The sequence below is a fragment of the Bradyrhizobium sp. WSM4873 genome (assembly GCF_055811355.1).
In genome coordinates this window covers 55,791-111,729 of sequence record NZ_JBVVPS010000025.1, presented here as the reverse complement: position 1 = coordinate 111,729, position 55,939 = coordinate 55,791, and the positions used below count along the sequence as shown (strand labels likewise).

Genomic DNA, 55,939 nt, shown 5'->3' with positions numbered 1-55,939 from the left:
GGCATTGATGATGTCGGCAGGGGTCTCAGGCTTTGCGTCAGCAGATTTGCCGGCGGCCGGCTTGTCAGCCACGGGCGCTGGCTTCGACTTGGGCAGCGCGACCATCTGCGCATCGGCTGAGGCGAGCTGAATCGTCGCCGCGACTGACGGCTTGGCGCGCGGCGTCGGCACCGGATCGGCCGGCTTGGTCGCGGCGGCGACCACGGTCGGCGCGACAGGCTTCGCGGCCGGAGCGGGCGCGCCCTCGTCATCCTCGTCGTTGCTCGTGGCGATCGGAGCCGGCTTGCCCTTGAACAGGCTGGCAAAGAAATTCGACTTGCTGCCGGAATCCTCGCCGCTGCCGCGCCGCTCGATCTCGGCCTTGGCGAGCTCATAGCCCTTCAGCGGCGTGCCGTCGGTCGGGACATGGACGGTGCGTCCGTCCGGGAAGACCCGGGCGAGCTGGTCATGCGTCATGCGCGGCCAATGCCGGATGCTGCCGGTGTCCAGATGTACGAACGGCGAGCCGGAGGTCGGGTAGAAGCCGACACCGCCGCGCTGGAGGCGCAGGCCGGCGAAGCGGATCTGCTCCAGCGGCACGTTCGGGATGTAGAAGTCCATCGCATGCCCCAGCATGTGCTGGCTGAAGCGCGCCACGCCGGAGGAGCGGCGGCGGAGCATGGCGTTGGTGGCGGGCGAGCGGTAGGAGGAGATGATCTGGATCGGCTGCTTGGCATCGACGTCGCGATAGACTTCCCAGAGGATATCGAAGAGGTGACGGTCCATGACCGTCTCGTCCTGGGTGCGCCAGTCGCGCAGGAAATGGTTGAGCTGCTTCAGTGCCGCTTCGTCGTAGCGCCCGTCGCGCTTGAAGGTGACGGTGAGGTCTTCGCCGGAATGGGTGTGGTGAAAGGAGAGCGTCTTGGTCTCGTTGAGCGCGGCGGCGTTGTGAACCGAACCCGCGGCAGCAAGCAGCAATACGGCAGCGAGGCCGATCCGGGATCCGGCCTTCACTCCCGCATGGGACAACGACAGCACAGCGAATTGGCGTGCGATTCCAGTCAGCACGTTAGAGCCCACCCAGTCGACCAGCGTTCAAAATGGACTCTCCCGCTAACCCCGTTAGCGCGCGAAAGAGGATGAACGCTTTGTTAAAGCGAGAAGGTTAATTCGAGGTTGACCTTCTCGCCCCCCAAACCAAGTCAGACTACAATCCTAACCGGGTGAGTGTGGCAAAAAAACGCCCGCTGCCCGACGTCAGGTGGAGAATGGTTAACGTTAAGCGACCCCAACCAGAGGATGAGGTCGCTGATTTTATTGCGGAATTTCAAGAAGTGACACGCTGAGCAGGACTCAGCGAGTGAACACCCGCTGGGGCTTGCGGCCGACTGGGGCCGGCGGCTGGGCAGGGGCCCCACCGCCGAACAGCCGCTCGAAGAAATTCGGGCCGGACGAGCCGCCATTGTTTGCTGCCAACACTCCGTTCGGCAGCGTCGTTGCCGGGCGTGAATAGCTCGGCTGGGAGTGCGCGACGACGTTCTCGAGATCCTTGCCGCGACCGTTCTTCAGGATGTTGATCATGGTCGCGTCGCGGCCATAGACGTCCTTGCGGAATTGCAGCTTGCCGCCATCGTCCACGAATGCGGTCTGATAGGTGATGTTGACCGGGATCGGGGTCGGGAATTTCAGGTCGATCTCGCTCTTACCGTACATGCTGCGCACGCGCTCCGGCGTGTACTTCTCGTTCGGCATCGCGATGTTGAGCAGAACCGAGGCGTACTGATCCGGGTTCTGCACGCGCATGCAGCCGTGGCTGAAGGCGCGTTCGTCCCGGGCGAACAGGTTCTTGTCCGGCGTGTCGTGCTGATAGACCAGGAACTTGTTCGGGAAGTTGAAGCGGATGCGGCCGAGCGCATTGGCTTCACCGGGCGGCTGCGAGATGTGCACGGAGCCGTCGCGGTTCTGCTCGAGCTTGAGACCCATGCGCTGGAGCACGGTCGGGTCCTGCTGAAGCGCCGGCAGATATTCGTTGTAGACGATCGACGGCGGCACGTTCCAGGTCGGATTGACCGTGATGTACTTCATCGTCTCGGTGAGCAGCGGGGTCGCATGCGTGCCGGGCTTGCCGGTGACGACGCGGGTGGTCCAGACCTGCTGGCCGCGCTGCATCACCTTGAGCGTGTAGTCGGGAATGTTGAGGATGACGTAGGCATCGCCGAGCGAGGGCACGCCCAGGTCGCGCGGCAGCCAGCGCCAGCGCTCCATGTTCACCAGCACCACGTCGATCTGCTTGTCGCGCTTCGGAGTGTTGATCGCCTTGACGGTCTTGTCGTCGAGGATGCCGGTCGCCTTGAGCTCGGCACTGTTCTGGAACTTGCGCACGGCTTCGGCGACCGCCGCGTCATAGCGGGTGTCGTTGGCGTTCTCGGCGATGCCGAGCTTGGCGCGCAGCTGCGGCACGCGCGGATCTTCAACGACGATTTCAGCCTGCTTCTTGCGGGCCGGGGTGTATTTCAGCGCCGGACCATCGGCGATCTCGATCACCGGGCCGTTACCCTGGCCGCGGAGCTCCGCGAGCTTCGCCTTCAGCTCCTTGTAGAGTTTTTGCGGCGGATTGTAGCTGTCGAGCGCCGCGGAGGCGTCGGCTGCGGTCGTGACCTTGGCGAGCACCTCGTTCGGATCGACCGGATGCTCGGGATAGAGGATGTCGCCGCTGACCTGCGACCAGTGCATGCGGCCGCTCTGGGCTTGGCGCGCATAGTCGAACATGCTGGCGGTGAGCTTGAGCTCGGCATCGGCAAGCGTGTCGGGTGTCGTGGCGGCCGCGAAGTCCGGCAGCGGGTAGTCGGCGGGATTGAGACCGTCGGACGCAGCATCCTTCAGTCGTGCGATCACGCCCTTGGCCGCCGCGGTCAGGCTGCCGCCCTGGGTCCAGACCGGCGCGAAGTCGCGTGCACCGTAAAACTTCTCGATCGCCGCGCGTTCGTTCTTGCGGTCGAAATAGCGCGCAGTCTTGGCGCCAATGATGTCCTTGAGCTTGTCAGCGACCGGCTGGTCGGCCGCGGGAATGTTGCTCGCGGCCTTCACCGGCTCCGAAGCCGCAGCGGTGGCGGGCGCGGCCGGCGTTGTCGCCGTGTCGGCCTTGGCAGGTTCGGTCCTGGCAGGTTCGGTCTTCGCCGTCTCGCTCTTCGGCGCCTCGGTCGCCGGCGTGGTGGCGACGTCGGAAGGCTTGGTCTCGACCTTGTCCGGCGCGGGAGCGGCTTCGGCCTTCACGGGTTCCTTGACCGGCTCCTTTGCCGAGTCCTGAACCGTGGCGGTGGTGTCGAGCTTGATGTCGGATGCGGTCGGGGGCGGGACGTTTGCGGGTTCGGGGCGCGGGATCGCGGCTTCGATCGCGAGCTCGGCAGCGCTGCTGCGCGCCTGATCCTGCGCAAGGGCCGAGCTGGCCGATACCGTGAGGAAGGTCGCCGCGACCGTCATCAAGACGCGGTCAAAGCCTGCACGGTGGTTCAAACAGTCACGCATTGTGTCGCACCCCTCGGGTGAACTGTCCCCCGTGGAACAGCTTCGTTATCGCCTATTGAGCTTCGGCTAAACCGCGCCGGCCTCTCGAAAGTTGCACGCCTGCACGCAACGAATCCTACGCAGACGATATACAGGCCCCGATTTCGCAGCCAGCGCTACCCGGGACAACTCACGACAAACTGACTTCAAGCAAGCCTCTTGGCAACGGATTGTGCGCTTCTGACACGCGCTTTTCCCTGTGTCTGTCACTTCCAAGTCACGGTTCAAATCGCAGTCGAATTCCGTCGTCGTACGAACGGCTTACAGTCGTATCGCTCCGCCCGGACGAACCTCCGTTCGCGTCAGGCTCAGTGCGTCTCCTCACCGCTTTTGCCGCCATGGCCGGGAACCCCTGCCTCATCGAGTTTGCGGTAGAGGGTGGACCGGCCGATTTTGAGGCGACGGGCGACCTCCGACATCTGCCCGCGGTAATGCGAGATCGCGAAGCGGATGATCTCGTTCTCGATCTCCTCCAGCGGCCGGACTTCGCCGGTCGCGGTCAGCATTGAGAGGGCGCCCGCCAAGGGCAGTGGCGCGATCGGTATTTCATTACCTGATATGACGGAGGGGGCCGCGATCGGCTCCAGCATCAGCGGAGCCGTCGGAATGTCTGTTCCGGGATGCGGCTGCGAGGCGATCAGGGGGAAGTCGTCAAGGCCAAGCTGGTCGCCGTCGCTCATCACCACGGCGCGGTAGACCGCGTTTTCGAGCTGGCGGATGTTGCCGGGCCAATCGAGCTGGGCGAGGTGCGTAACGGCCTCGCCGCTGATGCCGGTGATGGGGCGGTTCTCCTCGGCGGCAAAGCGCGCCAGGAAATGCCTGAGCAGATGCGGAATGTCCTCGCGCCGCGCGCGCAGCGATGGGATCGTCAGCGGCAGCACGTGCAGGCGGTAGAACAAATCTTCCCGGAAGTGGCCCTGCTTGACCCGCTCAAGCAGCCTGCGGTTGGTCGCCGAGATGATGCGGACGTCGACCTTCACGGGTTTGCGGCCGCCGACCGCCTCGACCGCGCCTTCCTGGAGCGCGCGAAGCAGCTTGACCTGCGCGGCCAGCGGCAGCTCGCTGACCTCGTCCAGGAACAGCGTGCCGCCATGGGCTTCGACGAACTTGCCGGTGTGGCGTTCGGCGGCGCCGGTGAAGGCACCCTTCTCGTGACCGAACAGGATGGACTCGACCAGGTTGTCGGGGATCGCGCCGCAATTGACCGCGACGAACGGTTTTGCCTTGCGCTCGCCGCTGCCATGAATGGCGCGCGCGAACATCTCCTTGCCGACGCCGGACTCGCCCTCGATCAGCACCGGGATCGATGAGTTGGTGGCTTTCTGCGCCGCGTGCATCACGCCCGCCATCGCCTCGGCGCGGGTGATGATGTCGGAGAAGGTCAGCCGGCCCTCGCGGCTGTGACGGATGCGCTGCAATTCGCCCTTGAGCGCGGACGAATTGAGCGCGTTGCGAAGGGAGACCTGGAGCCGCTCCAGGCCGACCGGCTTGACCACGAAATCGGCCGCGCCCGCGCGCATCGCCGAGATCACATTGTCGATGCCGCCATGGGCCGTCTGCACGATCACGGGGATGCTGAGACCCGCTTCGCGGATTTTCGCCAGCACGCCCATGCCGTCGAGGCCGGGCATCACGAGATCGAGGATGACGCCGTCGATGGCCGCGTCAGGGGCGGTGAGGGCGGCAATCGCCGCGTCGCCGGAGTCCACCACGATCGTCTCATAGCCGCATTTCTGCACCATGTTTTCGACCAGCCGGCGGGCTACAGCGTCGTCGTCGGCGATCAAAATACTGGCAGCCATGGTGTTCCCCGCACGCTACTACTATCTGTCTCGAATCGGGGCACTCTGGCCGAAGCCGATTAACGCACTGTTAAATCCTGATGCCCCCGCCCGCCGTCGCGCTTGTTGAACACAGGTTTCCCACACAATGAATTCGCGCTCCAAGTCTGCAGTTAAGAAGTCCGCCGCTAGCAAGCCCGCTCTCCGCAAGCCGAACACCAAGACATCCGCAGCCAAGGCAAAACCCTCCAAGCGTTCACCCGCCAAGCCTTCACCCGCCAAGCCTTCACCCGCCAAGCCTGCGAGCAAGACCGGCAAGCTTCCGGAGTGGAACCTCGCCGACCTCTATTCCGGGATCGATGCGCCGGAAGTGGCGCGCGATCTCGAAAAGATGGATGCCGATTGCGTCGCGTTCGAGACGGACTACAAGGGCAAGCTCGCAACAGGAACAGCAAAGGAAGATGGCGGAAAATGGCTCGCCGAAGCCGTGCGACGCTATGAGGCGATCGACGACCTCGCCGGCCGGCTCGGCTCGTACGCCGGCCTCGTTCATGCCGGCGACAGCGTGGACTCTGCGATTTCAAAGTTTTACGGCGACGTTTCCGAGCGCCTGACGGCGGCATCGACGCATCTGCTGTTCTTCGCGCTCGAGCTCAATCGCGTCGATGACGATATTTTGAACCGCGCGATGCAGGCCACCGAGCTCGCGCACTACCGTCCCTGGATCGAGGACCTGCGCAAGGAGAAGCCGTACCAGCTCGACGACAAGCTCGAGCAGCTCTTCCTGGAGAAGGCGCAGACCGGCTATTCAGCCTTCAACCGACTGTTCGACCAAACCATCTCGGGCCTGCGTTTCAAGGTCGGGTCCAAGGAGCTCGCGATCGAGCCGACGCTCAATCTGTTGCAGGACCGCGACGGCGCCAAGCGCAAGGCCGCGGCAGAGGCGCTCGCAAAGACCTTCAAGGCGAATGAGCGCACCTTTGCGCTGATCACCAACACTCTGGCCAAGGACAAGGACATCTCCGACAGCTGGCGCGGCTTCAAGGACGTGGCGGATTCCCGGCATCTCAACAACCGCGTCGAGCGCGAGGTGGTGGATGCGCTGGTCGCCTCGGTGCGCGCGGCCTATCCAAAATTGTCGCATCGCTACTACGCGCTGAAGGCCCGCTGGTTCGGCAGGAAGCGCCTGGCCTATTGGGACCGCAACGCGCCGCTGCCTTTTGCGGCGACCGACGTGATCGGCTGGCCCGACGCGCGAAACATGGTGCTCACCGCCTATCGCGGCTTCTCGCCAAAGATGGCTGACATCGCCGAGCGCTTCTTTACCGACCGCTGGATCGATGCGCCGGTGCGCCCGGGCAAGGCGCCGGGTGCCTTCTCGCATCCGACCACGCCGTCCGCGCACCCCTACGTGCTGATGAACTACCAGGGCAAGCCGCGCGACGTGATGACGCTCGCCCATGAGCTCGGCCACGGCGTGCACCAGGTGCTGGCGGCCAGGAACGGCGCGTTGATGGCGCCGACGCCGCTGACGCTGGCGGAGACCGCAAGCGTGTTTGGCGAGATGCTGACCTTCCGGCGGCTGCTGGCGCAGACCAAAAGCGCAAAGCAGCGCCAGGCGCTGCTCGCCGGCAAGGTCGAGGACATGATCAACACCGTGGTGCGGCAGATCGCGTTCTATTCCTTCGAGCGCGCGGTCCACACCGAACGCAAGAACGGAGAGCTCACCGCGACGCGGCTCGGGGAGATCTGGCTCTCGGTGCAGGGCGAGAGCCTCGGGCCGGCAATCGAAATCAAAGCGGGCTACGAGAACTACTGGATGTACATCCCGCACTTCATCCATTCGCCGTTCTACGTCTATGCCTATGCGTTCGGCGATTGTCTGGTGAACTCGCTCTACGCCGTCTACGAGAACGCGGCCGAAGGCTTTGCCGAGCGCTATCTCGACATGCTCGCCGCCGGCGGGACCAAGCATTATTCCGAGCTGCTGCGGCCGTTCGGGCTCGATGCCAAGGATCCAAAGTTCTGGGACGGAGGCCTGAGCGTCATCGCCGGCATGATCGACGAGCTGGAAGCGATGGGCTGAGCCGCGCCGTCTTCGGCGCTGCAGCGAGCAGGTCGGGTCGGCCGTCCGAGTGTCCTGTTGTTCCGGCGACGGGCGATGCCGGTTGTATAGTTCCCGCCCTGCACATTGAACGTTTGTGCCTAAAGCCAGACTAATTCTTGCGGGCGGTTTCGGCCTGTAATGCAATCTGTGATTGTTGATCGTCGTGGTGTGCTTTGCCAGGGAGGCGAACATGGCCAGGATCAGTGCCCCAGACCCCAAGGTGGAGCCGCCACGGGCTGTGGAGGAACAGCAGCTGTGGGGGACGCAGCACCGCAAGATCGTCAAGCGCGAGCTCGCAGCCATCAACAACCGCCGCCGCGCCCAAGGCATAGATCCCGTCGCATACCCTGGCGACGAAAAGGCGATCGACACGGTCGGCCTTGCGTTGTCGGGCGGCGGAATCCGATCCTCCGCAATCTGCCTCGGCGTCTTGCAGGCTTTCAATCACCACGGGCTGATCAAGCACATCGACTATCTGTCGACCGTATCGGGCGGCGGTTACACCGGCTGTTCGTTCACGGCGACCATGACGCGGGCGCAGAATTTCGTGTTCGGAAGCACGCCGACACCTGGCGCCGAGAGCGCCAATGAGATCAGTGACACGCCTGCGGTGGGCCATATCCGGAACTACTCGAACTACCTCGTTCCGGCCGGCGCGCGAGATCTGATCACCGGCGTCGCAATCGTCGTGCGTGGACTCGTTGCCAATCTGAGCCTGACGCTGCCGGTCGTACTGCTCGTTGCCGTGATCACGATCCTGTCCAACGCCGCACGCTCGTCACTCTATACGACCAATTTCTTCGGGCTGAGCGTCGACGACACCAGCAATCTTGGTCCCCTCTCCAGCCTGGGATTGATGCCTGCCTTCTTTCTTGGCGGCCTTGTTGCCGCCTTGCTGCTTTTGTTGGTCGGGCGCCTTTTCAAATTCGGGCGGCGCGAGCTTTTTCGCTACCTGGCCGGTCTTGCGTTTGCGCTGGGACTCATCTGCGCGATCGCCAGCTGCCTGAACGTCGATCACTTTGGGCTTTCGCTTGCAGCGCTCCTGCTCGGCCTCGTGCTTTTCTTCGGCTGGGCGGTGCTGCGCTCGATTTCGTCGACCAAGGGAGGTGAATTCCGCGGCTATCCGTCGACTGTCGGCGCGACCTATCTCGTTCTGCTTGCCGCCATCTGCTTCTTCGAATTTCAGCCCTTCATGATCGCCCAGATGTTCGACCTCGCCGACGCCAACACGGCTCAGTCCGGCGGCATCATTGGGGGTGTTGCAATCAAATGGCTCCAATCGCTTGCGGCCATTACTGCGCCGGTTGCGGCGGCCGTCACGCTGTTCCGGCAGCAATTCGCCGACCTGCTGAAGGGCGCCGGCGCCTCGGACCTTGGCCCACGCCTGCTCGCCCATGCGGCGAAAGCAGCCGTGCTTGTCGCGGGACTGGCGCTGCCCTTACTGATCTGGGTCGGATATCTCTATCTTTGCTATTGGGGCATCGCGAACGACAAGACGCTCGACGCCGCCTACCGCCAATACCCCATGATCGAGGAGTGGGGAGCGGCTGGCGTGCAACCCGTGCCGCCCGCGGCCGGTGTCGACGTCAAGGGAAATGTCCAGTTCGACTCGGCGACGCGTAAGCTCTCGGCAGAGATCACCAATAGCGAAGCAAAGGTCGTCGCCTCCAAGCCGGTGGGGCCGATCTCGCACATCCCCCCATGGCTGTTTTCCGTTGCGTCATTGCAGTCCCCGGGCACATTCACTTGGTCGAAGTACCAGTTCGGCAACAGTGTCAGCTGGCGGATGGTGCTGCTCTACTTCTTCTCGGGCTCGGCCCTATTCAGCCTGTCGTGGATCCTCGGGCCGAATGCCAATTCGCTGCACCGGCTCTATCGTGATCGCCTCAGCAAGGCCTTCTTGTTCAATCCGCTCTACTACGCCGACGGGGAGCCGTCGCGGAACATGCCGAGCCTGGACCAGGGGAGGGATTTCCTTCCGCTCGACGAGGAGAAGCTGAGCGGTCTGCTGCATCAGTTGGACTACGGCGTCGATCCAGCGGGAGCGATGACGGTCACGACATCGAAAAAAAGCAGCCTGGCCTCGCCATATCCCATCATCAACGCCGCCCTGAACATCCAAGGATCCGACTTCGCCAATCGGCGGGGACGGAACGCTGATTTCTTCATATTCTCGCCGCTGCACGTCGGCAGCGAGGCCACCGGCTATGCGAATACACCGGCGTTCGAGAAGGTCGCGCTGGGCCTCGATCTTGCGACCGCGATGGCGATCTCCGGGGCCGCCGCTTCGTCGAACATGGGCTCGGGGTCGATCCGCTCGCTGACCCCGACCCTGGCGCTCCTCAACGTGCGCCTCGGGTACTGGTTGAAGAACCCGCGCTGGGTCTCGACAAAGGACAGGCCGCAGCACCACTCGACCCCTTTGTTTCTATGGTCTGAGATCTCGGGCCGGCTCTACGAGAATGCCGATGCGGTCTACCTGACGGACGGCGGACACATCGAGAATCTCGGTGTCTACGAGTTGTTGCGACGACGCTGCAAGGTGATCATCGCGGTTGACGCCGAAGCCGATGCGCCGATGAATTTCTCGTCTCTGGTGACGCTGCAGCGTTATGCGCGCATCGATCTCGGGATCATCATCGACCTGCCGTGGACCCCGATCCGCAACACGACGCGCGAGTGGATGAAGTGCAACGCAGCCAAATCCCCGGGCGCGGCCCGGCACGCCGCGGGCGGACCGCACATGGCGGTCGGCACCATCGACTACGGCTCGGGGGAAAAGGGGTACCTCGTGTACATCAAATCGTCCCTGACCGGAGACGAGAACGACTACATCCGCGACTATGCACGCCGCAACGACACCTTCCCGCACGAAACCACCGGTGACCAGTTCTTCTCGGAGGAGCAGTTCGAGGTCTACCGCGCGCTGGGTTTCCACATGACCCACGGCTTTCTCACTGAGGATGCGGGGGCAGATGCGATCGTCGTCAACGTTCCGGGAGAACGCTGCGCAAAGCGAAACTTCTGCGATAGCAAGGTGGAGCCGATCGGCGCAGTCCGCCGGGCGCTCGGCCTGCGCTGAGAGGCCTTCGGCTCGTGGCACCGGAGATCGCCTGCAACGGGCGGACCTCCGGTCTGAGCGGGATTCCGCCAATCGGAATTCCAAATGACCCGATTTGCCGGGAAACCGCGCCTGCCTGCCGTTGCCCTGCCCGAAAGTTTGCGGTATCCCAGCCATGAAATTCGACTTTCGACTGGGGACAATTCATGGCTGACCATAGCGAAGTGGCGTACAGCACCGCCGACGGCAACGACTACGTTGCCCACGAGCAGACCTACGAGGGCTTCATCAAGCTGGTGAAGTACGGCACGGTCTCGGTCGCGCTTATCGTGATCCTGATGGCGATCTTCCTGACCTGATCCATCTCCTGCAGCACCGCCAGCGTCGTCGGTGCCCATAAAATTTGCAATCAAGCCGGATTGAAAACCGGTATCCAACGTTGCGGGAGTAACGCTAAGTTCGCGTGCGCGCTCTTTCCCGCGTCGCCGGAGGGCCTATGAAGATCGCCGTTGCCAAGGAAATCGATCCGTCGGAGCCGCGGGTCGCCGCTTCGCCGGATACGGTGAAGAAGTTCAAGGCGCTGGGCGCCGAGATCGCCGTCGAGCCGGGCGCCGGCCTCAAGTCGGGTCTGCCGGACTCCGAATTCACCGCCGTGGGCGCCACCGTCAGCGCCGACGCGCTGAAGGACGCCGACATCATCATCAAGGTGAAGCGCCCTGAAGCCTCCGAGCTCGCGCAGTACAAGCGCGGCGCGCTGGTCATCGCCATCATGGACCCCTACGGCAACGAGGCCGCGCTGAAGACGATCGCCGATGCCGGCGTCTCCGCCTTCGCGATGGAATTGATGCCGCGCATCACGCGCGCGCAGGTGATGGACGTGCTGTCCTCGCAGGCCAACCTCGCCGGCTACCGCGCCGTGATCGAGGGCGCCGAGGCCTTCGGACGCGCCTTCCCGATGATGATGACCGCAGCCGGCACGGTGCCCGCCGCCAAAGTGTTCGTGATGGGCGTCGGCGTCGCCGGCCTCCAGGCGATCGCGACCGCGCGCCGTCTCGGCGCCGTCGTCACCGCAACCGACGTCCGGCCCGCCACCAAGGAGCAGGTCGAATCGCTCGGTGCGAAATTCCTCGCCGTCGAGGACGAGGAATTCAAGAACGCACAGACCGCGGGCGGCTATGCCAAGGAAATGTCCAAGGAGTACCAGGCCAAGCAGGCCGCGCTCACCGCCGAGCATATCAAGAAGCAGGACATCGTGATCACCACCGCGCTGATTCCGGGCCGGCCTGCGCCGAAGCTCGTCACGGCCGACATGGTCAAGTCGATGAAGCCGGGGTCGGTGCTGGTCGATCTCGCCGTCGAACGCGGCGGCAATGTCGAAGGCGTCAAGGCGGGGGAAGTCGCCGATGTCGATGGCATCAAGATCGTCGGCTACACCAACGTCGCCGGCCGCGTCGCCGCGTCGGCCTCCAGCCTCTACGCGCGCAATTTGTTCAACTTCATCGAAACGATGGTCGACAAGACCAGCAAGGCGCTGGCCGTGAACTGGGACGACGAGCTGGTCAAAGCGACCGCGTTGACCAGGGACGGCGCCGTCATCCACCCGAATTTCCAGCCGAAAGCGTAAGGAGAGCCGTCATGGAGCATATTGCACAAGTCGTCGATCCCTTCGTCTTCCGGCTGTCGATCTTCGTTCTCGCCGTCTTCGTCGGCTATTTCGTGGTGTGGTCGGTGACCCCTGCGCTGCATACGCCGCTGATGAGCGTCACCAACGCGATCTCCTCGGTGATCGTGGTCGGGGCGCTGCTCGCGGTCGGCGTCGGTATGATCTCGAGCGGCTCGGGCTGGGCGCGCGGCTTCGGCTTCATCGCGCTCATTTTCGCCTGCGTGAATATCTTCGGCGGCTTCCTTGTCACCCAGCGCATGCTGGCGATGTACAAGAAGAAAGTGAAGTGAGCGGCGTGCACCTCGGGGTGACGAAGACAAAGGGGACCTGAGATGAACGCCAATCTGGCTGCAGTTCTTTATCTCGTGGCGGGTGTGCTGTTCATCCTGTCACTGCGCGGGCTGTCCAGCCCTGCCTCATCGCGGCAGGGCAATTTCTTCGGCATGATCGGCATGGCGATCGCGGTCGCCACCACGCTGGCCAGCCATCCGCCGGCGGACGGCCTCGCATGGATCCTCGTGATCCTCGGCATCGCGATCGGCGGCAGCGTCGGCGCGGTGATCGCCCGCCGGGTGCCGATGACCTCGATGCCGGAACTGGTCGCCGCGTTCCATTCGCTGGTCGGCATGGCCGCGGTGCTGGTCGCCGCCGGTGCGTTCTACGCGCCGGAGGCCTTCGACATCGGCAGCCCCGGCAACATCCATCCGCAGAGCCTGGTCGAGATGTCGCTCGGCGTCGCCATCGGCGCGCTGACCTTCACCGGCTCGGTGATCGCGTTCCTGAAGCTGTCCGCGCGGATGAGCGGTGCGCCGATCATCCTGCCGTTCCGCCACATCATCAACATCGCGCTGGCGATCGCGCTCGTCGTCTTCATCGTCGGGCTGGTGATGTCGGGCAGCGCGCTCGACTTCTGGCTGATCGTAATCATCGCGCTGGCGCTCGGCGTCCTCATGATCATCCCGATCGGCGGCGCCGACATGCCGGTCGTGATTTCGATGCTGAACTCGTACTCGGGCTGGGCCGCGGCCGGCATCGGCTTTACCCTCGGCAATTCCGCGCTGATCATCACCGGCGCGCTGGTGGGATCAAGCGGCGCGATCCTGTCCTACATCATGTGCCACGCGATGAACCGCTCCTTCATCTCGGTCATCCTCGGCGGCTTCGGCGGCGAGACCGCGGCGGCCGGCGGTGGCGGCGGCGAGCAGAAGCCGGCCAAGCTCGGCTCGGCGGATGATGCGGCCTTCATCATGAAGAACGCGCAGAAGGTCATCATCGTGCCCGGCTACGGCATGGCCGTGGCGCAGGCCCAGCATGCGCTACGCGAAATGGGCGACGTCCTGAAGAAGGAAGGCGTCGAGGTGAAATACGCCATTCACCCGGTCGCCGGCCGCATGCCCGGCCACATGAACGTGCTGCTGGCCGAAGCCAACGTGCCCTATGACGAGGTGTTCGAACTCGAGGACATCAACTCCGAATTCGCGCAGGCCGATATCGCCTTCGTGATCGGCGCCAACGACGTCACCAATCCCGCGGCCGAAGAGGACAAGACCTCGCCGATCTACGGCATGCCCGTGCTCCAGGTCTGGAAGGCCGGCACCGTGATGTTCATCAAGCGCTCGCTCGCGTCGGGCTATGCCGGCATCGACAATCCGCTGTTCTATCGCGACAACACCATGATGCTGCTCGGCGACGCCAAGAAGGTCACCGAGAATATCGTCAAGGCGATGTAGCGCCGAGGCAAGCGGGCGATTGCCAAAGCGACGCGCGAACAGCGCGTCGCATGGCGCACCGCTCACCAGGCGGCGTGCGGCCGGCGCGCCTCCCGCGAGGTCATGAAATTGCTGCGGAGCCGGTGCAAAGCCCCGACGGGGGCCGGGCCGTGTCATCATGACCATCGTCAAGTGGATCGCCATCCTGTTCGTGACCGTCTATTGCGCCGGTCTCATCGTGCTGTATGTCAGGCAGCGCGAGATGCTGTTTCCGATCCCGCCGGTCGGTCGCACCGCGCCGGACGCCGCGGGCCTCCCTGAGGCCGAAGAGCACGTCCTGACCACCTCCGACGGCGAGAAGGTCATCGTCTGGCACGTGCCGGCGAAGCCGGGTCGTCCCGTGATCCTGTATTTTCCGGGCAATGGCGATTATCTCGCCGGTCGCATCAGCCGTTTCAAGGCCATGACGGCGGACGGCACCGGCCTCGTTGCGCTGTCCTATCGCGGCTATGCCGGCTCGAGCGGGGCGCCGAGTGAGGCCGGCCTGCTGCGCGATGCCGCGGCCGCCTATGCCTTCACCACCGCGCGCTACGCGGCGGAACGAATCGCCGCCTGGGGCTTTTCGCTCGGGACCGGCGTGGCGGTCGCGGTCGCCTCGGAGCATCAAATTGGAAAACTCATCCTGGAAGCGCCCTATACGTCGACGGCCGACATTGCAGCTTCATCGTTCTGGTTCGTTCCGGTGCGTCTGCTGATGCGCGATCCATTTCATTCCGACGAGCGCATCCCGCGCGTCACTGTGCCGCTATTGGTGATGCATGGCACCAATGACCTTGCCATTTCGATCGTGTTCGGAGAGCGTCTGTTCGCGCTTGCGCACGAACCGAAGCAGTTTGTTCGCTTTGCAGGCGGTGGACACGACAATCTCGATGCGTTCGGTGCGATTGAAACGGCGAGGCGCTTCATTGCTTTCTAGACGGCTTGTCGTTAGGCGCGCGAGCGGGTTCATTGCCGCGATCGTCCTCGTTTTGTTGCCACAGCACGCATGGGCTGCGACCGGGCTCGACGGCGCGGCGATGGGCTGGCCCTATGCGCTGCCCTTTGCCGGCCTCCTGCTGTCGATCGCGCTCGGCCCGCTGCTGTTTGCACGATTCTGGCACCATCATTACGGCAAGATCGCCGCGGCATGGTCGCTGCTGGCACTCGCCTCGCTCGTCATCCTCGCTGGGAGTATGGCGACGCTGGCGGCGCTCGTTCACGCCATGCTCGCCGAATATCTCGGCTTCATCGTGCTGCTGTTCTCGCTCTATGTCGTGGCCGGGGGCATTCTCGTGACGGGCGACATCAAGGCGACGCCGGCGGCCAACGCCGGCATCCTTGCGCTCGGTACGGTGATGGCGAGCGTCGTCGGCACCACCGGGGCGGCCATGATCCTGATCCGCCCTCTGATCCGCGCCAACCGGTCGCGGAGCTACAACGCCCATGTCGTCATCTTCTTCATCATCCTGGTCGCCAATGTCGGCGGCGCGCTGAGCCCGCTCGGCGATCCCCCGCTGTTCGTCGGCTTCCTGCATGGCGTCGACTTCTTCTGGACCACGCGGACGATCTGGCTGCAGACGGCGATCGTTGCCGGACTGCTGCTCGCGATCTTCGTCGTCATCGACGTCTGGCGCTTCCGTAGCGAACCCTTGCTCGGCACCGCCGGCGCCGCGAAGCCGGTCCGCATCCGCGGCCTCGTCAATTTGGTGCTGATCGCAGCCATCGTCGCGAGCCTGCTGGCCTCGGCGATGTGGAAGCCCGGCATCGCCTTCGACATTCTCGGAACCAGGCTGGAGCTGGAAGATATCGCCCGCAACGCGGCGCTGCTGGCCATAGCGGGCCTGTCGGTGTGGTTGACGCCGGACGAGCACAGGCAGGCCAACGGCTTCACCTGGGAGCCGATCCGCGAAGTCGCAAAGCTGTTCGCCGGCATTTTTATCGCGATCATCCCGGTCATCGCCATGCTCAATGCCGGCCATCACGGCGCGTTCGCCTGGCTGCTGTCGGCCGTGACGACGCCGGACGGCACGCCGCGCGAGGTTGCCTATTTCTGGTTCACCGGTCTGATGTCGGCGTTCCTCGACAATGCGCCGACCTATCTGTTGTTCTTCGAGTTGGCCGGTGGGGACCCGCAGGTGATGATGCACGAGCTCTCGGGTACGCTCGCCTCCATCTCCATGGGCGCAGTCTACATGGGCGCGCTTACCTATATCGGTAACGCGCCGAATTTCATGGTGAGCAGCATCGCTCGCGAGAACGGCATCGAGATGCCGAGCTTCTTCGGCTATTTCGTGCGCGCCAGCGCGGTGCTGATCCCGCTATTCGTGCTGCTGACGCTGCTGCCGTTCGCTCCGATCCTGCGCTGGCATTGAATCTGCCGGCCGATTTGCTACTGCTCGACTGAAGCAATTGGAGCCGGTGGATGAGCACGCACAATCCGATGCCTCGGTCGGCCTGGATCTTTCCGGCGCTGGCCGTGCTGCTGTTCGCGGCCGTCAGCGCGACGGGCTATGTGTTCACGCTGTCGTTCGGCGGGCTCGTCTTCGCCCTCGTGCTCCTCGTCATCCTGTTCGGCACGGTGTTTGCCGCGGTCCATCATGCCGAAGTGATCGCCGAGCGGGTCGGCGAACCCTATGGCACGCTGGTGCTGACGCTCGCGGTCACCATCATCGAGGTGGCGCTGATCACCACGATCATGCTGGGCGAGAAGCCGGCCCCGGAACTGGCGCGCGACACCGTGTTCGCCGTGGTCATGATCGTCTGCAATGGCCTCGTCGGGCTCTGCATCTTCATCGGCGGCCTGCGCTATCGCGAGCAGGGCTTTCAGCTCTCCGGCGCCAACGTCTATCTCAGCGTGCTGTTCGCGCTCGCGACCATTACCCTGATCATGCCGAACTACACGACCACCACGCCGGGTCCGGTCTATTCGGCGGCTCAACTCGGCTTCGTCGACGTGGTCACGCTCGCGCTGTATGGGGTGTTTCTCTACACCCAGACCGTACTGCACAAGGATTACTTCGTTCACGAACGGGCGGGCGGCGGCAGCGGCGAGGCGCATCTGTCGGGCCGGACCATGGTGCTCAGCATCGTGCTGCTGCTGATCGCGCTGCTGGCGGTTGTGCTGCTGTCGAAATTCTCGCTGGTGGTCGACGCCGTCGGGGCCAGGATCGGTGCGCCGCCTGCCTTTGCCGGACTTCTGGTCGCGCTCCTGATCCTGCTGCCGGAAGGCGTCGCGGCGGTGTCGGCTGCCCGCAAGAACGACCTCCAGAAGAGCATCAATCTCGCGCTCGGCTCGTCGCTCGCCACCATCGGGCTGACCATCCCGGCCGTCGGTGTCGCCACCTATGCACTCGACAAGGAGCTCACGCTTGGCCTCAGCGAGCAGGGCAGCGTGCTTTTGCTCCTGACCTTCTTCCTGAGCATGCTGACCTTCGGTACGGGCAGGACCAATGTCCTGTTCGGGCTGGTCCATATGGTGGTATTTGCTGTCTACGTGTTCATGGTTTTCGTGCCCTGAACCGGTTTTCCGGATATGCCCCAGGAGAGTTCCGATGCTTGCCGCCAAGTCCGAAGTTCAGGTCGACAATGAGCAGGTTCGGGTGACCGAGTGGCGGCTCGCGCCAGACAGCGCCACCGGGCATCACACCCACGGCATGGACTACGTCATTGTTCCCGTGGTCGCAGGGGAAATGACTATCGTGGCACCCAATGGCGAGCGGTCCAAAGCGCAGCTTGCGGCCGGGAAATCCTATTTTCGCAAGGCCGGCGTCCAGCACGATGTGCTTAACGAAACCGCAACCGAGATCGTGTTCCTTGAAGTTGAGCTGAAGTCGTAAGTCCGGCGTACCCCTTTGCCATTGATCCGTCGCAGTTGATCCCTCACTATGCCTCAAAGTTCCCGCATCAGATCGCGCGGGGAGTGGCCGGAATGCTGAAATACATCGCTAAAATCTCGATGGACATCTTCCCCTCGGTGCTCGCAACGATCATCGGGGCGTATATCGTTAATCATTACATCAACGCCAAGCCGGCGGCGGATGCACCCGCGGCCGTGATGGCGCCTGCCGAGGTCGGCAAGAACGGCAAGCCCGCCGATGTGGCCAACCTGCCCGCGCCCGGCGTCAAGGCCAAGGGCATTTCCGAGAAGAAGGTGACGGACAAGCCGGCGACCGAGAAGGCTGCCGATCAGCCCGCCGCGGAGTCGAAGACTTCTACGGCAGACGTGGCACCGGCCGAGGCCGCCCCGCGCGGCAAGCCGTCCGCGCGCGACAAGGCAGTCGCGAAGTCCACCCCGGCCGTCAGTGCACCCGCTCCTGCCACCCCGGTGGTGGAGGCCAATTCGGCGCCGGCTGCTGCCGCGCCGGCCGCAACCCCCGACGCCAACGATCTCGTGCGCGCCGCGATCGAGCGCCTGCGCAAGTCGCCTGAGGGCAAAGCCGTTGAGGCCAAGTCTTCAGAGACCAAGTCTTCCGAGAGCAAGGCGCCCGAGAAGATTCAAGAGCCTGCGGTGCGCGAAGCCGCCCGCAGCCCGGAGGCTCCGCGTATCATCCCCCTGGATCAGTCATCGGTGCGTCCGTTGCCGCCGCCGATCACGGTCTCGACACCCGCAACCGAAGCCTATGGCAATAGCGGCTCGTCGCAGCCGAGCCCGCCCTATACCGCCTCGGTCGGCAACGAGAACCCGAATCGGCTGACGCCCCCGGCCGACATTCCGGTCCCGATGATTGCGCCCCCGCTCGATCTGCGCGCCGATGCCGGCGCGTCCATGCCGCGGCCGAAGACCAATGTCGCTGACGACATGCTGTCGGGCGTCAAGTCCATGTTCCATTCCGTTCTGCCGAAGAGCGTCACCCCGGATTAAGACCGCGCTTGCGGCTGCGCCAGAATCGTCAGCCGCCGACGCGGGCGAGGCCGCTGCGGGCGGCGTCGTCGCGTGGGCGAAGCGAGACCGCCTTGGTGTAGGACGCCGCCGCCTTGGTCCTGTCGCCCAGCCGTTCATAGGCTTGGCCGCGTATGGTCCAGACCTGGGCATTGTGGGGATCGGCGTCGGAAGCCTCATCCAGATCGGCCGCGGCCTCCTTGACCTTGCCGAGGGCGAGATAACTGACGGCCCGGCCGAGCAGGGGCTCGACCTTCTGCGGGTTGAGTCCGCTCGCGGCGCTGAAATCGGCGATCGCGAAATCGTGCTGGTTCTTGCCCTGGTAGATCAAGGCGCGGCCATAGAGCGCCTGCGCATTGTAGGGATCGAGTCCGACCGCGTGGTTGAATTCATCGAGCGCGGCTGCCGTCTCGCCGGACTTTGCCAGGGCCTGGGCCTTGGCCGTATGGGCCTGGGCTTCGCTGACGTTGACTGCGCTGACCACGTTCTCGGCGGTCGTAGCTGCCTTGGGTGCCTCCTGCGGCTTCTCCTTCTCCGGCGTCAGCGATCCCAGATCGAAGGAGCAGCCGCACAGCCAAATCCCCATCAAGGCCAGCGCAAACGGCTGCAGCAAGATCCGGCGTAACCGCGCCAAGCCGCGCTTGGGGAAAGGGGAGGCCATCTACGGTTCGCTCGCGCTAGTGCCGCATCGGGAGTGCCCCATCCCAGCAAGGCACCGCTCACAAAACAATAACGCGGGCCAGGGGCCCGCGTCATCGAAAACTGAAGTCTCTCAAGTCCGGTAAATCAGCGCGGTCCGCGCGGACCGGCACTTGCACCTGCACCAGCACCGGGGCCACCGCGACCGCCACGATCACCGCCGGGGCCGGCGCCGAACACCGGCTTCGGCTTCATCGGCAGCAGGCCTTCGCGCTGCAGCTTCTTGCGGGCCAGCTTGCGTGCGCGACGCACGGCTTCGGCCTTTTCACGGGCCTTCTTCTCGGAGGGCTTTTCGTAGTGACCGCGGAGCTTCATCTCGCGGAAAATACCCTCGCGCTGCATCTTCTTCTTCAGCGCCTTGAGGGCTTGATCGACATTGTTATCGCGAACGAGAACCTGCACGCGGCATCCTCTTCAGTGGATCGGATTTGAATTCTGGTAAGTCAAAGGGATGGCGAAACGCACAAGCCCTTAACCTTGAGGGCGCGGATGTATCAGACAAAACTTGGGATGTCCACCGGCCAAGCGGGTTTTCGGGCCAAGTTCAGCCATTAAATGAGGCAAAATACCTCTGTGCGGCCCTGATTTGGGAGATTTGACGCCAAGGGTGGGGCCGTTTCCGGAGCTTTGTTCCGGAATATTTGAAAGCAGGGGACGACACATGGATATGAAGAAATACGCCGCCGAGGCTATCGGCACCTTTTGGCTCACATTCGCAGGTTGCGGAAGTGCTGTGATCGCAGCCGGCTTTCCGCAGGTTGGCATTGGTCTGGTCGGTGTCTCCCTCGCCTTCGGGCTGAGCGTGGTCACCATGGCCTATGCGATCGGCCACATCTCAGGCTGCCATCTCAATCCGGCCGTCACTGTCGGTCTTGCTGCCGGCGGACGTTTTCCGGCCGGACAGATCCTGCCTTATGTGATCGCACAGGTGGCCGGCGCGATCGTGGCCGCGTGGCTGCTCTACGTCATCGCAAGCGGAGCTCCCGGCTTCGACGTCAGCAAGGGGTTCGCATCCAACGGCTACGACGCCCATTCTCCCGGCCAGTACAGCATGATCGTGTGCTTCCTCACCGAGGTGGTCATGACCATGATGTTCCTGTTCATCATCATGGGCGCCACCCACGGCCGCGCGCCCGCGGGCTTTGCGCCGCTGGCGATCGGACTCGCGCTGGTGATGATCCATCTCGTCAGCATCCCCGTCACCAACACCTCCGTGAACCCGGCGCGCAGCACGGGGCCCGCGCTGTTCGTCGGCGGCTGGGCGCTGTCGCAGCTCTGGCTGTTTTGGGTCGCGCCTCTGATCGGTGGCGCGCTGGGCGGGGTGATCTATCGTTGGCTCAGCGATGAACCCACGGGCGTCGTCGCGGGCGCAAAGACGGCGTAATCGCAAAGCGGGATCGCGGCATGCGCCGCGGTCCCGCTATTTGCCTGTCGTGGGTCGCACTTCGGTGACGTGGCCCATCTTGCGGCCGGGGCGCGGCGCGCCCTTGCCGTAGATGTGCACGGTCGCGCCCGGCACGCTCAGCCACTTGTCATATTCGTTGATCTCGTCGCCGATCAGATTGGTCATGGTGACGACTTCGCCGTGGCGCACGGGCTTGCCGAGAGGCCAGCCGGCAATGGCGCGAATGTGCTGCTCAAACTGCGAGACGGACGCACCGTCGAGCGTCCAGTGTCCGGAATTGTGCACGCGCGGAGCGATCTCGTTGACCAGCACCTTGGGTCCGGTGCCGTTGGCGAGCACGAACATCTCGACGGCAAGCACGCCGACATAATCGAGCGCGCCCGCGATCTTGCCGGCGATGCTGCGCGCTTCCTCGGCGAGCACGTCCGGGATCCGGGCGGGCGCACGGGAGATCTTCAGGATGTGGTCGCGGTGCTCGTTTTCGGTGACGTCGAAACACTCGACCTGGCCTGTGGCCGAGCGGGCGGCGATCACGGAAATCTCACGCTCGTAGGGCACGAAGGCTTCCAGGATCGCGGATTTGGTGGCGAGGCTGGTCCACACTTTCGCGATGTCGTCGCCCTCGCGGATGATAGCCTGGCCCTTGCCGTCATAGCCGAAGCGGCGGGTCTTCAGCACCGCCGGAAGGCCGATCCTGGTGATCGCCTCGCGCAATGACGGGACCGAGGTGACGTCGGCATAGGCCGCGGTGCCGATCCCGAGCCGGGTCACGAAATCCTTCTCGGCGAGCCGGTCCTGGGTGGTCTCGAGGATCTTGCGGTTGGGCAGCACCGGGCGGCGCGCATCCAGCACCATCGCGGCCGCGGACGGCACGTTCTCGAATTCGTAGGTGATGACGTCGACGTCGTTGGCGAACAGCTCAAGTGCTTCGACATCGGCATATTCGGCGCAGGTCGCATTCAGAACGACGTCGAAGGCCGGTGAGTCCGGATCGGGCGAGAACACCTGGCAGCGCAGGCCGAGCCGTGCCGCCGCCATGGCCAGCATCCGCCCCAATTGTCCACCGCCGAGGATGCCAATGGTGTCGCCGGGCTTCAGCTTCACCTGCTTTGCGTCAGTCACGCCTTGTCCTCCGGGCGCTCGGCCACGGCCTCGGTCTGCGCCTTGCGCCAGGCGGCGAGGCGGTCGGACAAGGCCGGGTCGGACAAGGCCAGCACGGCAGCCGCCAGCAGCGCCGCATTGATGGCGCCGGCCTTGCCGATCGCGAGGGTGCCGACCGGGATGCCCGCGGGCATCTGGACGATCGAATAGAGCGAATCGATGCCCTTGAGCGTCCTGGATTCGACGGGGACGCCGAACACGGGCAGTTCCGTCAGCGCCGCCGCCATGCCGGGCAGGTGGGCTGCGCCACCCGCGCCGGCGATGATGACTTTGTAACCAGCCGACTTGGCGCCTTTGGCGAACGTAAACAGTCGGTCGGGGGTACGGTGGGCCGATACGATGCGGGTGTCGGCGGCAACGCCGAGCCCTGCGAGCGTGTCGGCGGCATGCCGCATCGTGTCCCAGTCCGACTGGCTTCCCATGATGATGGCGATCGGCGCGGTCATGACGTGAATTGTGCTCGAAAAACAGAAAGATAGGCCAGATTAAAGGTTCCGGCCGGTGGCTCGCAAGGCGGTGGCAAGGAGAAGGGAATGAACTATCCTGTCTTGGTGAATCCCCGCAAGCCTTCATTGAGCAGGATGCCCATGAAGAAACCAAAAAGGGCGAGCGCTGCGAAGGCCAAAAGGGGCCCGAAGACCAGCGCCGGCCGTTCCAAAGTTGTTCTCAAGCGTCCGGCCGAGAGTCCGGCCAACAGTCCGGGCAAGCGTCCGACCAGGCCGTCGCGACGCGGAGCGTCTGCCGATGACGGCCCCACGGAGGTCATCAAGACGGCCATCAACGCGACCATCCGCGAGCTCCGGAGCAAGCTCAAGGGGGCGCTGCGGCGGGTCGCGGAGCTCGAGGCGGCCGCCGACACCGACTTCCTGCTCGAAATTCCGAACCGGCGCGGCTTCGAACGCGAGCTCGCACGCGCCGTCGCCTACATGAAGCGCTACCGCGCCAGCGGCGCGCTGATCGTGCTCGACGTCGATCGGCTGAAGCCGATCAACGATTCCTTCGGCCATGCGGCCGGCGACGAGGTGCTGAAGGCGATTGCCACCACGCTGACGCGGCAGATCCGCGCCTCCGACGTGGTCGGCCGGCTCGGCGGCGACGAGTTCGCGCTGCTGCTCTGGAATCTCAGCGAGACCGACGCCAAGGCGAAGGCCGCGGCCTTCGAGCAGGCTGTCGACGAATTGTCCTTTGTCTTTCGCGGCCAGCACGTGAGTGCGGGCGCTTCCGCCGGTGTCGCCCTGCTTGGGGTGCAGTCCGACGCCGCGCGCGCCCTGGAGGAGGCCGATGCTGCGATGTATGTGCGCAAGGCGCACCGGCGGCACGAGCCGCGCATCAGGCTCGTCAGCAGCTAGTTAAAGCGTGCCGAGGTCCTTCGGTACGTTGCCGAAGCTGCGGAGCAGTTTGGCGTCACCGAATTCGCCCGTCATGGGATCGCCGCTGCGGCTGAACGCGACGGCGCCGGTGTGGCCGGCGCCGTGCGACATAACCTCGGCACGCCGTAACGCGGCCGCCGCCGTCTGGCATTCCTCGGCCGCACCTGCGACCGGCGATCCGTCCTCGTCGGTCAGGAAGGGTAATGCAACGTAATAGGTGACATCGGACATGGTCGGCTCCGATAGCTGACAGCTCAGGCGGCGCTGCCCTTGCTCCGCATCTTGCTGCGCGAGATCTCCGGAATGCAGCCGGCGGAAATGGCCGCCTGCAATTCCTCCAGCTCGGCCTCCAGATATTCATTGGCCACGATCAGCGCCTTGATGGTGCTGCGCAGATTGCCGTCGCACATCGCGATCGCCTGATCGCAGGCTTGTTCATAATGGCTGTTGTCGAGAAGGGCGGTCGCCGACATCTGCGTTTTTCCTTGGACGGTTTCCCCGGGGGCCTTGGGTGTCCAAATGTTCTTATTTTGTTCCTTTCGAGTCAAGCGGATTTACGTGCGGCGGGGCCGCCGTAAAGTTCTACCTGTGGATCAGGCGATGATGTCGGGCGTGATCTGGTCTTCGATGAACGCGATACGGTCACGCAACAACAGCTTGCGTTTCTTCAACCGCTGTAACCGCAACAGGTCGGGGGCGGGCGATTGATGCAGTGCATCGATCGCCACATCGAGATCTCGGTGTTCCTGGTGCAACCGGGCGAGCTCGGATTCGAGTTCGCGCGCATCTTCATTGGTCATGTCTGCGGTGGCCGAAAAACCGATAGGCGTGAGATTAAGGCTGTGGATGCCCTGTGGAAACTATCGTCCTTGCGCGCCGTGATCGCAAGCGATCTCGGGCTGTCGCGCGCCGATCTCCCGCGAGATATTTCTGCGGTCGCTCCGGCGTTGCGCAAGCGCATTGATATCACGGATTTTTCCCGCGTGGTTCCCTTACTCACGCTTCGTTACATATGAATTTCTAAAAATGACACTGCGACGACTGATATCCATCGACAGAACGAATCGGTGATGTACACTTCCTCGTCCGGTCGAATCCAAGGTTCACCCCTACCGAGGAGGTTTCGAATGACAATTCAGGCACATCTGGTTGAATTGGAACGGAAGCATAAAACTCTCGAAAACGAATTGCACGAAGCTCTCGTGCACCTTTCAACAGACGACCTGCAAATTGTTGAGTTGAAGCGCCGGAAGTTGATGGTCAAGGACCAGATCGAGCGTCTCAGGCACGGCGACACGCTCCACTAGTAACCCCGTAACAGCTTAGAGTTGGTCGCACCCTTTCAGGCAGGGATGGGAGCCCTTGCGCTCATCCCTGCTGTAGGGCGCGCACCGTGCAAGGATTTGCGCGGCCCTAGCTTCTTGTCTGGACGCGGTTCTTTACGCGCACCGAAATCCTCATCGCTTTAAAACACTACATATTTGCTAGGTCGGCGACGTGATCCGCGATCGCGAGCGATGACGTCAATCCGGGCGACTCGATGCCGAACAGATTGATCAGGCCTTCGACGCCGTGATCGCGCGGGCCCTGCATCAAGAAATCCTGCGTGGCTACCGCTGGCGGCACAATCTTCGGCCGGATACCCGAATAGCTCGGCATGAGCGCGCCGTCAGGCAATGTCGGCCAGTATTTGCGGATCGCCGGGTAAAAGCGCTCGGCGCGTGAGGGATCGACCTCATAATCGATGGTCTCGATCCACTCGACGTCGGGGCCGAAACGGGCCTGCCCGGCCATGTCCAGCGTCAGATGCACCCCTAGCCCGCCGGGCTCGGGTACCGGATAGATCAGGCGCGAGAACGGCGCCCTGGCATTGCAGCTGAAGTAGTTTCCCTTGGCGAGGTAGGCCGTCGGGATCCGTTCCAGCGGCATGCCCTCGATGTTGCGCGCCACCGTGGTCGCCGAGAGCCCGGCGGCGTTGACGAGGAGGCTGCATTGCAGCGTCATCGGCGCTTCGCCGCCCGCCTCGATCTCCATCACGCCGGCGGTCGCTTTGGCACGGATCAGCGGGGTGTGAAACGCGAAGGCCGCGCCCGCCTCCTCGGCTTCGCCGCGCAGCGAGAGCATGTAGGCGTGGCTGTCGATGATGCCGGTCGACGGCGACAGCAGCGCGGCGTCGCAGGCGAGCGCCGGCTCCAGCGCGCGTGCCGCATCGCCGGTGAGCAGCTGCATGTCGAGCACGCCGTTGGCCTCGGCATGCGCCTTGATCGATTGCAGCTTCTCGGTCTCTTTCGGATTGGTCGCGACGATCAGCTTGCCGCAATTCCTGTGCGGGATGCCGCGCTCGGAACAGTAACGGTAGAGCGCGTGCTTGCCGTCGACGCACATGCGCGCCATCCAGCTTCCGGCGCGGTAGTAGATGCCGGCATGGATCACCTCGCTGTTGCGCGAGGAGGTGATGGTGCCGATGGCCTCGGCTTGCTCGAGCACGATCACCTCGCGCCCGGCTTGCGCCAGCTTTCGAGCCACCGCGAGCCCGATCACGCCGGCTCCGATGACGACGCAGTCGACCTTATCCATGGTTGTGCAGGACGTCTGCTCGAAGCGACCAAGGCCTCACGCCTGGGAACGGCGGCGCGGGAGCGTTTTCCATTAAGGAAGAATTTATCATGTCAGGGCAATTGCCGTATTTGATGCCACATTTTTCCGTTGCGCGTACAGGCGTTTACCCGATCCAAACCCACGAGGCCAGACAATCCGACGTTGAAATCGCGGGTGGCTGATGGCTGAGAAGAACTGGCACGCGGGCAGCGCGCTTCCGATTGCGATGCAGGCCGCCGTGTGCCTGGCCGCAGCGGTCGCGCCTGCGCGCGCCTTTGCCCTCTCGGACAGCTTCACCCCTCCGAGCTATCTCGGCGAGCTTGATCCCAACGTGATCTGGGAAGCCCTGATCGCGGGCGTCGTGACTTGCTCGTTCCTCGTCGCGATCGCGCTGTGGATCCATTCCTCGCTGCGCCGGACCAGGCGTCTGCAGCTGCGGCGCAATGCCTTCGTCTCCTCCGCGATGAACAATCTCAACCAGGGCGTGGTGATGACGGATGCACAGCGGCGCATCATCTTCTGCAACGACCGCTATATCGAGCTTTATGGCCTGGCGCGGTCGGATCTCTGGGCCAACATGAACGGCTACGAACTCCTCGAGCTGCGACGCAAGCGCGGTGTGCTCGGCGGCGCCTCCAACGACGAGTTCTACGAGAAGGCGGCAAGCACCAACGGCTTGATCACCGAACTGCCGGACGGGCGGGCCATCCTGGTGAAATATTTCGTGCTGCCCAATGGCGGCTCGGTGACGACGCATCTGGACGTCAGCGAGCAGCGCAGGCTGTCGCGGCAGCTCGCCTCCACCAAGCAGTTCCTGGAAACATTGCTGGACCACGTGCCGGCCTGCGTGGCCGCGAAGAACATCGAGGATGGTCGCTACATCTTCGCCAACAGCGCTTATGAGCGGTTCTGGGGTTTCTCGCGCGACCATGTCGTCGGCAAGAACGCGCGCGAGCTGTTTGCGCCAGTCTCGGCGGACAGCATCGAGGCGACCGACCGGGCGGCACTCGATTCGCAGGACGGCCAATTTCGCAACGAATTCGAGGTTGACCGCGCCGGTGAGCGGCGCATGGTTGCCTCGATCCGGATCGTGGTCCGCAACGAGAGCAACAAGCCCGAATTCCTGATGCTCGTGTTCGAGGACATCACCGATCGCCGCTCGCTGTCGAAGGAGCTGGAGAGCACGAAGAAGTTCCTGGAGCTCGTGGTCGACAACATCCCGGTGGCCCTGATCGTCGAGCAGGTCAAGGACGGCCGCTACCTGCTCGCCAACCGCAGCGCGGAGACGATTCTCAACCGCAGGCGCGAGGAAGCCACGGGCCTGACCGCGTCCGACATCTTCAATCCCAAGGAAGCCAAGCTGATCATCGCGCGCGACGAAGCCGCGATCAAGAAGCGCGGGATGATCACCGAAGAGCACCCGATCTCCACCAAGGACGGGCTGCGGCTGTTCCTCACCCGCCGCGCCACCGTGCTGAGCGACACCGGCGAGCCGCAATATCTGATCAAGACCCACGAGGACGTCACCGATCGCCGGCAGACCGAGTCGCGCATGGCGCACATGGCCTATCACGACGGCCTCACCGATTTGCCGAACCGTGCCGCTTTCCTGCAGGCGTTGACCCAGATGATCGAGGCCTGCGAGGGCACCGGCGAGGAGTTCGCGGTTCTGTGCGTCGATCTCGACGGCCTCAAGGAGGTCAACGACGTCTTCGGTCATGCGCACGGCGACAAGCTCCTGGTCGAGGTGGCCCAGCGGCTCCAGGACTCCGCGCGCGGCGGTGTTGTGGCGCGCCTGTCCGGCGACGAGTTCGGCCTGATCATCGACGGCAAGCAGCCGGAGGCAGGTCTCGCGCTGGCGCAGCAGATCGGTGATGCCGTCGCCAAGGAATTCCAGATCGACGGCCGCCCGGTTCGCGCCGGCGTCACCACTGGCATGTCGATCTTCCCGCACAACGGCGCCGACGCCGCCTCGCTGCTCGCCAATGCCGGCGCGGCGCTGTTTCGCGCCAAGCAGAAATCGCGCGGCACGATCAGCCTGTTCCAGCCGGAGATGGACCAGCAGATACGCGATCGCCGCGTACTGCACCAGGACCTTTCGATGGCGATCAAGAACGGCGAGCTCTCGCTCGCCTTCCAGCCGCAGGGAGCTGCGGGCCAGAGCGTCGCCGAGAGCGAGATCATCGGCTTCGAGGCGCTGGCACGCTGGCAGCATCCGGTGCGTGGCCAGGTCTCTCCGGCCGAATTCATTCCGATCGCGGAGGAAAGCGGCCTGATCGTCGAGATGGGCGAGTGGATCTTGCGCGAGGCGTGCCGCGAGGCCGCGTCCTGGCCGACGCCGCTTCAGATCGCGGTCAACCTGTCGCCGGCGCAGTTCATGCACGGCGACGTGGTCGGGCTCGTCCATTCCATCCTGCTCGAGACGGGTCTTGCACCCGGCCGGCTCGAGCTCGAGATCACCGAGGGCGTGCTGATCGAGGACTTCGATCGCGGTCTGGCGCTGCTGCGCCGGCTCAAGGCGCTCGGCGTCCGCATCTCCATGGACGATTTCGGCAGCGGTTATTCCTCGCTGAGCTATCTCCAGGCGTTCCCGTTCGACAAGATCAAGATCGACCGCGCCTTCATCATCAATCTCGGCCGCAACCCGCAATCGGCGGCGATCGTGCGCGCGGTGATCGACCTCGGCCATGGCCTGGAAATGTCGATCGTCGCCGAGGGCGTCGAGACGCTGGAACAACTCGCCTTCCTCGCCGCGGAAGGCTGTGACGGCGTGCAGGGCTATTTGCTCGGCAAGCCCCTGCCGATCGGGAAATATGCCGGCCTCGTCGGTCGCGCCGAAGTCATGGAGCTTGCGCTCAAGACCGGCTAGAGCGTTTTCGAGCGAAGTAGATGCCGGTTCGCGTCAAGAAAACGCGCCAAACTAGAATCTTGAGCCCCCGTTCCGATTTCATCGGAACGGAAATGGCTCTAGTGATGGTGGGCGTTTCTTTCGCTCCCATTCGACGGCTTCATGGCGGATTACGATCTTGCGATCATCGGCGGCGGCCTGAACGGTGTCAGCCTCGCGCGCGATGCCGCCGGCCGCGGCCTGCGGGTCATCCTGTTGGAGCAGGGCGATCTGGGCGGCGCGGCGTCCTCGGCAACACCACGGCTGATCCACGGCGATCTCTCGGTCCTGGAACGGCGCGGCTTCCGACGGGTGCGCCGGGCATTGGCCGAGCGCCGGACCTGGATCCGGATCGCGCCGCATCTGGTTCGGCCGATGCGTTTCGTGATCCCGGCGCATTCCGAGGAGCGCCCACCATGGCTGCTGCGCGTCGGCCTGCTGCTCTACGACAGCCTCACCAGCCGGAGCGGCCTGCCTGCAACGGCGACCCTCGACATCACGCATCATCCGGTCGGCAACGCGCTGAAACGACCGTTCGGCACGGCCTTCGAATATTCGGACTGCGTCGTCGACGATTCCCGATTGGTGGTGCTCACGGCACTGGATGCGACCGAGCGCGGCGCCGTGATTCGGACTGGAACGCGCTGCGTGCGTGCCGATCGAACCGACACTTGGCGGCTCGCGGTCGTCGACCGCGGCCATCGCCGCACGATCGCGGCCCGGGCACTGGCCAACGCCACCGGCGGCTGGACGTCGATGGTCGCGGAGACCGTGCTGCGGCAGCCGCAACCCGCCATGGCGGCGATGCAGATGAGCCAGATCGTCGTCCCGCGGCTGTTCGATTCCGATAACGTCTACGTCTTCCAGAACAGCGATGGCCGGCTGATCTTCGCGAGCCCTTTCGAGCGCGACTTCACGCTGATCGGCACAGTCACGCACGATTTCACCGGCGATCCCGCGATCGTCGCGATGCCGGGGGCCGACATCGGCTATCTCTGCGAAGCGGCCAGCCGCTATTTCCGCGAGCGCGTTGCCCCGACCGACGTGGTGCGCGCGGTCTCCGGCGTCAACCTGACGCTGGCGTCCGCGCGCGGACGTGATGGCACGACGCTGTTCGACGCGCGGCGGCGCAAGGCGCCGCTGATCACGATGTTCGGCGGTGACGTCACCACCTCGCGCCTGCGGGCGGAGCGTGCGGTGACGAAGTTGACGCCGTTCTATCCGATGTCGCCGCCCTGGACCGCAGGCGCGGCGCTACCGGGCGGAGATTTTGCCTGGGACCGTTTCGACACCGAGGTCGATCTTGCGCGTGACCGCTGGCGCTTTCTCTCGGAGACACAGGCCCAGCGCCTCGTCGCGGCCTATGGCTCGCGGCTATCGGCCGTGCTTGCCGAGGCGAAGACCCGGGACGATCTCGGCCCCGCCTTCGGTCCCGAACTGACCGGGGCCGAGGTGCGTTATCTCATGACCCACGAATGGGCGCGTTTTCCCGAGGACATCCTGTGGCGCCGCTCCAAGCTCGGCCTGACGATGTCAGCGCAGGAATGCGATGCGCTGGCAGCGTTCATGGCGAATGGGATGTGAACGAACCGCGTCTAACCGGTTGAGTGAGGGACGATCGGCCGCTAGCGTGCGGCGGGATTGGGGTTGGCAGGGACCATGACTGACGAGTTGCCCAGAACAGACGCTGCTGCGGATGCGGTCGGAGAGACGCAGTTCGCGGCCGGCGAGCCGCTGCTGCGCATCGAGGGCGTCGCCAAGACGTTCGGGACCTTCCGGGCCGTCGACGGCGTGTCGCTCGACATCAAGGCCGGCGAGTTCTTTGCACTGCTCGGGCCCAGCGGCTGCGGCAAGACCACGCTTCTGCGCATGCTCGCCGGTTTCGAAGCGCCGGATCAAGGGCGCATCCTGCTCGGCGGCAAGGACATCGCGCAGGCGCTGCCGCATGAGCGGCCGATCAACATGATGTTCCAGAACTACGCGCTGTTTCCGCACCTGTCGGTGCGCGACAACATCGCCTTCGGCCTGAAGCGCGCCGGCATGGCGCGCGCAGACATCGCCATGCGTGTGGCGGAGATGGTCGCGCTGGTGAAGCTCGATGGGCTCGAGAAGCGTAAGCCCGACCAGCTCTCCGGGGGCCAGCGCCAACGCGTGGCGTTGGCGCGCGCACTGGCGCGACGGCCACAGTTGCTGCTGCTCGATGAGCCGCTCGCAGCGCTGGACAAGAAGCTGCGCGAAAACACCCAAGGCGAGCTGATGGAGCTGCAGCGCCGGCTCGGAATGACCTTCATCATCGTCACCCACGATCAGGAAGAGGCGATGACGATGGCGAGCCGGATCGGCGTGATGAGGGACGGCAAGCTGGCGCAGGTCGCGAGTCCCCGTGAACTCTACGAGGCGCCACGCTCGCGCTGGATCGCGGAGTTTGTCGGCGACATCAACCTGTTCGACGCCGAGTCCAAATTACGCGACGGTCATCGTCTGGTCATAGGCACGCGTGATGCGGGACCGCTGGTGGTGGCGGAGCCGCGCGGGCCGTTCGGTGAGGTCAGATTATCGGTTGCGATCCGCCCCGAGAAGATCAAGCTGTCGCGCCGTGGTCCGGTGAGGGAAGCCGGTCATGAAACGGCGATCAACCAGCTGGACGGCGTGATCGCCGACATCTGCTATCTCGGCGGAACCACCACTTACAAGGTGAAGCTCGATGCCGGAGGGATGCTGCAGGCCTCGGTCACCAACAGCGCGCGCCTTGACGTCGACGCCTACAGCCTGAACCAGCCGGTCGTCGCCTGGTTCACGCCTGACGACTGCATGGTGCTGCCCTCATGAGCGCGCGCCGCATTTTTGCGCGACCGGCTCGCCTTGCCGCGATCGCGCCCTATGTCTGGATGGTGCTTTTCTTCCTGGTGCCGTTCGGCTTCGTGCTGAAGATCAGCCTGTCGCAGACGGCGATCGCGCAGCCGCCTTACGAGCCGGTGTTCGATCTGATGGCGGGATGGGGGGCGCTGAAGGCCGCCTTTGCCGCGTTGTCGATCGACAATTTCAGGCTGCTCGTCTCCGACGACATCTACGTGTTCGCCTATGTGCGTAGCCTCACCGTCGCGGTCACCGCGACGGCGCTGTTGCTCCTGATCGGTTATCCCATCGCCTACGGCATGGCCCGGCTGCCGGCGCGCTGGCAAGCCGTGGCGATGGTACTCGTGATCGTGCCGTTCTGGACCTCGTTCCTGATCCGCATCTATGCCTGGATCAACATCCTCCAGCATGACGGCCTGCTCAACCAGATCCTGCTGGCGCTGCATCTGGTCAGCCAACCCGTGGTATGGCTCTCCACCGACAGCGCGATGTATATCGGCATCGTCTATTCCTACCTGCCGTTCATGATCCTGCCGCTCTACGCCACGCTGGCCAAAATGGAGCCGGTGCTGGAGGAGGCCGCCTCCGATCTCGGCGCGCCGCGCTGGCAGGTGTTCTGGCTCGTCACCTTCCCGCTGTCGCTGCCCGGCGTCGGCGCCGGCGTGCTGCTGTGCTTCATCCCGATCGTCGGCGAGTTCGTCATTCCGGATCTGTTGGCCGGCTCCAATTCCCTGATGATCGGCCAGACCCTGTGGCTCGAATTCTTCACCAACAAGGACTGGCCGGTCGCCTCGGCCGCGGCCATCGTGCTGTTGGTGGTGCTGCTGGTCCCGCTGCTGCTGTATGAGCGGCTGCAGAAGCGGCAGCTGGAACAGGGGCGGTGAGGCGATGCGCAAGGTCTCCCGCCTTTCACGCTTCAACGTCGCCTCGCTCGCGCTGGGCCTGGCCTTCCTCTACCTGCCGATCCTGATCCTCGTGATCTATTCCTTCAACGCCTCGCGGCTGGTGACGGTGTGGGGCGGCTGGTCGCTGCGCTGGTATCACGAGTTCTTCAATGACCGTGCCATGATCGAGGCGGCCTGGATGAGCCTGCGCGTCGCGGCCTCCTCGGCGACCATTGCGACCCTGCTCGGCACGCTCGCCGCATTGGCGCTGTCGCGCGGCGAGCGGTTTCGCGGCCGCACCCTGTTCTCCGGCATGCTCTACGCTCCGCTGGTGATGCCGGAGGTGATTACCGGATTGTCGCTGCTGCTCTTGTTCGTGGCGCTGAACGCCGAGCGGGGCTTCTGGACGGTGACGATCGCGCACACCACGCTGACGATGTGCTTCGTCGCCGTCGTCGTCCAGTCCCGCCTCGGCTCGCTCGACCGCAGCTTGGAAGAGGCCGCGATGGACCTCGGCTGCGACCCGGTGCGCGCGTTCGTGGCCGTGACGCTGCCGCTGATCGCGCCCGCGATCGTCGCCGGCTGGATGCTCGCCTTCACGCTGTCGCTGGACGATCTCGTGATCGCGAGCTTCACCACCGGCCCGGGTTCGGCGACGCTGCCGATCCGGATCTATTCGGAGGTGCGGCTGGGGGTGAAGCCCGAGATCAACGCGATCTGCACGCTGGTGATCGCCTTGATCGCGGTCGTCATCGTGATCGCCTCGCTCGCCTCGAAACTGTCGAGTTCGCAGGGCGAGAGCGCTGCGCCGCTTTGAGAGGGGAGGCGATGATGACGTTCGCCTATCAGGTCCTGGTGCATACCCCGGTATGGGTCTTCGCACTGCTTGCCTATCTCATCTGGCAAGGTGTGCAGGCAATGCAGCCGCGCACGACGCCGATCTGGCGTGCGCTGATCGTGCCAGTGGTGTTCATCGTCTGGGGGATGTCTCGGATCGGCTTCGGGCATCAGGACAGCGCATGGCCGCTGGCCGCATGGTTCGTGGCCGCACTCGCGCTGCTGCCACTAGGTGTATTGACGCCGCGCCCTTTCGACGTGGATCACGCGACCGGGCAGATCATCCGTCCGGGCAGTCCAATTGGTCTGGTCCGCAACCTGATTGTCTTCGCCTCGCAATATGCGGTCGGCGTGATCTCGGCGATCGATGCGGGGGATCGTGCGCTGGCCATCATCGTCGGCCGCGCTATCTCAGGCGCCACCGCCGGCTATTTCATCGGTTCGACGATCGCGCTGCTGATCGCGTATCGCCGCAAGAGCGCGGTGAGATAATCAGTGTGATCGGGATGCACGTTTCACAGCTTTGGCGCCAGTAGAACGCGATCGTGTCCCGGAGGCCGCGGCGGGCTCTGCGTACCGCGCGCGTACCGCCCCGTGGACGGCGGATCCAAGCTGCCGCAGCGCGAGGCTGTCGAGCGGAAATTCGAGCAGGATATGGATCAGGCTCAGTGCCAGCAGGAAGGTGAAGCCGAAGGCATAATCGTAGAAGTACAGCGCGGTCGAGACGGCGCTGGCGCCGGCCATCGCCGCCAGGCGCGCCTTTGGCACAGCGGTCCAGCGGATCACGTCGGCTTTGATGAACCAGTTGAGATAATGATAGGTGTAGACGAACGCGAGCAGGCTGGTCAGCCTGGTGTCGAGGACGAGACCTGGCACGCCGAACAGCCGGCCGAGGGCCGGGCCGACATTGCCGAAGTAGTCCTGTCCGACGCGGGCAAAGCTTGCGATCCGGACTTCGGCGGTCGGCGGCAGCAGCAGAATCGTGGCGAGCGCGACAAGGTAGACGGCCACCAGCGCGGCCTGCACGCGGCTACCGGACCGGTAGGCACCGAGCACCATGAAGATCAGCGTGAACAGGCAGACGTGGATCAGGGTCGGAATCAGGATGCCGATGACCGCGAGTGACGACCCGCTCGAATACATGATCGCGGACAGCGCGATGGCCGCCATGAACAGCAGCATGCTTTCGATCGCCGAGGTGGTGGCCGCCAGCATGGCACACACGACCAGCGCGCCCCACATTGCGAAGCCGAACCAGGATGCGTTGTCGATCAGGGCCGCGACCACGGCGACAATCGCCAGGACAGCGGCAATTCCGCGGTGAGGCAGATAGTAGCTGCGATCGTGCAGCCATGAGATCTCGGTGAAATAGTGCGCTGGACCGAGCACGACATAAGCCAGCAGCAACAGCTCGAACGGCACCAGATAGGACGCGGCGAGCGCCCCGAGCATCAGGCCGAGATGGAGTGCATCGTTGCCGCGCATGAGCGCCCCGCTGGCTTTGCGGGCTGCAAGTTAGAGCAGGCGCGGACAACTTTCAATTGTCCGCTGGCCTGCTCAAGCGCCGTGCTTGCGGCGTCCCGATCCGTCCTGCTGCGTCAGGACTTCACCGCACCTGCCGTGAGCCCGCCCACCATGTAGCGCTTGAAGGCGTAATAGACCGCGGCCGGCGGCAGCGCGTAGATGAAGCCGGTGGTCATCAACAGCTCCCACGGCGAGTCGTCGGCGGCCAGGAAGTTGCCGAGCGCGACCGGTAGCGTGATGTCGGTGTCCTTGGACAAGAGCAGGAACGCGTAGAGATATTCGTTCCAGGCCAGCAGCACGGCATAGGTACCGATCGCGACCAGCGAGGGCATCATCAGCGGCACATAGACCAGGCGGAACAGCTGCAGCGTGGTCGCGCCGTCCATCACGGCGGCCTCGTCGAGCTCGACCGGCAGCTTGTCGGACGCCTGCTTCAGCACCCAGATCGCGTAAGGCGAGGCGATCGTCACCATGGCCAGGATCAGCGACCAGTGATTGTTGAGCAGGCCGTAATTGCCCATGGTGCGGTACATCGGCACGGCGAGGAACGCCGCCGGGATGAAGTAGGTGAACAGCGCGAGATTCATCACCCAGCGGCCGCCCGGCACCTTAAGCCGCGAGATCGAGAATGCGGCGGCGGTCGCGATGAACAAGGTCAGCGCGCCGGCGGCCAGTGCGATCACAGTCGAGTTCCAGAACTGGATCCAGAAGTCGCGCAGGAAATAGTGCTCCTGGTAGAACACGATGTGGAAGTTGTGCAGCGTTGGATGATCCGGCCACAGCTTGCCCGAGAACGCGTCCTCCTTCGGCGAGATCGCGAAGAGGAACATGTGGTAGATCGGAATCATGGTCCAGATGAAGACCGGGATGCCGATCAGCAGGAGCTTGGCTTCGGTACCAACTTCGCGGAGGGTGGGAAGCTTCATCGCGACAACCGTTTCATCATGAAGTACATCAGCGGCAGCACGAACGGTATCGCGCAGACGATGGAGGCCATCGCGAGCGAGAGCTGGTCGAGCCGGAGATAGCGGATGCCGAGCGTCGACAGCACATGCGTGAGGTCGGCCGGCCCGCCGCCGGTAAGCAGATAGACGCTGTTGAAGTCGCCGAGCGTCCAGATCATCGAGAGCAGCGTGCAGGTGACGTAGAGCATCTGCATCGACGGCCAGGTGATGAAGCGGAATTTCTGCCACGGACTGGCGCCGTCGACCTCGGACGCCTCGTACAGGTCCTGCGCGATCGCGAGCCGCCCGGTCAGCAGGATCAGCGTCCAGAACGGCAGCGACTTCCAGATATGCACGGCGATCGCCATGGTCAGCGCGACCGTCGGATCGTTCAGCCAGTTCGGGCCGTCATCGCCGGTGAGGGAGAAGATGAAATGGTTGACCATGCCCCATTCGGGATTGAGCATGAAGCGGACCGACAGGATGGTCGGGATCGACGGCACCGCCCAGGGCAGGATGAAGATCACCGACAGCCATTTGATCCAGGGGCGCTGCTGGGCGAAGAAGCCGGACAGGAACAGCGCGATCAGCATCTTCACGTTGATGCCGATGACCAGGAAGATCAGCGTGTTGACCGCGGCGCGCGCGAAGATCGGGTCGTTGTACAGCGCGACATAGTTCGCCGGATCGCGCGCCAGCCACAGGCCGTAGCCGACGGGATAGAGGACGAAGGCCAGGAAGACGAGTAGATAGGGCACAAGCAGCAAGATGCCCCAGACCTGCTGCGTGGTCAGGCGCGCCGACAGGGGAGGGGCCGGAATTGTGTCTGAGCCGGAAAGTGTGATCGCCATATCGCATACCCACCGAAAGCAACCGGTCGCGGAGAGCCGCGACCGGTATTAGCATATACCTTATTGCAGTCCGGGATCAGCCCGCGACCGCCTTGATGCGGGCGATCAGCTCGTCGACCGCCTTGTCCACCGGCACCTTCTCGCTGACCACGCGGTTCATCGCCTTGGCCCAGACGTTCTCGTTGTTCAGGATGGTGAACTTCCAGTTCTTGGTGAAGTCGAACGGGGCGGTGCCGCCCTTGAACTGCGCGTAGACCGCCTTGCGATGCCGGTCGGCCTGCCAGAACGGGCTCTCTTGGCTTTCCTTCGTCACCGGGAACCAGCGGCCGAGCGCACCCTCGATATAGGGGCGGACGTTCTCTTCCTGGAGCAGGAAGGCGATGAACTGCTTGGCCTCGGCCTTGTTCTTGGCCACGGAGAAGACCAGCCCGGTCTTGACGTCCGAGCGGTAGCGGATCGTCGAACCGTCCGGAGCCTTCGGGAAGGACGCGGTGATAATGTCCTCGCCATAGGCCTTCTTGCCGGCGTCGCGCTGCTCCTGCGTCAGAGACTGATTCTGGGAATCCTCGAACCACTTCGCCGCGATCGAGATCGTGAAGTTGTGGGTCATCACGATGGTCTTGTTGTGGAAGGCGACGTTGTTGTCCGGATCCTTCCAGGTCGTGGAGGACGGCGGCGTGCAGCCCTTGATATAGGTGTCGGTGTAGTCCTTCAGCGCGCTGATCAGGTTCTCGCGCACCTTGGGATCGTCGACCGTGAGCTTGCCGTCGTCGTCGACCAGTTTGACGTGGTAGGCGTCCATGAAGGTGTAGAACGACTGGAAGGCGTCGGTGGATTCGACGCCCATCGGCTGGCCGACGCCATAGATGCGCTGGCCCGTGGCCTTGCGGATTCCCGGCTGCACCTTGTCGCACCAGAACGTCCAGTAGCCCGCCCAGTCCGTCGGGATGTCGGCGAGCTTGAAGCCGGCCTTCTCCAACATGTCGTTCCAGATCTCGACATGCATGCTCTGCTGCTTCAGCGGGAAGCCATAATAGGCCTTCTTCTTGGTGACGTCGTTGTAGAGGATCGACGCATCCAGCGTGTTCTGCACGAACCGATCCTTGATCGGCTCCATGATCTCGGAGAGGTCCTCGAGCTTGCCTTCGTAGGCCCACTTGCCCTGCACCTGCACGTCGTAGGTGTCGGAATAGGCAACATCGGGCACGGTGCCTGAATCGAGTGCGGCCACCGTCTTCGGAATCATGTCCTGGATCGCGTACTGCGACAATTCGACCTTGATGCCGGTCTTGGCTTCGAACTTCTTGATCGTGTCGAGCAGCGCGTCGTCTTCGGAGCGGTAGAAGCCCTTGCCCCACCAGACCGTAATCGTCTTCTGCTGCGCAAATGCGGGTGCAGCGGCTGCAAACAGCCCGGCCGCAGCGACCGCCAGTGATACTGCGCCAATAACCTTGGATTTCACGTTTTTCTCCCTCAAACGGCCGGTGTTTTTAACCGGTCGTATAAAACACTAGCGCATGGCGGTAGTCCGATCTAGCGGCTTGTTGTCAGACATAGGTCGTGGGGGTGTCGGGCGAGAGGAGATGCTTAATGGGCGCATCGATCCAATCGCCGCATCGATGCGCCCTGATCAATTCGCGCCGATCGGCTGGTGCCGCATGATCGCCGTCCTTAATTGGACTTCGCGCCTTCCTTGGCGTTCTCCGCCGTCGGCGCTTCGGCCGGTGCGGGACGTTTTCCGGTGCCGGTGATGCGCTCGATGGCGGAGCGCACCGCGTCGCCCGGCTTGCGGTCTTTCAGCATGTCGAGCAGGGGCGCAGAGGCCGGCGAGCGGCGGATCAGGCTTTCCGGATCGGGAAAGACGAGGGGGTCGTCCCAGGGGCCCTGCACTACGAAGGGCAATTCGAACCCCGACGCACTGTTGAGGCTGGCCACGCCCTTCATGTCGTATTCGCGCGCCGGCACCGAGGCGGTGCCGGTCATCGTGATCTTCGCCGCAGGTCCCTCGACGCGGATGTCCTCGGCGGTGGCCACGCCATCGGAGAACTTCACCGCGATGGTGAGATTGTCGTAAGGGGTGGAGCCGTTGCGGAAATTGCCGCCGCCGGACAGCGGCCGCCGCTCAAGCCGCTTCAGGAGCTGCTCGGCATTGAAGCCCGCGATCGCGCCGTCATGCCCGGTCACGGTGGCGCTGCCGTCGAGCGACTGCACGAGGCCGAACGGGCTCGAGCCGGACGCGAGGAGCGAAACGTTGATGTTGCCGCGCCCGGACAGCTTGTTGATACCGAACAGCTCGGAGGCGCAGGCCTGAAGATCGACGTCGGTGAACTGGAATTGCGCCTTGATGTCGGCGACGGTGTCGGAGCGCGCGATGCCGAACGAGCCCTTGGCGATGCCGCCATAGACCTGGGCCTCGCCGACCGAGAGCGCCAGCGTGCCGTTGCGTAGATTCGCGCCGATCGCGGTGCGGCCGAGTTTGGACGCCCCGACCGTCAGCTTGGCGGCCGACAGGCGCATGTCGAGGTCGGTGGTCGACAGGGCGTTGAGATCGAACAGCTGCCTGTTCCAGTCGCGCGCGCCGCTCGCGAGCAGGCGGAAGGTCGAGATATAGGGTGTGAAGTCGAGCGCGTCGGCTGCGAGCGTCGCCTGCAGCGTCTGCCGGCCGTTATTCGCGTAGGTCATCACGCCCTCGGCGGTGTTGCCGTCGAGCTCGACATTGACGTTGGTGAGCGCGATCGAGGCGCCGACGACATTGGCCCGCGCCTTCAGCGCGAAGCGGCCGAAGCCGCCGCTGGCGGGCTGCGGCTGGCCGGTCCAGCGCAGCGCGTTGCGCAAGGATGGGCTGTCGATGGTGAGCGTGCCCTCCATCATCGGGCTGGTGCGGTTGGCGACGCTGCCGTCGAAGGCGAGCTTGAGCGGTGCGCTCGCGATCCGTGCCTTCAACCCCGAGCGCTCGCCGGAGAGGGCGGCGACGAAATCGGAAAAGCTGATCGAGCCGTCAACCCGTTCGCCGCGCCAGTCGAATTGTCCGGTCGCGGCGAAGGAGCGCGAGATCGAAGGCCAGGCCAGCGACAGGTCGATGTCCTCGAACTTCTCGGTGCCGTGCGTGGCGGCGTCCTCGTAGTTGAGCACGCCGTCCTGGATCCGGATCTCGGAGAACGACACTTGATTCTCGGCGCCGGGCTTCATGGTGCGCGCGATGGTCTGGATGAACGGCGTCCAGTTGCTTTCGCCGTCCGGCTTCAGGCTGACATGGATGCGCGGCCGCAGCAGCATCAGGTCGGCGATCTCGAACCGTTGCAGCAACAGCGGCAGCAGCCGCAGGTTCGCGGTAAGCACGTCGACATGGAGCGCGGGGTCGCTGGTCCCGCCGCCCTTCAGACCGACGTCATGGAAGGAGATGTAGCTTGCCGGCAGCACGGAAATATCGATCGCGCCTGCGACATTGACCTCGAGCCCCGTGACGTCGCGGATCTGCGTTTCCACCGCCTTGCGCAGCGCGTCGCGGTTGATCAGCCATGAGGTCGCGATCAGGGCGATGAGCGCCACGCCGAGCAGCGCCGCGATCGGCGTCCCGAGGCGCTTCATTCCTTGGGCCATGGTCAATGGCATGTCCTGATCGAGTTGTCGCTGGAGCCAGAAGGCGGGCCGGGAAACCTGCGCGCCCCACGCCCAAGACCTATTGTGTTAAGTGCCGCAACTTGATGGGTTTTCTTGTCGCTTTCAAGGCCGCGGGAACGGTTGCGCCCATGGCTTGGGCAGCTTCTATCACCCAGGGGCGGAGCGGAGAACCCCGTATCATTGACGGCTTCGGACGATTTCGCCTAATAATCGCCGCCACTAAGGCGCGACGCCTGCAAGCCGAAGGTTCACTCGAAGGTAATTTGCATGAACAAGGTCTATCCCGACGCCAAGTCGGCTCTCGAGGGCGTTCTGAAAGACGGCATGATGATCATGTCGGGCGGCTTCGGCCTCTGCGGCATCGCCGAGACGCTGTCGGACGCGATCCGCGACTCCGGCGTCAAGGACCTGACGGTGGTCTCGAACAATGCCGGCGTCGACGGCATTGGCCTCAGCCGCCTGCTCGAAACCCGCCAGATCAAGAAGATGATCTCGTCCTATGTCGGCGAGAACAAGCTGTTTGCCCAGCAATTCCTCGCCGGCGAGCTGGAACTCGAATTCAATCCGCAGGGCACGCTGGCCGAGCGCATTCGCGCAGGCGGCGCCGGCATTCCGGCCTTCTACACCAAGACCGGCGTCGGCACGCTGATCGCCGAAGGCAAGGAAGTGAAGGAATTCGACGGACAGAAATACCTGATGGAGCGCGGCCTGTTCGCCGACCTCGCCATCGTCCACGCCTGGAAGGGCGACACTGCAGGTAACCTCATCTACCGCAAGACCGCGCGCAACTTTAACCCGATGATGGCGACGGCCGCCAAGGTCACGGTGGCCGAGGTCGAGCATCTGGTTCCGGCCGGCGAACTCGATCCCGACCACATCCACACGCCCGGTCTTTTCGTCAAGCGCATCGTCGAGGTCGGAACGGCCAAGAAGCGCATCGAATTCCGCAACACCCGCCCGCGCACCGCCGCTTAAGCGTATCAGGAGATACACATGGCCTGGACCCGTGAACAGATGGCTGCGCGCGCCGCGAAGGAACTGCGTGACGGCTATTACGTCAATCTCGGCATCGGCATCCCGACGCTGGTCTCGAACTACATCCCGGACGGCATGGACGTCAGCCTTCAGAGCGAGAACGGCATGCTCGGCATGGGCCCGTTCCCCTACGAGGGTGAAGAGGACGCCGATCTCATCAACGCCGGCAAGCAGACCGTCAGCGAACTGCCGTCCACCTCGTACTTCTCGAGCGCGGATTCCTTCGGCATGATCCGTGGCGGCCACATGGATCTGTCGATCCTCGGCGCCATGCAGGTGGCCCAGAACGGCGATCTCGCCAACTGGATGATCCCCGGCAAGATGGTCAAGGGCATGGGCGGCGCGATGGATCTCGTCGCCGGCGTCAAGCGCGTGGTCGTTGTGATGGAGCATTCGGCCAAGGACGGTCCAAAGCTCCTGAAGCAGTGCAATCTGCCGCTGACCGGCGAGCGCGTGGTCGACATGGTCGTGACCGACCTGGCCGTCTTCACCATCGACAAGCACGGTAGCGGCGGCATGGCGCTGATCGAGCTCGCCGACGGCGTCTCGCTCGACGAGGTCAAGGCCAAGACCGAAGCCGAATTCCGCGTCGCACTGAAGAACACGTAAGGCGGTTGCAAATATCGCGAAATGGCCGGGGCTTCGCTCCGGCCATTTTCGTTTCAGCTTGGCGCCGCCGTGACCACATCTTCGGTGTCGTCCTGGCGAAGGCCAGGACCCATACCGCGAGGTCTATCGATCGCGGTCGGCGATAGTCCCATGGGCTGTCAACGCGAGTCTTCGCCAAACTTTGCTTGGTGGCTATGGGTCCAGGCTTTCGCCAGGACGACATTGTGGAGGCAGCGGGCACATTGCCACCTCAATCGCATCACGACTTAACCGACCATGCCCGACTCCACCGCGCCGACACGCTTGCGACCCACGACGGCTCCTCGCGCACCAGGCGGAAGCCGAGATTGGCGGGCGGCACGCCTTGCGCGCAGCCGCCGGCGCGGGCGTCGCGGATGAAATCCGTGACATAGGCGCGGTGCGCACCTTCGGCGATACGCACGCCGCAGTTCACGGTCGGTTTGCCGGTGTTGCCGGCCACGTCGGTGCGCGAGCGCACGAAGCAGGTCGAGGTCCACTCCCAGACGTTGCCGGCGAGATCTTGAATGCCGTGCTCGTTCACACCGAACTTGCCGAACGGATAGGCTGTCGTGTCGAAGAGGTCGCGTTCGGACTCACGCTCGTAGCGGCCGATCCAGCGCTTCGATGGATCTGCTGCGTCCACCGGAAGGCCGTCATCCCTGAATCTGGAACCGGCCGCAAAGGCCCATTCCGCGTCGCTTGGCAGGCGGTAGTTGTGACGGGTCTTGCGCGAGAGCCAACCCGCATAAGCCTCGGCATCATGCCAGCTCACCTGCACCGCGGGTCGATCGGAGGCGATTGCCACGCCGCGATCAAGCGCGCGGCAAGCTCCCTCCTGCACGCAAATCTGATAGTCGGATGACGAGACCTGATGCCGCATGATGTGCAGCGGCCTCTCGAAGCGCATCGCGCGCAGCGGCGCTTCCGCCTGCTGCCCGGCACGCGTGAAATCGCCGGCCTCGCGATAGGACAGGCTGCCTGGCGCGACCCTGACGATGGCAGGCTCCGCCGCCGTGTCGTGGGTCCCGATGTCCGACACCAGCGGCGCTACCGCGATCGGCCCCGCGAGCCCGGCGGCGCAGGCGAGCAGTAGTTTCAGCTTGAATGCGATCAGCATGGTCGTTCCCCAAGGAAAAGGGGCCGGTCATCACCGGCCCCTCGTCGCGTCTAGTTGGTATTGGGGGCGGGGATATCGGCAGGGGCCTTCACCTGCGTCATCAGATCGTCGTTCCATTTGCCTTCGACCTTGAAGTGCGCGGTGGCGCCGAGGTCGGCGGCCTCGATCAGATTGTGCGTGACATAGGCGTAAATGCCGGGCTGCATGAACTTGTACAGCGCAGCTCCCGCCGAGCCACCGCGGATGAACCAGGTCTCGAGCCCGGTCTCCGGCGCGTTGGAGAACTTGCCGGTCTCCCAGACATAGTCGCCATGGCCGCCGATCAGATGCGGACGGCTGTCGCGATTGGCCTGCGAATGCACGATCAGCACGTTCTCGCCGACATTGGCGGTGAGCGCATTCTTGCCGGTGAGCGCGCCGACCTTGCCGTTGAACACCACATGGGAGGGGATCAGCTTCTTCATCACCTCTTCGGTGTCGGTGAAGGCTTCGCCCGGCGATTCATAGGATTTGAAATTGCCCTTGTCGTCGCGCGGCACGTACATGTCCTGCTCGCCGACATAATAGACCTTGTCGTATTTCAGTGCGTGGCCCTTGCCATCGTTGAGGCCGTCACGCGGCAGCACCATCACGGCGCCGTTCATGCCGGAGACGACGTGCCAGGGGATCATCGGGCCGCCCGGTGCGCAATGGTAGACGAACACGCCGGTCTTGGTCGCCTTCCAGCGCAAGACGACCTGCTCGCCGGGATTGACCAGCGTGAGCGCGCCGCCGCCGAGTGCGCCGGTCGCGGAATGGAAGTCGATGTTATGCGGCATGGAGTTGGTTGCGGGATTGACCAGCGTCGTTTCGACGTAGTCGCCCTCGTGCACGACCATCATCGGACCCGGCATCGAGCCGTTGAAGGTCATCGCCTGGAAGGTGGTGCCCTTCTCGTCGATGACGACCTTCTTCTCCTCGATCGTGAGCGTGAACTCCACGATCTTGGGGCCCTGCTTGGTCGCTTGCTCATGCGCATGCACGAGCGGCGGAGCGACCAGCTCGACCTTCTGGCGCGGCAGTTTGAGATCGTCGGCAGCCAAGGCGGGTGTCGCCAGCATCAGGGCGGTGGCGGCGGCGCTGATCAATGCGGCTCGGCGGGTGAACATCGGAAGCATCCTTCATCTGAAATGGTCTTGATGACGGAATGCAGTGTGCGCCGATCCCGGCAACCGTGTTTGCGCTGCGACAAGCTTTTGCCGTATTCGCCTCCGGTAGAATCCTTGGGAGCTTGTCGTAGATCGCATCGGCGATACCAAAGACGCGATGGCGCCCGACGTCAGCCGCCTCGGCCGCAAATCGTTCGCATGTTCAATTGCGTTTATTGTGAATGGATTGTTGTCGACTAGAGCAACTGGATCGCAACCCAGACCGTGCCCCAAACCGCGAGCGACAGCGCGGCGAGAACGGCGGCCGTGATGACCATTACGCGTACCAGGTGGCTGGCGCCAACGGTGGGCGTCGTGGGGACGGGACGAAAATCGTCAAAGCGCGGGATATGGCCGCGAACACCGGTGAGCCACAGAACGAGATCGAGCGCGAACGACGCCATAACCTGTCTCCAGAGGGCAACAATTAAATATCACCATGGCGCCGATCCCGTGCTCGGACTTTGAGCGAGCGCAAGGTAGCGCACCCGAAAACGGGTAATTTCGTGCCATCCGGGATGCGCCGCCCCGCTGCGCAGCATTGATTGACGAATGGGTAGGATATGAGGGCCGATCTTGCGGCGAGCTACGGCGAGGAACGACTGCCGCGCTACACGAGCTACCCGACCGCACCTCATTTCTCGCCGGCGATCGGCGCGGCTGCCTACGCCCGGTGGCTGGCGGAGCTCCCGGCGGCGGCCAGCGCGTCGCTTTATTTGCACGTGCCGTTCTGCCGCGAGATGTGCTGGTATTGCGGCTGCCATACCCAGATCGTTCGTCGAGACGGTCTCATCGCGGCCTATCTGCGTACGCTGCGCAGCGAGATCGCGCAGGTGTCCGAGACGATCGGCCGGCGTATCAAGGTCGAGCACATCCATTTCGGCGGCGGTACGCCGACGATCATGGCGCCGGAGGCTTTTGCCGAGTTGATGGCGGCGATGCGGCAATCGTTCTTCGTGCTGCCGTCGGCCGAGATTGCGGTCGAGATCGATCCCCGCACGCTGACGGCCGACATGGTCGAGGCCATGCGGCTCTCCGGGGTCAATCGCGCGAGCCTGGGCGTGCAGAGCTTCGACCCGGTCGTGCAGCGCGCGATCAACCGGGTGCAGAGTTTTGAGCAGACGGCTTCCGTCGTCGACATGCTCCAGCGCGCCGGCGTCAACGGGATCAATTTCGATCTGATCTACGGACTGCCGCACCAGACCGTTGCCTCGTGCCTGGATACGGTACGACGTTCGCTCGAGCTTGGGCCCGACCGCTTCTCGGTATTCGGCTACGCGCATGTGCCTGCTTTCAAGAAGCACCAGCGCATGATCGACGAGGCCGTGCTGCCCGACGGCCTTGCGCGCCACAACCAGGCCTGCGCGATTGCCAATGCGTTGAAGGAGGCCGGTTACGTGCAGATCGGGCTCGATCATTTCGCGCGACCCGGCGATCCCATGGCTGTGGCCTTCGAGCAACGCACGCTGCGGCGCAATTTTCAGGGCTACACCACCGACAAGGGCGAAGTTCTGCTCGGCTTCGGCGCAAGCGCGATCGGACATCTGCCGCAGGGCTATGTCCAGAACGAGGTGCAGATCGACGCCTATGCGCAGAGCATCGGCGCTGGTCATTTGGCCACCGCGAAAGGCTATGGGCTCACCGACGACGACCGGCTGCGCGCCGACATCATCGAACGCATCATGTGCGAGTTCAGCGCCGATCTCGGCGACATCTGCGCGCGTCATGGCGCAGAGGCCGGGGCAATGCTGAAATCTGCGTCGCGTCTGAAGCCGCTGATTTCCGACGGCGTCGTGAGACTGGACGGCGACCGCCTCGCAGTCGCCAAGGACTCGCGCTTCCTGGTCCGCAGCGTCGCGGCCGCATTCGACGCGCATCTGGATCCGGCGAAGCAGCTGCACAGCCGGGCGGTGTAGTCTCTCTTTCCGTCATTCCGGGGCGCGCCCCTTGGCGCGAGCCCGGAATCCATTTCACCTCTTGGTCTGCTGCCCGATGGCGCGCCCCGGAATGACGGCGGAGGACCTGGCGGTAGCTTGCGCTCCAACAAAGAAACCGCCGCCCGCTCCTCTAACGTGGTTTCGGAACGGAGTTGTTGTCCATGCCTTTTGGATCCGACGATCTGGTCGATGACATCATGCGCACGGCGCCGCACACGATCCGCGTGTTTCTCGCCTTCAGGATGGCTTGCGTGGGCTGTCCGATCGCAACCTTCCACACGGTCGATGACGCCTGCCGCGAGCATGGCATCGATCGCGACAAATTCCTCGCCGCGCTGTGCGACCGCGTGCCGGCGTGAACCGGTCTGGAATTCGCGCGGGCCGCGCGCGGATTCCCGGGTGAGGGGCGCTTTCGCCGTAAGCGGAAGCGACCCTCACCACTAGCCCTATGCCGCGCCGCTGTCGGGGCTCCGCTCCGCCAGCACGACGATCCCATGGGGATCGCGCAGGATGATGCGCTGACGGCCGCTTTCGACCAGCCCCTGCTGTTCCCAGCCGCTCAGGATGCGGCTCACGGTATGCAGCGTGGTGCCGGTCATCTGTGCGATGTCCTGGCGGCTGATCGGGAAATCGATCTCGATGCCATGGTCGAGCTTCTTGCCGGATTGTTTGGCGAGGCGCAGCAGCGCATGAGCGACGCGCTGCTCGACCTGCTGGGTCGACATTTCCAGGATCCGGGTGTGGCTCTCCTGGAGCCGTCTGCCGACGGTCTGGAGCGTGTTGGCGGCAAGCGAGGGAAATCGCTCGACCAGCCGCGGCCAGGCCGAGGTCGGCCAGATCAGGGCGACGCTGTCGTCGACCGCGATCGCCGTGGCCGGATAGCGCGCGGCGCCGATCGCCATCGCGAGACCGAACGTCTCGCCCGGCGCGACGTAGCGCACCACGATCTGCTCGCCGGTCGGTGTGGTCTTGGCCGCGCGCACATGGCCGTGCAGCAGCAGGAAGAAGGATTGCGCGTCCGCGCCCTGCTCGAAAATGGCGCTGTTCTTGGGATAGCGCACCGAGCGGGCCTCGCGCAGGATCTCCTCGAGGTCCTCCGGTTTGACGCCTCCAAACAGCGGCAAATGCGCAACCAGCGATGTGTCGACCTTGGCCATTCTGCCTCCTTGGCGCTGGAAGTGTGATGACACCCGCAATCGTCAGGGTGTTTGCGCTAGCTCAAAAACGAGCCGGCCGGACGGCAGTATTTTTCCAGACGACGATTTGAATCGACTGGAGTTGACCCATGGCTGGCGCCCGATCCCGCAACTTTGAGGGCTGGCCGCTGTTTGCGAACAGCTTTCGGCCCTTTTTCCTGCTCGCCGCCATCCAGGCAGGGCTTTCGATCCTGGCCTGGCTGCCGATGTTCTACGGCGAATTGTCGGTGACGTCCGCTTTCGCGCCGCGCGACTGGCACGTCCACGAGATGCTCTACGGCTTCCTGCCGGCGGTGATCACGGGATTCCTGTTCACGGCGATCCCGAACTGGACCGGGCGGCTGCCGATCCAGGGGACGTCTCTGGGCGCGCTGCTTGCGGTCTGGATCGCCGGCCGGGTCGCGGTGACGCTGTCTGCCGACATCGGCTGGGCGTTCGCGCTTGCCGTCGATGCCGCCTTCCTGACGCTGGTCGTCGCTGCTGCAACGCGCGAGATCATCGCCGGCGGCAACTGGCGCAACCTGCCCGTCGTAGTGCTGGTGCTGGTGCTGCTCGCCGGCAATGTCGCCTTCCATCTCGAAGCGCATTATGCGGGTGGGGCCGATGTCAGCATCCGCGTCGGCATCGGCGTGGTCGTTGTGATGATCTCGCTGATCGGCGGCCGCATCATCCCGAGCTTCACCCGCAACTGGCTGGTCAAGTTCAACCCTGGCCGCCTTCCGGTGCCGTTCGGGCGTTTTGACGGTGTGGTGATCGGGTGCAGCGCGCTAGCGCTCGTCTCGTGGATCGTCGCACCGTTGAGCACCCTCACCGGCGCGGTGATGGCGCTCGTCGGCGGCCTACACCTGGTGCGGCTTGCGCGCTGGGCCGGTGACCGCACCTTCCGCGAGCGGCTGCTCTTGATTCTCCATGTCGGCTATGTGTTCGTGCCGTTCGGCTTCCTCCTGCATGCTTTTGCCGTCTTCGGCGCATTGCCGCCGAGCGCGGGCATCCACGCCTGGATGGCGGGTGCGGCCGGAACCATGACGCTCGCGGTGATGACCCGTGCGAGTCTCGGCCATACCGGACAGGCGCTGACGGCTTCGCCGGCGACACAAGCCATTTACGGTGCGATCATCGTGGCGGCGCTGGCGCGGGTCGCGGCGGTGGTTTGGCCTGCGCAAAGCGACGCGTTGCTGCATATTGCGGCCTGCGGCTGGATCGTTGCGTTCCTCGGCTTTGCCCTCGCGTTCGGGCCGCTGCTCGCCGGCAGCCGTCGCCGCCCCCTCGCCATCATGGGCGTGCCCGTCCCGGCACGCTGAATTCAAGCCGCGGTCGCCACGGTCGGTGATTCCAATGGCCGGATGCCTTTGCGCCATCCGGTGATGGTGCAGCCGAAATGGCTGCGGAACCAGCGGGCCATGGCGCTCTGCGCGGAGAAGCCGAGCTGCACGGCGATGTCGGCCAGCGGCCGGCCGGGATCATCGATCAGCTGGACCACGAGATCGGCGCGCTGGGCGTCGAGAATCGCCGAGAAGCTGGTGCCGGCTTCGGCGAGGTGGCGGTGGATGGTGCGGCGGGTGCAGGCGAGATGCTCGGCGACGCGCTCGACCGTGCAGTCGCCGCCGGCGAGCAGGAGACGCACGACCTCATCGACCTTCTCCTCCCAGCTTGCCGGCCGCGTCTCGATCGCCTCGATCCGCTTGCGCAGATAGCTCGCGATCAGCGGATGCGCGCTCGGGATCCGGCGCTCCATATCGTGTGCCGACAACAGGATCGAATCGTCCTCCGCGTTGAAGGTCACACGGCAGCCGTAGAACTCGCGGTAGCGCTTGCGGTCGTGCGGCGGAGGATAATGCAGGTGCACTTCCTGCGGCCGCCAATCGCTGCCGAACAGCGACTGGATGATGCGGTGGACGCTGCCGAGCGCCATGTCGATCGACTGGCGCGGGGCGGTCGGCTGCCGGCCGCGCAGGTGCAGCGTGACAGTCACTGTCTGCTTGTCGCGGGTGACGTCCAGCTTCATGCCGTCGTGATGGATCGGGATGAAGCGCGAGAAGGCTTCAATCGCTTCACCAACGGTCGCCTGTTCGCGCACGATCAGGCCGACCGCGCCGAAATTGGTCAGCCCGCCGCGCTCGGCAAGCCGCAAGCCGAAATCCTCGGCTCCGGACGCCTCCGCCGACAATTCGAGCAGACGTCGCAGGCCAGTGACGGCAATGGGCGTATCGGGCTTGTCGAGGCAGGCCAGCGGCAGCCTCACCTTGCGCATCATCTGTCTGGGGTCGAGCCCGACCGACCGGGCGACCTCCGGGTAATAGCTCAAGCCCGCGCTGCGAATGAGGTCGGTCATGCGAACCGGTCCTGCCAGCCATTCCCGCAGATGTCCCGAAATGTAAAGTTTATGTCCCGATCCGTCAAATCCGGGAACCGCGTGGAACATACATAAGTGAAACCGAAGCACGGGCGTGAATGCCGTGCATATGACGGCGCGGCGCGACGAGGCCCCGCTGCCGTCTCGGACCATTTGACCAAAGACATTGCTGGATCGGAATTATGCCGGGGAACATGCTTTCCAAGGGTGAGGTATTCGTCATCGACACCGATGCCGCCTCCCGCGAACAATTGTCCACCGCGCTCCAACAGAGCGCATACAACGTGATCTGCTTTGCCGACGGCGCGTCTCTGCTCTCGGAGGCCAAGGCGCGGATGCCGGCCTGCGTGCTGCTGGAGATGCCGCCCGATCGCTCCGGGCTCGACGTGCTCAAGCGCCTGCGCGAGGAAAACTGCATGGCGCCGGTGCTGGTGACCGCGACAAACGGCAGCATCGCCATGGCGGTCGATGCGATCAGGAGCGGCGCGGCCGACTTCATCGAGAAGCCGTTCCGCACCCGTGACATCGTCGACCGGATCGATGCCGCCATCGACGAGTTTGCACAGCCCGGCTCCAGCCGGCAGCGCTGGCTGCCCGGCTGCGAACCCCTGACCGCGCGCGAAAGCGACGTGCTCGAGCATCTCGCCGCCGGCCTGACCAACAAGGAGATCGCCCGGCGCATGCATCTGAGCGCACGGACGGTCGAGGGCTATCGCGCCGGCATCCTGAAGAAGGCTGGCGCCAAGAACGTGACAGACCTGCTTCGCCGCATCTTCGGGCAGGGTTCGTCCCCTCAGGATTAAGCGCTCCGTGGCGGGCCGGCCACGCGTCGCGGGCCTTGCTGCCGCCGCGGCGGCGCCCCACGGAAACCCCAATCGAACCAGTTCCTTCGCTGCCGCGTCCAACCATGTTGGCGAGGCATTGGATCGCGCGTCCGGCTGGCGGCGGCGATGACTTGGAGGAGGGACTTGATGCGCATCACCGCAAAATGTTTGGCAACGACGAGCCTGGTTCTGGTGACCACGGCATTCGCGTCGCCGTCATGGGCCGCCGAATTGGACGCCACATCGGCCATCGATACCGTCACCGTTTACCCCGATGGCGCGACCGTGACCCGCGTGATCGCGGTGGACCTGCCGTCTGGTGACTCGACGCTCGTTGCCAAGGACTTCCCGCTTGGTCTCGACACCTCCTCGATCCGGGTGGAGGGTGAGGGGGGAGCGAAGCTCACCATCGGCACGATCGATGCGCGAACGCCGCGTGCGGCGCCGGTCAATTTGCCGGAGCTGGACAAGCGCATCGAGGCGCTGAACGACCAGCGCGCCGACCTGCAAGGCGCGATCGACTCGGCCAATGCGCGGCGCAAATTCGCGGAGCATTTTGCGGAAGCGTCGCCCGCGGGCATCGGCGACAAGGGCGAAGCGCGGCCGATTTCCGAATGGCGCACGGCCTTTGCCACCGTCGGCGAGGAAATTGCGAGCGCCGATACCGCCGTTCGCGACGCCACGCGCAAGATGCGCGAGATCGATCGGCAGATCGTCCAGCTCGAAGTCGAGCGCAAGGCCAAGCCGCCGAGCAAGCTCGAAGTCCGCATGGACATCGCCGCGCCGGCAGCAACCAAGGCGACGTTGAAGGTCACCTATAATGTGCGCAATGCGCGCTGGCTACCGCTCTACGACGCCCGCCTCGACACCGGTGCGAAGGACCGCAAGCCGCAGCTCGAGCTTGTCCGCCGTGCCGAAGTCACGCAATCAACCGGCGAGGACTGGTCCAACGTCACGCTCGGCGTCTCCACGGTCCGCATCGGTCGCGGCGGCAGCGCGCCGGAGCTGAATTCGCTGGTCGCACAATATCCGCAGGTGCCGAGGCCGCGGGCGCTGGGTTCGCTTTCGGATTCGGCAATGCCTGCGGCGGCGCCAATGCAGCAGCGAAAGATCGAAACGTCCGCGGCCAAGGCAGCCGACGATATCCGCGAGCGCGCCGAAGAACAGCAGGCGGTTGCCGAGATCGGCGATTTCCAGGCCACCTACAAGATTCCCGGCCGTGTCAGCCTCGGGGCCGCCGAGGGCGCCAAGAGCCTGCGCATCGCCTCGATGACCGTGCCCGCCGATCTCATGGTGCGCGCGGCACCGGTGATGGATCCCACCGCCTTCCTCGAGGCAAGCTTCAAGCAGACCGACGACGCGAGCCTGTTGCCAGGCAAGGTCGCAATCTATCGCGATGGAACCTTCGTCGGCCGCGGCAAGCTCTCGGCTTCGGCCAAGGACGATATCGTGCGGCTCGGCTTCGGCGCCGACGACAAGGTCAGGATCGAGCGCGCCGTGCTCAAGCGCAACGAAGGGTCGGCCGGCCTCCTGGTCACGACCTCGAAGACCGACGAGCGATCGTTCAAGACCACAATCCGCAACGGTCACGACTTCCCGATCAAAGTCGCGATCGAGGATCAGTTGCCTGTCAGCGAGAGCGAGGACATCCTCGTCGAGATGTTGCCTGCGACCACGCCGCCGACCGCAAGCAACATTCGCGACCGGCGCGGCGTCCTGGAATGGGCGTTCGACGCCAAGCCCGGTGAGGTCAAGGGCATCAATTTCGCCTGGCGCATTCGCTGGCCGAAGGACAAGAGCATGGTGATCGTGCCGGCGGGCTAGGGAGTTCTTCACCTCGCCCCGCTCGCGGGGAGAGGTCGGATTGCATCGAAGATGCAATCCGGGTGAGGGGGTACAGGTCTCACGGCCATCTCATCTGTGGAGAGCGGCCCCTCACCCCGACCCTCTCAGCGCGAGCGAAGCTCGTCGCGGCCCCGTAAGAACGGGGAGAGGGAGAGGAGAGAGCAGGGCTCACTTCGCCTTCAGAAAATCCGCGACATCGAGCAGCATGAACTCGTTGTCGTCGGCCTTGTTGGGATCGCGGCTGGACGAGAACGGCAGATTGTTGTCGTTGCCGACGATGATGTGGGTTTCATCGACACGATCGACGTTCTCGATGGTGAAGAACGGGAAGGTGTAGACGCCGTCATTGAGCGGCTTCTTCGCCTTCTTGTCCGGATCCCTGATTTTCATCAGATCGATGTAGCCGATCTTGCGCACGGGCTTGCCGACATTGGCGTTGGTGAGCTCGATCTTGTAGACGCGCTTGAACTTGGCTACGTCAGGGAAGCAGTTCTCGCCGCGGGTGCCTTGCGGGCATGCCTTGTCAGGCGTGCCTTCCCCGTTGTCGCGCTCGATGATCAGGCCGGCGCTCGGGTCGATCATGTTGAAGTCGCCGATGGCGTTGCCGTTCTGCTCGAACACATATTGCCAGTAGCGGCCCGTGAACTTTTCCGCGGCGACGTCGAATTCGAGGATGCGCGAGGCTTCCTTGCCGTCGACCTTCTCCCAGTCTTTTTTGTCGGCATCCCACAGCGGGCCCTCGAGCAGGCCGTAGAGGAATTTGCCGTCTTTCGAGGAGGCGAAGCCCTCATAACCCTTGGAGCGTCGCAGGTTGACGTTGGTGTAGGTCGCGCCCGGGGCGCCTGGGGTCGACACCGCCCAATGATCCGGCGAGCGCACCGGCTTGCCGTCGGCGACCGTCTCGAACAGGCCGAGAATCTTGCCGGTCTTGTCGGCCTTCAGGATATAAGGGCCGAACTCGTCGCCGATCCAGAAAGTGTCGCCGATGATCTGAAAACCTTCGGTGTCGAAGTCGGAGCCGGTGAGATAGCGCTTCTGGGTGTCCTCGTGCACGATGCGGAACGGCACGCGTCTGTCGGGATCGTGCAGGAACACGGTTTCCAGCCGCTCGATCTTGCCGCCACCCCAATCCATCTTGTAGCGGTTGAGGTACAGCATCGAATCCGGCGAATTGGCGCGCGCGCCCATGCCGTTGTCGGTGATGACCCAGAAGGTGCCGTCGCCCATCGACTTGATGCCGGAATGGCCCTGCAACGGCTGGCCCTTGAACGGCAATGATACGCCGGTCGCCCGCTCATAGGACTTGCCCATCACCGTGCCGAGCGCGTCGACGCGCTTCCCGGTGGTGTATTTGCCGGATGTCTTGAGATCGGCGGGGGCATCAGCCGGCGCGTCGATGAACGTGGCGGCCGGCATCACCAAATGGCCGGCGAGCTTGGCGGGGAATTCGCCTTCGCTCTGTGCGAGCGCGGAGCTCGCGGTAAGAATGATCGTTGCGACGGTACCAAGAAAAGTCGCGCGCATGTGCGTCTCCTGTTAACGGAGGACGTCTTATGCGGACCGCGCATTGCAGTTTTGTGAAGCCGGGCCAAACGTCGCAGCCGACGGCTATTTTTTCAGGGGTGTTGGAATCTCGAAGCTGACGGTCTTGCTGTCGATCACGTGGTGCGTGGGATCGGCCAACTCCAACAGGACCTTGTGGGGGCCCGGCTTCAGTCCGACCACGATCACGGTCTCGCCACTGGCATCGACAAAATGCCATGGCGCATCGTCGACCGTGATATGGACGTGGCCGATGCGCGGCGATACGTCGAGCGCGCCCTTGCCGAACACCGGCACGACGCGGAGATTCTCCGTGCTGTACTGGATGAAGACGAGACCCTGCGCCAACTGTTCGGCGAGCGGCGGATCGACGATCAACCGCGCAGGCGCCTCGTTTTCGATTGCGACCAGCGGCGATGGGCCGCGCGCGTCTCTGGCGGTTTGGGCGATGGCGGCTGTTGCGAACAGAGTTGAGGCCGCCATAACGGCCATGCAGTCGAGAGCGGCATACATGTCCGTTTCCTTCCGGGATGATCAGGCGATCTTGCGGGAGAGGAAGTTGCGGATCAACGGGACCATTTCGTCGAACCTGTCCTCGAGGGCGAAATGGCCGGTGTTGATGAGGTGGAATTCCACCTGGGGCAGGTCGCGTTTGTAGGGATGGGCGCCATCGGCGGGGAAGATAAAATCGTTCTTGCCCCAGACGATCAGTGTCGGCGGCTTGTGCTTGCGGAAGTAGGCCTGCACCGCGGGATACAGCGGCAAATTGGTCCGATAATCGTAGAACAGGTCCATCTGGATTTCGCTGTTGCCGGGACGGTCGAGCAGCGCCTGATCCTGCACCCAGTTGTCGGGTGAAATGCGGCTGATGTCGGACATGCCGTCGGTGTACTGGAATTTCGTCGTTTCCAGCGTGACCAGCTTCATCAGCGCCTGCCGGCTGGTATCGGATCCGTCGGCCCAGTATTGCTTGATCGGATTCCAGAACTCCTTCAGGCCTTCATCATAGGCGTTGCCGTTCTGTACGATCAGGCCGCTGATGCGCTCTGGATTCTTGAGCGCCAGGCGCCAGCCCACGGGAGCGCCGTAGTCCATGACGTACATCGCATAGCGGGTGACGCCGAGCTGGTCGAGGAGGCCGCCGACAAGCTCGCCGAAACGTTCGAACGTGTACTTGAACGTCGCGCGCGGTGGCATCTCGCTCTGGCCATATCCAGGATAGTCGGGAGCGATCACGTGGTACCTGTCGGCCAGTGCCGGGATCAGGTTGCGGAACATGTGCGAGGAGGTCGGGAAGCCGTGCAGTAGCAGCACAACGGGAGCGTCCTTCGGACCCGCCTCGCGATAGAAGATCTTGATCCCGTCGACGGTCCTGGTTCGATGATAGGTGACCGGATAGGCACCGGCGGTGTGTTCGTCGCGCTCCGGCTTCGCGGATGCTGCCGTCGAAGCAACTGCGACAGCCGCTCCGGATAACCCAAGAACGAGACGGCGACGATCGAGGAGCGATGGCTTGGGTGTGGCCTCTACGGTTTTCATGTCAATGTCCTTTCAAAACGATGAGTTCGCCAACGGCCGAGAAGGATTTTTCAAACGCCCTGATAGACCAGCCGGGTGAAGAAGCCGGGATCGATCACGAATTGCCCCCATATCGCGTCGAAGGCCGCGGTCGGCTTGGCCGCAACGGTTTCATCCCGCGTTCGTCCCTGCTTCTTGAGGCGGGCGACGTTGTCGCGGATCCCGACGAGCATGTCGCGAAAGGCCTGGAATTCGACTTTGTTGCCGACCGGTTTGCCATGCCCCGCGATGACGATCGTGTCCTTGTCCATCGCCGCGAGATTGGCGTCGCATGCA

The 55,939-nt window shown here is 64.1% G+C and carries 53 protein-coding genes (2 of these 53 only partly in view); 28 read left to right on the top strand and 25 right to left on the bottom strand.

Annotation, left to right across the window (positions count from 1 at the left end):
- The 3 genes from AC0L21_RS27820 to AC0L21_RS27810 all read right to left on the bottom strand — a co-directional run.
- Positions 1-1,047: the 5' portion of a peptidoglycan L,D-endopeptidase MepK gene (locus AC0L21_RS27820; protein ID WP_473264884.1), read on the bottom strand. Its footprint begins 576 nt before the window's first position; 1,047 of the gene's 1,623 nt are visible here — the first part of the coding sequence; the start codon lies at positions 1,045-1,047; its stop codon lies beyond the left edge, outside the window.
- Between the two features lie 285 nt (positions 1,048-1,332).
- Positions 1,333-3,504, bottom strand: coding sequence for a L,D-transpeptidase family protein (locus AC0L21_RS27815; protein ID WP_473264883.1), 2,172 nt, complete (start codon positions 3,502-3,504; stop codon positions 1,333-1,335).
- A 347-nt stretch (positions 3,505-3,851) separates the two neighbouring features.
- Positions 3,852-5,345 carry a sigma-54-dependent transcriptional regulator gene (locus AC0L21_RS27810; protein WP_473264882.1) on the bottom strand — a complete coding sequence of 498 codons (1,494 nt, stop codon included), beginning with the start codon at positions 5,343-5,345 and terminating at the stop codon, positions 3,852-3,854.
- Positions 5,346-5,472: 127 nt separating this feature from the next.
- On the opposite strand from AC0L21_RS27810, the gene AC0L21_RS27805 reads away from it, so the two are divergent.
- From AC0L21_RS27805 to AC0L21_RS27755, 11 genes are all read left to right on the top strand, one after another.
- A complete protein-coding gene (locus AC0L21_RS27805; protein ID WP_473264881.1) occupies positions 5,473-7,410 on the top strand; it encodes a M3 family oligoendopeptidase in 1,938 nt (645 codons plus the stop codon).
- Positions 7,411-7,621: 211 nt separating this feature from the next.
- Positions 7,622-10,513 carry a cell division protein gene (locus AC0L21_RS27800; RefSeq protein WP_473264880.1) on the top strand — a complete coding sequence of 964 codons (2,892 nt, stop codon included), beginning with the start codon at positions 7,622-7,624 and terminating at the stop codon, positions 10,511-10,513.
- Positions 10,514-10,698: 185 nt separating this feature from the next.
- On the top strand, positions 10,699-10,851 hold the full coding sequence (locus tag AC0L21_RS27795) for an aa3-type cytochrome c oxidase subunit IV (RefSeq protein WP_007596280.1): 153 nt from the start codon (positions 10,699-10,701) through the stop codon (positions 10,849-10,851).
- Between the two features lie 137 nt (positions 10,852-10,988).
- The gene (locus tag AC0L21_RS27790; protein ID WP_473264879.1) at positions 10,989-12,116 is read left to right on the top strand and encodes a Re/Si-specific NAD(P)(+) transhydrogenase subunit alpha; all 1,128 of its coding nucleotides are present in this window, start codon (positions 10,989-10,991) and stop codon (positions 12,114-12,116) included.
- Positions 12,117-12,127: 11 nt separating this feature from the next.
- Positions 12,128-12,445 carry a proton-translocating transhydrogenase family protein gene (locus AC0L21_RS27785; RefSeq protein WP_007596278.1) on the top strand — a complete coding sequence of 106 codons (318 nt, stop codon included), beginning with the start codon at positions 12,128-12,130 and terminating at the stop codon, positions 12,443-12,445.
- A gap of 42 nt (positions 12,446-12,487) precedes the next feature.
- A complete protein-coding gene (locus AC0L21_RS27780) occupies positions 12,488-13,885 on the top strand; it encodes an NAD(P)(+) transhydrogenase (Re/Si-specific) subunit beta (RefSeq protein WP_007596277.1) in 1,398 nt (465 codons plus the stop codon).
- A gap of 157 nt (positions 13,886-14,042) precedes the next feature.
- A complete protein-coding gene (locus AC0L21_RS27775) occupies positions 14,043-14,840 on the top strand; it encodes an alpha/beta hydrolase (RefSeq protein WP_473264878.1) in 798 nt (265 codons plus the stop codon).
- The gene (locus tag AC0L21_RS27770; RefSeq protein ID WP_473264877.1) at positions 14,794-16,275 is read left to right on the top strand and encodes a sodium:proton antiporter; all 1,482 of its coding nucleotides are present in this window, start codon (positions 14,794-14,796) and stop codon (positions 16,273-16,275) included. The genes AC0L21_RS27775 and AC0L21_RS27770 overlap by 47 nt, the downstream gene beginning before the upstream one ends.
- A gap of 50 nt (positions 16,276-16,325) precedes the next feature.
- Entirely contained in the window at positions 16,326-17,420 is a 1,095-nt protein-coding gene (locus AC0L21_RS27765; protein ID WP_473264876.1) for a calcium:cation antiporter, read from the top strand.
- Positions 17,421-17,454: 34 nt separating this feature from the next.
- Complete coding sequence (locus tag AC0L21_RS27760) at positions 17,455-17,739, top strand: cupin domain-containing protein (protein ID WP_473264875.1); 285 nt, start codon at positions 17,455-17,457, stop codon at positions 17,737-17,739.
- A 92-nt stretch (positions 17,740-17,831) separates the two neighbouring features.
- The gene (locus AC0L21_RS27755; RefSeq protein WP_473264874.1) at positions 17,832-18,764 is read left to right on the top strand and encodes a hypothetical protein; all 933 of its coding nucleotides are present in this window, start codon (positions 17,832-17,834) and stop codon (positions 18,762-18,764) included.
- 28 nt (positions 18,765-18,792) lie between these two features.
- On the opposite strand, the gene AC0L21_RS27750 is transcribed toward AC0L21_RS27755, so the two are convergent.
- Together AC0L21_RS27750 and rpsU are read right to left on the bottom strand one after the other, a co-directional pair.
- Positions 18,793-19,443 (bottom strand): tetratricopeptide repeat protein, encoded by a 651-nt coding sequence (locus AC0L21_RS27750; RefSeq protein ID WP_473264873.1) that lies wholly within the window; start codon positions 19,441-19,443, stop codon positions 18,793-18,795.
- Positions 19,444-19,568: 125 nt separating this feature from the next.
- Positions 19,569-19,883, bottom strand: a complete 315-nt coding sequence (rpsU, locus tag AC0L21_RS27745) for a 30S ribosomal protein S21 (RefSeq protein WP_007614218.1) — start codon at positions 19,881-19,883, stop codon at positions 19,569-19,571.
- Positions 19,884-20,142: 259 nt separating this feature from the next.
- Here rpsU and aqpZ point away from each other — a divergent pair, with 259 nt between their 5' ends.
- Positions 20,143-20,865, top strand: a complete 723-nt coding sequence (gene aqpZ / locus AC0L21_RS27740; RefSeq protein ID WP_247401078.1) for an aquaporin Z — start codon at positions 20,143-20,145, stop codon at positions 20,863-20,865.
- A gap of 36 nt (positions 20,866-20,901) precedes the next feature.
- Here the strand turns inward: aqpZ and AC0L21_RS27735 are convergent, their stop codons facing one another.
- Together AC0L21_RS27735 and purE are read right to left on the bottom strand one after the other, a co-directional pair.
- A complete protein-coding gene (locus AC0L21_RS27735) occupies positions 20,902-22,008 on the bottom strand; it encodes a 5-(carboxyamino)imidazole ribonucleotide synthase (protein WP_473264872.1) in 1,107 nt (368 codons plus the stop codon).
- Positions 22,005-22,493, bottom strand: a complete 489-nt coding sequence (purE, locus tag AC0L21_RS27730; protein WP_473264871.1) for a 5-(carboxyamino)imidazole ribonucleotide mutase — start codon at positions 22,491-22,493, stop codon at positions 22,005-22,007. The genes AC0L21_RS27735 and purE overlap by 4 nt, the downstream gene beginning before the upstream one ends.
- Positions 22,494-22,634: 141 nt before the next feature.
- On the opposite strand from purE, the gene AC0L21_RS27725 reads away from it, so the two are divergent.
- Entirely contained in the window at positions 22,635-23,396 is a 762-nt protein-coding gene (locus tag AC0L21_RS27725) for a GGDEF domain-containing protein (protein ID WP_473264870.1), read from the top strand.
- On the opposite strand, the gene AC0L21_RS27720 is transcribed toward AC0L21_RS27725, so the two are convergent.
- The 3 genes from AC0L21_RS27720 to AC0L21_RS27710 form a co-directional block, all read right to left on the bottom strand.
- Positions 23,397-23,648 carry a hypothetical protein gene (locus AC0L21_RS27720; protein ID WP_007596257.1) on the bottom strand — a complete coding sequence of 84 codons (252 nt, stop codon included), beginning with the start codon at positions 23,646-23,648 and terminating at the stop codon, positions 23,397-23,399. It lies immediately after the preceding gene.
- A 23-nt stretch (positions 23,649-23,671) separates the two neighbouring features.
- Complete coding sequence (locus AC0L21_RS27715; RefSeq protein WP_473264869.1) at positions 23,672-23,890, bottom strand: hypothetical protein; 219 nt, start codon at positions 23,888-23,890, stop codon at positions 23,672-23,674.
- A 120-nt stretch (positions 23,891-24,010) separates the two neighbouring features.
- Positions 24,011-24,217 (bottom strand): YdcH family protein, encoded by a 207-nt coding sequence (locus AC0L21_RS27710; protein ID WP_007596255.1) that lies wholly within the window; start codon positions 24,215-24,217, stop codon positions 24,011-24,013.
- Between the two features lie 69 nt (positions 24,218-24,286).
- Here AC0L21_RS27710 and AC0L21_RS27705 point away from each other — a divergent pair, with 69 nt between their 5' ends.
- Complete coding sequence (locus AC0L21_RS27705; protein WP_240543946.1) at positions 24,287-24,433, top strand: hypothetical protein; 147 nt, start codon at positions 24,287-24,289, stop codon at positions 24,431-24,433.
- 111 nt (positions 24,434-24,544) lie between these two features.
- On the top strand, positions 24,545-24,724 hold the full coding sequence (locus AC0L21_RS27700) for a YdcH family protein (protein WP_007596254.1): 180 nt from the start codon (positions 24,545-24,547) through the stop codon (positions 24,722-24,724).
- 166 nt (positions 24,725-24,890) lie between these two features.
- Here the strand turns inward: AC0L21_RS27700 and AC0L21_RS27695 are convergent, their stop codons facing one another.
- On the bottom strand, positions 24,891-25,994 hold the full coding sequence (locus tag AC0L21_RS27695; RefSeq protein WP_473264868.1) for an NAD(P)/FAD-dependent oxidoreductase: 1,104 nt from the start codon (positions 25,992-25,994) through the stop codon (positions 24,891-24,893).
- 202 nt (positions 25,995-26,196) lie between these two features.
- Here AC0L21_RS27695 and AC0L21_RS27690 point away from each other — a divergent pair, with 202 nt between their 5' ends.
- The 6 genes from AC0L21_RS27690 (at position 26,197) to AC0L21_RS27665 (ending at position 33,971) form a co-directional block, all read left to right on the top strand.
- Entirely contained in the window at positions 26,197-28,884 is a 2,688-nt protein-coding gene (locus AC0L21_RS27690; protein WP_473264867.1) for a sensor domain-containing protein, read from the top strand.
- A 141-nt stretch (positions 28,885-29,025) separates the two neighbouring features.
- Complete coding sequence (locus AC0L21_RS27685; RefSeq protein WP_473264866.1) at positions 29,026-30,486, top strand: glycerol-3-phosphate dehydrogenase; 1,461 nt, start codon at positions 29,026-29,028, stop codon at positions 30,484-30,486.
- A gap of 75 nt (positions 30,487-30,561) precedes the next feature.
- Positions 30,562-31,731, top strand: coding sequence for an ABC transporter ATP-binding protein (locus AC0L21_RS27680; protein WP_473264865.1), 1,170 nt, complete (start codon positions 30,562-30,564; stop codon positions 31,729-31,731).
- Positions 31,728-32,642, top strand: a complete 915-nt coding sequence (locus AC0L21_RS27675; RefSeq protein WP_063994799.1) for an ABC transporter permease — start codon at positions 31,728-31,730, stop codon at positions 32,640-32,642. The genes AC0L21_RS27680 and AC0L21_RS27675 overlap by 4 nt, the downstream gene beginning before the upstream one ends.
- Before the next feature lie 4 nt (positions 32,643-32,646).
- Positions 32,647-33,459 (top strand): ABC transporter permease subunit, encoded by an 813-nt coding sequence (locus AC0L21_RS27670; protein WP_473264864.1) that lies wholly within the window; start codon positions 32,647-32,649, stop codon positions 33,457-33,459.
- Between the two features lie 14 nt (positions 33,460-33,473).
- A complete protein-coding gene (locus AC0L21_RS27665) occupies positions 33,474-33,971 on the top strand; it encodes a DUF6622 family protein (protein ID WP_473264863.1) in 498 nt (165 codons plus the stop codon).
- Here the strand turns inward: AC0L21_RS27665 and AC0L21_RS27660 are convergent, their stop codons facing one another.
- From AC0L21_RS27660 to AC0L21_RS27640, 5 genes are all read right to left on the bottom strand, one after another.
- Positions 33,972-34,964 (bottom strand): hypothetical protein, encoded by a 993-nt coding sequence (locus AC0L21_RS27660; RefSeq protein ID WP_473264862.1) that lies wholly within the window; start codon positions 34,962-34,964, stop codon positions 33,972-33,974. It abuts the gene before it with no gap.
- Between the two features lie 113 nt (positions 34,965-35,077).
- On the bottom strand, positions 35,078-35,929 hold the full coding sequence (locus AC0L21_RS27655) for a carbohydrate ABC transporter permease (protein ID WP_106942006.1): 852 nt from the start codon (positions 35,927-35,929) through the stop codon (positions 35,078-35,080).
- Positions 35,926-36,798: a carbohydrate ABC transporter permease gene (locus AC0L21_RS27650; protein ID WP_473264861.1), complete on the bottom strand. Its 873-nt coding sequence runs from the start codon at positions 36,796-36,798 to the stop codon at positions 35,926-35,928. Before AC0L21_RS27650 ends, AC0L21_RS27655 begins: the two co-directional genes overlap by 4 nt.
- A 76-nt stretch (positions 36,799-36,874) precedes the next feature.
- Positions 36,875-38,260, bottom strand: coding sequence for an ABC transporter substrate-binding protein (locus tag AC0L21_RS27645; RefSeq protein ID WP_473264860.1), 1,386 nt, complete (start codon positions 38,258-38,260; stop codon positions 36,875-36,877).
- A 209-nt stretch (positions 38,261-38,469) separates the two neighbouring features.
- Positions 38,470-40,398 carry an AsmA family protein gene (locus AC0L21_RS27640; protein WP_473264889.1) on the bottom strand — a complete coding sequence of 643 codons (1,929 nt, stop codon included), beginning with the start codon at positions 40,396-40,398 and terminating at the stop codon, positions 38,470-38,472.
- Positions 40,399-40,686: 288 nt separating this feature from the next.
- On the opposite strand from AC0L21_RS27640, the gene AC0L21_RS27635 reads away from it, so the two are divergent.
- The gene (locus tag AC0L21_RS27635) at positions 40,687-41,394 is read left to right on the top strand and encodes a CoA transferase subunit A (protein ID WP_007596238.1); all 708 of its coding nucleotides are present in this window, start codon (positions 40,687-40,689) and stop codon (positions 41,392-41,394) included.
- Between the two features lie 18 nt (positions 41,395-41,412).
- On the top strand, positions 41,413-42,063 hold the full coding sequence (locus tag AC0L21_RS27630; RefSeq protein ID WP_007596236.1) for a CoA transferase subunit B: 651 nt from the start codon (positions 41,413-41,415) through the stop codon (positions 42,061-42,063).
- Positions 42,064-42,322: 259 nt separating this feature from the next.
- Here AC0L21_RS27630 and AC0L21_RS27625 read toward each other — a convergent pair whose 3' ends face one another.
- The 3 genes from AC0L21_RS27625 to AC0L21_RS27615 form a co-directional block, all read right to left on the bottom strand.
- Positions 42,323-43,201, bottom strand: coding sequence for an SUMF1/EgtB/PvdO family nonheme iron enzyme (locus tag AC0L21_RS27625; RefSeq protein ID WP_473264859.1), 879 nt, complete (start codon positions 43,199-43,201; stop codon positions 42,323-42,325).
- Between the two features lie 50 nt (positions 43,202-43,251).
- Entirely contained in the window at positions 43,252-44,349 is a 1,098-nt protein-coding gene (gene nirK / locus AC0L21_RS27620) for a copper-containing nitrite reductase (RefSeq protein WP_473264858.1), read from the bottom strand.
- Between the two features lie 236 nt (positions 44,350-44,585).
- Positions 44,586-44,792: a hypothetical protein gene (locus AC0L21_RS27615; RefSeq protein WP_473264857.1), complete on the bottom strand. Its 207-nt coding sequence runs from the start codon at positions 44,790-44,792 to the stop codon at positions 44,586-44,588.
- A 159-nt stretch (positions 44,793-44,951) separates the two neighbouring features.
- Here AC0L21_RS27615 and hemN point away from each other — a divergent pair, with 159 nt between their 5' ends.
- Together hemN and AC0L21_RS27605 are read left to right on the top strand one after the other, a co-directional pair.
- Complete coding sequence (gene hemN, locus AC0L21_RS27610) at positions 44,952-46,304, top strand: oxygen-independent coproporphyrinogen III oxidase (protein ID WP_473264856.1); 1,353 nt, start codon at positions 44,952-44,954, stop codon at positions 46,302-46,304.
- Positions 46,305-46,486: 182 nt separating this feature from the next.
- Positions 46,487-46,684 (top strand): DUF1858 domain-containing protein, encoded by a 198-nt coding sequence (locus AC0L21_RS27605; protein WP_007596228.1) that lies wholly within the window; start codon positions 46,487-46,489, stop codon positions 46,682-46,684.
- Positions 46,685-46,771: 87 nt separating this feature from the next.
- Here AC0L21_RS27605 and AC0L21_RS27600 read toward each other — a convergent pair whose 3' ends face one another.
- Entirely contained in the window at positions 46,772-47,482 is a 711-nt protein-coding gene (locus tag AC0L21_RS27600) for a Crp/Fnr family transcriptional regulator (protein ID WP_473264855.1), read from the bottom strand.
- A gap of 128 nt (positions 47,483-47,610) precedes the next feature.
- Here AC0L21_RS27600 and AC0L21_RS27595 point away from each other — a divergent pair, with 128 nt between their 5' ends.
- Positions 47,611-48,822, top strand: coding sequence for an NnrS family protein (locus AC0L21_RS27595; protein ID WP_473264854.1), 1,212 nt, complete (start codon positions 47,611-47,613; stop codon positions 48,820-48,822).
- A 2-nt stretch (positions 48,823-48,824) separates the two neighbouring features.
- Here AC0L21_RS27595 and AC0L21_RS27590 read toward each other — a convergent pair whose 3' ends face one another.
- A complete protein-coding gene (locus AC0L21_RS27590; protein ID WP_473264853.1) occupies positions 48,825-49,853 on the bottom strand; it encodes an AraC family transcriptional regulator in 1,029 nt (342 codons plus the stop codon).
- A gap of 203 nt (positions 49,854-50,056) precedes the next feature.
- Here AC0L21_RS27590 and AC0L21_RS27585 point away from each other — a divergent pair, with 203 nt between their 5' ends.
- A complete protein-coding gene (locus AC0L21_RS27585; RefSeq protein ID WP_473264852.1) occupies positions 50,057-50,677 on the top strand; it encodes a response regulator transcription factor in 621 nt (206 codons plus the stop codon).
- A gap of 168 nt (positions 50,678-50,845) precedes the next feature.
- On the top strand, positions 50,846-52,522 hold the full coding sequence (locus AC0L21_RS27580) for a mucoidy inhibitor MuiA family protein (protein WP_473264851.1): 1,677 nt from the start codon (positions 50,846-50,848) through the stop codon (positions 52,520-52,522).
- Positions 52,523-52,711: 189 nt separating this feature from the next.
- Here the strand turns inward: AC0L21_RS27580 and AC0L21_RS27575 are convergent, their stop codons facing one another.
- The 4 genes from AC0L21_RS27575 to AC0L21_RS27560 form a co-directional block, all read right to left on the bottom strand.
- Positions 52,712-54,067 (bottom strand): esterase-like activity of phytase family protein, encoded by a 1,356-nt coding sequence (locus AC0L21_RS27575; RefSeq protein WP_473264850.1) that lies wholly within the window; start codon positions 54,065-54,067, stop codon positions 52,712-52,714.
- A gap of 84 nt (positions 54,068-54,151) precedes the next feature.
- Positions 54,152-54,598, bottom strand: a complete 447-nt coding sequence (locus tag AC0L21_RS27570; RefSeq protein ID WP_473264849.1) for a DUF6130 family protein — start codon at positions 54,596-54,598, stop codon at positions 54,152-54,154.
- A gap of 21 nt (positions 54,599-54,619) precedes the next feature.
- Entirely contained in the window at positions 54,620-55,624 is a 1,005-nt protein-coding gene (locus AC0L21_RS27565) for an alpha/beta fold hydrolase (protein WP_473264848.1), read from the bottom strand.
- A 50-nt stretch (positions 55,625-55,674) separates the two neighbouring features.
- Positions 55,675-55,939, bottom strand: the 3' end of a protein-coding gene (locus AC0L21_RS27560; RefSeq protein ID WP_473264847.1) for an MBL fold metallo-hydrolase. 704 nt of this gene lie beyond the right edge of the window; the window shows 265 of its 969 coding nt (coding positions 705-969); its start codon lies off the right edge, out of view; its stop codon occupies positions 55,675-55,677.

Bases quoted from the DNA above. Each gene is read 5' to 3' on its own strand.
- AC0L21_RS27815 (WP_473264883.1), bottom strand. From the start codon at position 3,504: ATGCGTGACTGTTTGAACCACCGTGCAGGCTTTGACCGCGTCTTGATG.
- AC0L21_RS27810 (WP_473264882.1), bottom strand. From the start codon at position 5,345: ATGGCTGCCAGTATTTTGATCGCCGACGACGACGCTGTAGCCCGCCGG.
- AC0L21_RS27805 (WP_473264881.1), top strand. From the start codon at position 5,473: ATGAATTCGCGCTCCAAGTCTGCAGTTAAGAAGTCCGCCGCTAGCAAG.
- AC0L21_RS27800 (WP_473264880.1), top strand. From the start codon at position 7,622: ATGGCCAGGATCAGTGCCCCAGACCCCAAGGTGGAGCCGCCACGGGCT.
- AC0L21_RS27795 (WP_007596280.1), top strand. From the start codon at position 10,699: ATGGCTGACCATAGCGAAGTGGCGTACAGCACCGCCGACGGCAACGAC.
- AC0L21_RS27790 (WP_473264879.1), top strand. From the start codon at position 10,989: ATGAAGATCGCCGTTGCCAAGGAAATCGATCCGTCGGAGCCGCGGGTC.
- AC0L21_RS27785 (WP_007596278.1), top strand. From the start codon at position 12,128: ATGGAGCATATTGCACAAGTCGTCGATCCCTTCGTCTTCCGGCTGTCG.
- AC0L21_RS27780 (WP_007596277.1), top strand. From the start codon at position 12,488: ATGAACGCCAATCTGGCTGCAGTTCTTTATCTCGTGGCGGGTGTGCTG.
- AC0L21_RS27775 (WP_473264878.1), top strand. From the start codon at position 14,043: ATGACCATCGTCAAGTGGATCGCCATCCTGTTCGTGACCGTCTATTGC.
- AC0L21_RS27770 (WP_473264877.1), top strand. From the start codon at position 14,794: ATGCGTTCGGTGCGATTGAAACGGCGAGGCGCTTCATTGCTTTCTAGA.
- AC0L21_RS27765 (WP_473264876.1), top strand. From the start codon at position 16,326: ATGAGCACGCACAATCCGATGCCTCGGTCGGCCTGGATCTTTCCGGCG.
- AC0L21_RS27760 (WP_473264875.1), top strand. From the start codon at position 17,455: ATGCTTGCCGCCAAGTCCGAAGTTCAGGTCGACAATGAGCAGGTTCGG.
- AC0L21_RS27755 (WP_473264874.1), top strand. From the start codon at position 17,832: ATGCTGAAATACATCGCTAAAATCTCGATGGACATCTTCCCCTCGGTG.
- AC0L21_RS27750 (WP_473264873.1), bottom strand. From the start codon at position 19,443: ATGGCCTCCCCTTTCCCCAAGCGCGGCTTGGCGCGGTTACGCCGGATC.
- aqpZ (WP_247401078.1), top strand. From the start codon at position 20,143: ATGGATATGAAGAAATACGCCGCCGAGGCTATCGGCACCTTTTGGCTC.
- purE (WP_473264871.1), bottom strand. From the start codon at position 22,493: ATGACCGCGCCGATCGCCATCATCATGGGAAGCCAGTCGGACTGGGAC.
- AC0L21_RS27725 (WP_473264870.1), top strand. From the start codon at position 22,635: ATGAAGAAACCAAAAAGGGCGAGCGCTGCGAAGGCCAAAAGGGGCCCG.
- AC0L21_RS27720 (WP_007596257.1), bottom strand. From the start codon at position 23,648: ATGTCCGATGTCACCTATTACGTTGCATTACCCTTCCTGACCGACGAG.
- AC0L21_RS27715 (WP_473264869.1), bottom strand. From the start codon at position 23,890: ATGTCGGCGACCGCCCTTCTCGACAACAGCCATTATGAACAAGCCTGC.
- AC0L21_RS27710 (WP_007596255.1), bottom strand. From the start codon at position 24,217: ATGACCAATGAAGATGCGCGCGAACTCGAATCCGAGCTCGCCCGGTTG.
- AC0L21_RS27700 (WP_007596254.1), top strand. From the start codon at position 24,545: ATGACAATTCAGGCACATCTGGTTGAATTGGAACGGAAGCATAAAACT.
- AC0L21_RS27695 (WP_473264868.1), bottom strand. From the start codon at position 25,994: ATGGATAAGGTCGACTGCGTCGTCATCGGAGCCGGCGTGATCGGGCTC.
- AC0L21_RS27690 (WP_473264867.1), top strand. From the start codon at position 26,197: ATGGCTGAGAAGAACTGGCACGCGGGCAGCGCGCTTCCGATTGCGATG.
- AC0L21_RS27685 (WP_473264866.1), top strand. From the start codon at position 29,026: ATGGCGGATTACGATCTTGCGATCATCGGCGGCGGCCTGAACGGTGTC.
- AC0L21_RS27680 (WP_473264865.1), top strand. From the start codon at position 30,562: ATGACTGACGAGTTGCCCAGAACAGACGCTGCTGCGGATGCGGTCGGA.
- AC0L21_RS27675 (WP_063994799.1), top strand. From the start codon at position 31,728: ATGAGCGCGCGCCGCATTTTTGCGCGACCGGCTCGCCTTGCCGCGATC.
- AC0L21_RS27670 (WP_473264864.1), top strand. From the start codon at position 32,647: ATGCGCAAGGTCTCCCGCCTTTCACGCTTCAACGTCGCCTCGCTCGCG.
- AC0L21_RS27665 (WP_473264863.1), top strand. From the start codon at position 33,474: ATGACGTTCGCCTATCAGGTCCTGGTGCATACCCCGGTATGGGTCTTC.
- AC0L21_RS27660 (WP_473264862.1), bottom strand. From the start codon at position 34,964: ATGCGCGGCAACGATGCACTCCATCTCGGCCTGATGCTCGGGGCGCTC.
- AC0L21_RS27655 (WP_106942006.1), bottom strand. From the start codon at position 35,929: ATGAAGCTTCCCACCCTCCGCGAAGTTGGTACCGAAGCCAAGCTCCTG.
- AC0L21_RS27650 (WP_473264861.1), bottom strand. From the start codon at position 36,798: ATGGCGATCACACTTTCCGGCTCAGACACAATTCCGGCCCCTCCCCTG.
- AC0L21_RS27640 (WP_473264889.1), bottom strand. From the start codon at position 40,398: ATGGCCCAAGGAATGAAGCGCCTCGGGACGCCGATCGCGGCGCTGCTC.
- AC0L21_RS27635 (WP_007596238.1), top strand. From the start codon at position 40,687: ATGAACAAGGTCTATCCCGACGCCAAGTCGGCTCTCGAGGGCGTTCTG.
- AC0L21_RS27630 (WP_007596236.1), top strand. From the start codon at position 41,413: ATGGCCTGGACCCGTGAACAGATGGCTGCGCGCGCCGCGAAGGAACTG.
- AC0L21_RS27625 (WP_473264859.1), bottom strand. From the start codon at position 43,201: ATGCTGATCGCATTCAAGCTGAAACTACTGCTCGCCTGCGCCGCCGGG.
- nirK (WP_473264858.1), bottom strand. From the start codon at position 44,349: ATGTTCACCCGCCGAGCCGCATTGATCAGCGCCGCCGCCACCGCCCTG.
- AC0L21_RS27615 (WP_473264857.1), bottom strand. From the start codon at position 44,792: ATGGCGTCGTTCGCGCTCGATCTCGTTCTGTGGCTCACCGGTGTTCGC.
- hemN (WP_473264856.1), top strand. From the start codon at position 44,952: ATGAGGGCCGATCTTGCGGCGAGCTACGGCGAGGAACGACTGCCGCGC.
- AC0L21_RS27605 (WP_007596228.1), top strand. From the start codon at position 46,487: ATGCCTTTTGGATCCGACGATCTGGTCGATGACATCATGCGCACGGCG.
- AC0L21_RS27600 (WP_473264855.1), bottom strand. From the start codon at position 47,482: ATGGCCAAGGTCGACACATCGCTGGTTGCGCATTTGCCGCTGTTTGGA.
- AC0L21_RS27595 (WP_473264854.1), top strand. From the start codon at position 47,611: ATGGCTGGCGCCCGATCCCGCAACTTTGAGGGCTGGCCGCTGTTTGCG.
- AC0L21_RS27590 (WP_473264853.1), bottom strand. From the start codon at position 49,853: ATGACCGACCTCATTCGCAGCGCGGGCTTGAGCTATTACCCGGAGGTC.
- AC0L21_RS27585 (WP_473264852.1), top strand. From the start codon at position 50,057: ATGCCGGGGAACATGCTTTCCAAGGGTGAGGTATTCGTCATCGACACC.
- AC0L21_RS27580 (WP_473264851.1), top strand. From the start codon at position 50,846: ATGCGCATCACCGCAAAATGTTTGGCAACGACGAGCCTGGTTCTGGTG.
- AC0L21_RS27575 (WP_473264850.1), bottom strand. From the start codon at position 54,067: ATGCGCGCGACTTTTCTTGGTACCGTCGCAACGATCATTCTTACCGCG.
- AC0L21_RS27570 (WP_473264849.1), bottom strand. From the start codon at position 54,598: ATGTATGCCGCTCTCGACTGCATGGCCGTTATGGCGGCCTCAACTCTG.
- AC0L21_RS27565 (WP_473264848.1), bottom strand. From the start codon at position 55,624: ATGAAAACCGTAGAGGCCACACCCAAGCCATCGCTCCTCGATCGTCGC.